Origin of the sequence: Pseudomonas sp. UM16 (genome assembly GCF_050312595.1) — a bacterium.
In the GTDB taxonomy this organism is placed as follows: Bacteria; Pseudomonadota; Gammaproteobacteria; order Pseudomonadales; family Pseudomonadaceae; genus Aquipseudomonas.
This window is the reverse complement of sequence record NZ_JBNPJT010000012.1, coordinates 106046-163716: the sequence shown is the minus strand read 5'-3', so window position 1 is coordinate 163716 and position 57671 is coordinate 106046. Positions and strand designations below refer to the sequence as shown.

The window sequence follows — 57671 nt, the reverse complement described above, 5'->3', positions numbered from 1 at the left end:
GTAAAGGCCCGCGAAGCGACCCGCGCCAAGGCCCTGCAGGCGTCGTTCTACATGGTCAACAACTGGCTGACCCTCGACCCGCAAAAAGCCCGGGCGCTGATCGATGAACTGATCGCGAGCCATTACCCCGATGCCCAACTGCTGCTAGCCGAGTACTACAGCAAAGGCGTCGAAGACGAGCCGGATCAGGACAAAGCCCTGCAGATCTTCCAGGCCCAGGCTCAGGCCGGCTCTACCGCCGCCTGGTACCGCATGGCCACCCTGCACGCCTACGGTCGCGCCATCTGCCATGACCCGGTCAAGGCCTACACCTACGCTCAGGTCGCGGTGGAATTGGGTGAAAACGGCGCACGCAGCCTGCTCAAGCGTCTGCAAAAGACCCTCAAAAAGGATGACATCGAGCGTGCCCTGGCGGCCCGCGCCGATCTGTTGAAGGAGACAACCCTGTGAAAGCGCATCACTCCCTGTTCGGTGCCCTGCTGGCCCTGACGCCGCTGTACCCGGCCATGGCCGCAGAAGAAATCACCGGCCCCGAAGCCGACAGCACTGAACCGGTACGGGTGATGCCCAGCGACGGCAGTGAACCGATCATCACCTCGGAGTTCTTCAACAAACTCACGATGCAAACCGGCTACGGCCCGGAGAACTCCGAGGTCGGCCGCAGCCGCGAAATGTTCTACAGCCTGCGCTACGAGCCGTCGTTTGCCTGGTATTCGCCAGAAAAGCGCTGGGCCAAATGGATGGTCTATGGCCGCTTGTGGCTGAACTATGACTCCAGCCAGTCGATCAGCACCCAGAACGAGAACAGCAACAGCTTCGACCGCGAACAACCGGAAGGCTGGTACGCCGAACTGCGCGAGCTGTACGTCAAACGCAACCTGCTCGGCGATGACCCGCGCTTCTCGCTGTCGGTCGGCCGCCAACGCTATTTCGATGACTACGGCATCTGGTGGGACGACAGCCTGGAGTCGCTGCGCTTCAACTACAACGACACCTTCTCCCGCGGCTTTTTGGCGGTGGGGCAAAAGTTCTACAACTACAACAGCGACGTCAACAGCCTGGCCGACAGCGAAGAGCGCACTACCTACTTGATGGGTGAATACGCCTACCGCTGGAGCGAACGCAACTGGGCCGGCGTGCGCCTGATGCACGAAAACGACCACAGCGGCCACGACGCCGAAGATCGCTACGACTTCAAGGGCATGCGCTACGGGCTGTTCTTCAAGGCCGATGACCTGGACGTGACGCCGCTGTTCAGTGACTACCATGTAGAACTGGCCGGGCTCGATGGCAAGGTCGACAACACCGAAAACAACGGTGTCACCAGCACCGGCCACAACGCCAGTGGCTGGGCAGCGCTGGGCGAAATCGGCAAACGCTTCCACGACCTGCCCTGGACCCCGCGCGTGGCCTTGCGCGGTGGCCTGACCGACAAGCCGAGCAACGAGAACGATGGTTTCCGTCTGAACGCTATCCAGTCTGACCGTATCACCCGTCAGGGCAGCTACAGCACACGCCTGACCAGCTCGTTCGTCAGCCTCGATCTGCGCAACCTGAGCTACTACGGCATCAGCCTGGAAACCAACCCGACCCCACGCAGCGCCCTCGACCTGCGCGTCACTGACCTGAAGCTGCGCGATGCCGACGGCACCTTGCCGGTGCGCATCGACGGCGATCAGCGCAGCGAACGCAACCGCGCAATTGCCCAAGGCAACAATGGCAGTGGCAAGGACGTCGGGCAGATGTACGACCTCAACTACTACTGGAAGATGTTTCCGGTGGCCATCGACGGCAAACACCTGGACGTCAACGCCCTGGTCAGCGCCAGCTACCTCAATGCTGGCAACGCCCTGGACAGTGGCGATGACTACCAGCTGAGTGTCGGCGTCGTGATCAGTTACTAAGGACGGACCCTTCGATGATCTTCGCCTCCAACGTCTTTCTGTTTCTGTATTTGCCGCTGTTCCTCGCCGTTTACTTTCTGGCGCGGCCACAGTGGCGCTCGACCGTAATCGTGGCCGCCAGCTACATTTTCTACGCCTGGTGGCGGCCGGACTTTTTGCTGCTGTTTGTCGCCATTACCTATTGGAACTACTGGTTCGGCCTGCGCATCAAGGCGCGCCTGGACGCCGGTGACAAGCGCTGGGCGCTGCGCCTGCTATGGATCGGCATTGTCGGCAACCTGTCGACCCTGGGGTACTTCAAATACGCCAATTTTGGCGCCGAAGTGCTGGCCGCTTTGCTGGCGCCGCTGGGCATCAACACCTGGAGCCTGGAGACCATCTTCCTGCCGCTGGGCATCTCCTTCTATGTGTTCCATGCCCTGAGCTACATCGTTGACATCTACCGCAAGGACGCGACGCCGACAAACAACTTTATCGACTTTGCCGCCTTCGTCGCGCTGTTCCCGCACCTGGTCGCCGGGCCGATCCTGCGTTACAGCCAATTGGCCCCACAGCTGCGCCAGCGCACCCATTCCCTGGAGCTGTTTTCCCTGGGGGTGTGCCGTTTCATGCTCGGTTTCATCATGAAAGTGCTGATTGCCGACCAATTGGCGCCGATCAACGCGCTGTTCATCAGCGAAGGCACCCTGCAGCTCAGCGATGCCTGGTTTGGCCTGGTGGTGTCGACCCTGCAGTTGTACTTCGACTTCGCCGGTTACAGCCACATGGCCCTGGGCCTGGCGTTGATGATGGGCTTCCGTTTCCCGGAGAACTTCAACCAGCCCTATGTCTCGCAGAGCATCACCGAGTTCTGGGCACGTTGGCACATGACCCTGGCGCATTTTCTGCGTGACTACGTGTACATGCCGCTGGTGCGCAAGCGGGTGGCCGGGGCGCTGCCGGCACTGGTCTATACCATGCTGCTGTCGGGCCTGTGGCACGGCGCCAGCTTCGCCTTCATTTTCTGGGGCTTGTTCTTTGGTGTGGGGATGGTCATCGAGCGCAAGTTCAACCTGGCGACCAAGGTCACCACGCCCTACCACCTGGGCCGCAACCTGCGCACCTTCTTCCTGATCATCCTGAGCATGCCGCTGTTCTTCACCAACGACCTGCGCCACAGCCTGGACATCTACCAGGCGCTGTTCGGCCTCAATGGTTTCGGCTCGCTGGACCTGTATGTGCTCGGTGCTTCGAAGATGGCCATGTCGTTTGCCGCCGTCGCCCTGTGCTGGCTGGTGCTGGCCGGCAGCAACAACGTGCGCTACTACGCCGGCAACAAAGAGCAGTACTTCATGCGTCATGTCGGTGGCCTCAAGGCCCTGCTGCTGTGGGCCGGTTTCGCCCTGGCCCTGAGCAGCCTGGCGGCGAACTCCTTTTCACCCTTTCTGTACTTTCAGTTCTAGGAGACGGCCATGTACCCGGTCATGAATTCGGCGAGCAAGGTCAACGGCATTCTCTTCGCGGGGGTATTGGCGGGGATGTTCGTCTACTCGCTGCCGCCGGTGTTCAGCTTCGCCAAAAGCCAGAGCGACGCCTGGAACCTGTTCGTCGACGGCAAATTGCTGCGCAAGTTCGAGCAGGTCTACGACAAGCGTTTCTTCCTGCGTGAGCCGTCGGTTGAGCTGTGGGCCAACGCCCAGTACCGGTTGTTCGATGAAGGCACCAAAGGTGTGGTGCTGGGCAAGGACGGCTGGCTGTTCACCAACCAGGAATACCGCGTACCGAACAACCTGCAAGCCAACCTTGAGGGCCAGTTGGCGCAGATTGCCGAGGTCGAGCAGAAGCTCAAGGCGCACAACAAGCGCCTGATCCTGCTGCCGTTGCCGATGAAGGTGGATGTTTATGGTGCCCATGCCGAACGTGCGGTCGATCCACGGGCGATCAGCCTCTATGACCGTTTCGTCGCGGGCTTGCAGGCCAACAAGATCGAGGTCACGCCACTGCGCTCAGCATTCTTGAGCCACCTTGCCGGCCCCGAGCTGTTTCTCAAGTCTGACACCCACTGGAGCCCCGAAGGCGCGCGCCTGAGCGCCAATGAGCTGGCGCGCCAGCGCCCGGACTTGATCGGTGATGAGCGCTATGTGTCGACCAAGGTCGCGGAGAAAAGCGTCAAGGGTGACTTGATGAACTACATCCAGTTCAACCACGCCCAGTTGGCCCCGCAGTTTGGCCCGAGCCATATCGCTGTGTACGAAACCCTCAAGGCCGAACAGAGCACTGACGCGCTGTTCGCCGATGAGCAACAGAGCCTGCTGCTGGTCGGCACCAGCTACAGCAAGATCGATGACTGGAACTTCACCGGCTTTCTCAAAGAGGCCCTCAACCGTGACCTGCTCAGTGTTGCCGTGGAGGCCCGTGGTCCGTTCGAGGCGATGAACCAGTTCCTCGCCAGCGACGACCTGAACAACCCGCAGATCGACACCGTGGTCTGGGAGTTCCCCCTGCGCACCCTGCTCGCCCACCGCCTTGGTTCGCTGAGCCGACCTGGCCAGACCCAACATTTCTGAGACTTTCAAGGAGATCACCATGAACCGTTCGCTCAAGTGCCTGCTCACCGCCAGCGCCCTGCTGCTGATCAGCAACCCGGGCATCGCCGCCGAAGGCAATGCTGACCTGTACGACGCCGTGGCCCCGGCCGATTCTGCGTTCGTGCGGGTGCTGAACCTGTCCGACAGCAACATCGACGTGACCTTGAGCGGCAAGGTCAACCCGCAGCGGGTCGCCGCCGGGCAACTCAGCGGCTACCGCTTCACCCCGGCCGGCAGCCACAAGATCGCCGTCGGTAACAAGGCGATCGAACCGCAACTCAAGGCCAATGCCGCCAGCACCGTGGTGTATGACGGCAGCAGGCTGACCTTGATTGCCGACAAGTACGTCAACGAGCCGAAAAAAGCCCAGATTGCGTTCTACAACCTGACCCCGGCCAAGGTCGCGCTGAAAACCGTCGATGGTAAAAGTGTGGTGGTCGACACCCTCGGCCAGGACCAGACCGGCAGCCGCATGGTCAATGAAATCAAGATTGGTTTTGCCGCCTATGACGACCAACAGAAAGTTGCCCAATTCGACGAACTGTTCCTCAAGAAAGGCCGCTCTTACAGCTACGTGTTGCTGCCGCAGGGCGCCGGCTATCGCAGCATGAGCCTGGCCAACAGCATCGACCCGAGCGAGTGAGTGGCACCATGAAGAGCCTATTCGCCCTTGGCCTCGCCGCCGCAGGTGCGCTGTTCAGCGTGCAAGGCGTGGCCGCCCAGACGCCTGACCAGGCCACCTGCAAGGGCCTGGAATGCCTGACCTGCCCCGGCTTGAGCAACCCTCAGCACTACGCCGAAGGGCGGATGAAACTGATGCGCGAGATTGTTCCGGGCAAGGATCGCTGGCTGTTCCGCTCGGCGGTCGACCTGACCAACGACTTCGGCATCCCCGCGCCCATGCGCCCGGAGTTTGCCCGGCTGATGGACACCTTCCATCGGCAGGGCATCCAGGTGGCCATGGCCATCCAGCCAACCCGTGGCCTGATGCACCGTGACAAGCTGTACGCCGACAAACTGCACGGCTTCGACTACGCACGGGCCAGCGGCAACCTGAGCAGCTACCTGCAACAGTTGCGCAACGGCGGTGCGATTGTCGCGCCGATGATGCAGCTGGTGCAGACGCCGCCCAAGGGCGAGTTCTTCTTTCGCCGCGATCACCACTGGACGCCAGCCGGTGCTGAAGCCACCGCGCGCCTGCTGGCCGAGGAAGTACGCAAACAGCCGTTCTATGCTGCGCTGGAGAAAAAGCAGTACCGCACCGAACCTGGGGTGATGGTGCCCAAGGACGGTACCTTGAACCTGGCGTTGAGCTACATCTGTGGCAACAACTACGGGTTCCAGTACGTGCGCGGCTTTCAGACCATCCCTGAGGATCAAGGCGCCGAAGCCTTATTCGATGACGCGCCGGACCCGCAGGTGATCCTGGTCGGCGACAGTAACGCCGCCGCTCGTGAAGACGAGAGCAAGCAATTCAACTTCGACGGCTACCTCAAGCAGTACCTGGACGTCGACATCCTCAACTATGCGCTACCCGGCGTCGGTCAGGATGGCTCGTTGCTGGAGTACCTGCTGTCGGAGAACTACAAAGCCAAGGCGCCGCCAAAGCTGATCATCTGGGAGCTACCGGCCAACTATCAGCTGGAGTCCGAGCTGATGTACCGCCAGCTGATTCCGGCGATCAAGGGTGGTTGCCCGGTGTCCACCGAGGTCATGGCCAACCGCTTGCAACGGCCGGCGCTGAAGGTCAACGAGCGTATTGAGTTGCTCAGCAATGCCGGGGAAGCGCGCAAAGCGGTCAACGGCGGCTTCCTCGATATCCGTATCAGCGACAAGAACGTCAAGGATTTCTACGTGATCGTCTATTACGACAACGGCGCCCGCGACAAGGTCTGGTTCCGCCGCGAGGCGGTAGTCACCGGGGGGCAGTACTACCTGGAGCTGAGCCGCGCCAAGGAGTTCGCCGGGGCTAACCTGCTCTCGGTGTTCATGGAGCCGACCAAGCCCGGCAGCGCGGCGACCCAGGTGGAAACCCGACTATGCCTGTAAAGACCTGGAGCGCCCTGGCCCTGGGCCTGTGCGCCAGCCTGCAGTTGAGCCAGAGCCTGGCGGCCAGTTCGATCTGGCCGCCACGGGCTACCGCGCAGTCGGCGATGATCGCCGACTACCGCACTCTGCACTGCACTAAAGAGCCGCCACCGCCGTATACCGGCAGCCTGCAGATGCAGAGCAAGTACGACCAGCGCGATGCGAGCAAATCGACCCTGCGCAGCAGCCCCGATGCCGACAGCGAAAAGATCGGCAAACAGGTCAAGCAGTTCATCGGCGGCCTGATCTATGCCAGCAAGCGCTTTCAGCGAGCAAAAACGCCGCAGGAAGCGAACATGGCCCTGGCCTGCCAGGACCAGTGGCTGCAGCGCTGGGCGCAGGCTCAGGCCCTGCTCAACCCGGACGCCAGCAGCACCGGCATGGCGGCGCGCAAGTGGGCGGTGGCAGCGATGGCCTCGACCGTGCTGATGACCCAGGCCGCCAGCGACGGCAAGCTACAACTGACGCCACAACAGCGCCAATGGTTCAGCCAGCTGGGCGAACGCATCATTGCCGAATACCAGCCGCGCCGTAACCCCGGGTTTGCCTGGTTCAACAACCATGACTATTGGGCGGCCTGGGCCGTGGCCGCGACCGGCATGCTGATCCAGCGCGACGACTTTATCCAGTGGGCCGACGGTAACCTACGCCGTGGCCTGCAGCAGGCAGTCAAGGCCAGCGATGGCAGCTACGCCTACCTGCCGCTGGAAGTTGCCCGCGGCAAACTGGCCGCCACCTACAGCCAGTACGCCCTGGTGCCGCTGGTGCTGCTGGCCGAGTCGGCGCGGGTCAATGGCCTGGCGTGGAGCGCCGACGACCAGCAAACCCTCGACCTGCTGGCCAACTTTGCCGCGCGCAGCATCCTCGATCCCGACGACCTGCCGGAACTCAAGGGCAAGTCGCAGACCTCGGTTGCCCCGTACAAGCTGGCCTGGCTGATCCCCTTCCTGCAGCGCGCGCCAGACAACCGCCTGGCGCGCCAGTTGTATGACAGTGAAGACGGCGACGTCGACAACTACAGCCAGATTGGCGGCCCGCTCAAGCCGCTGTACCCCAAATTGCCGTAACCCAAGGACGAATCGCCATGGCCATGCGCCCTCTTCCCCTTTGCCTTGCTGCCTTGCTGTATGCAGGCACCCTCCAGGCCGCCAGCCAAAGCCTGCCGCTGCAGCAGTCGCTGAGCGTGATCAGCACCAGCGAGCACCACGCGCAATTGCAGCAGCTGCAGCAACACGCCCTTGAGGCCGTGCAACTACAGGTCAAGGAACGCCCGCGCCCGGCCGGGCGCGCCAGGGTCAGCCTGCAACCGATGTTCTCGGCGCAGACCGGCAGCTGGCCGTTCGAGCCGTTCGTCAACAATGGCCTGTTCCGCGCCATTGCCGGTTATCAGGCCCACCACCCACAGGTGGTAGAAATTCGTGGCGGCAGCATCACCCTGGCGCAACTGCACACAGCCCTGAACAACCCACGGATCCTCAAGCCCTACAAAGACGGCTACCTGCTCAGCTATCCGCTGATAATCGGCAGCGATGGCGGCCTGGTGCTCGAAGGCACCAGCCTGTACCTGTACACCTTCTCCGGCACCGCGCTGATCAACCAGGGCTGGCTGGGCCTGAACCAGTCACGCCTGGAAAGCGTCGCTGGCGACAAGCCGAGCAGCACTGACCGCGCCTGGCGCCCCTTCGTGGTGGCCTGGGCGGGAAGTCATACCCAGGTAATCGGCTCGACATTCGAACGCCTGGGCTACAACGCCAACCTGTCCCGCGGCCTGACCACCGCACTGAGCAGCCAACAGGCGCCGAGCACGGCCAAGGCTACGTTGATCGTGCGTAACAGCCAGTTCAACGAGCTGTCCAGCGCCGTGGAGCTGCAGCACAGTCAGGCGCAGATCAACGACAGCCGCTTCGAGCAGTCCCAGCAGTACGCCATTGATGTGCGCGACAGCCAGGTCAACTTGGTCAACAACCAACTGCGCGGCATCGACAACAACAGCGGCATCCGCCTGCGCGGACAAAGCGTGGCGCGGGTCGAGCGCAACTTGATCCTCGGCGCGCACAAAGCCGCTATCGAAATCAGCGACCAGCGTGGCGCTGTGCTGCTCAGCGCCAACCTGATCGGTGACAGCCGTGGCAACGGCCTGCAATTGCGCAACCTGGCGCCCACAGCGCAGGCACCGCTGTTGATCGAGGACAACCTGATCGGCAACAGCCAGGGCAGCGCCGTGGATGCCAGCGAAGTCAGCGGCGCGACGCTGGTCAACAACCGCATCGGCAATACCCCGGAATATGCCATCAGCCTGCGTAATGCCGCGCCGCTGGCAGGGCCCTTGACCCTCAGTGGCAACACCCTGGGCAAGGCTGGCAAAGCGGTGGTGCGGGTCGAAGGCTTGCAGCAGGTGGTACTTGGGCCCAATCGTTTCGAAGGCAAGCCGCTGCTGCAGAACCTGCTGATTGGTGACTTGCTCAGCGTGCAGGGGCCGCTGCTTGATGCGACTCAGCGTCAGGGCTGTGTGGTACGTGTCAATCAGGTCGCTCAAGCGCTTGCCCCGAGTAACCCGCTGTGCGTGCAAAGCGCTAGCCAATAGCCCGTTGCATGCGCACGAAGCATTCATCCTCACCCATTGCTTCGAATCCCCGGCGTCGGTACAAGGCCTGCGCCGGGTTGCTTTTGAACACCGTCAGGCGCAGCAGCGGTAGACGCCGTTCGTCAGCCCAAGCGGCCAGCAGCTCCAGTACCTGCCCCCCCACACCCCGCCCCCGTTCGCTCTCGAGCAAATGCAGCTCGCGGATGTACAGGGCTTGACGGTCCTGGCTGAGGCTGCAAAAGCCCAGGACCTTGTCGTCCTCGACCACCAACCATTGCTCGCGCCAGCGCCAGGCCTGGTCGAAGGCCTCTTCGATCCACAACAGGTCGAACTCGTGGTAGTAGCGCATCATTGCCCGGCGGGTGAGGTCACGGGCGAAGGCGCAGTATTGGTCGGTGGCGGGGGTGAGCTGTAGGGGCATGGGGGTCCAGGTTGGGCCGTGTAGGAGCCGGTCTTGCCGGCGATGGGCTGCGACAGCAGCCCTTGCTTTCAGGTTTTCAATTCTGTGGCATAACACACCGGCGAACTCATCGGCCCGTGGCGCTCCAGTTCATCCTCCAGCCACTGGGCCAGTACCAAGGCATTGTTGTGCGCGGTGTCCTTGCCAGCATATAGCAAGGTCAGGTCACCCTTGCCGGCCATCTCCAGCAGCTTCCACCAATGCCCGGGCTGCGCTGTCAGCTCTTGCCGATAGCGCCGGGCAAAACCGGCAAAGTCCAATTCAGCGTTATGAAAGGCCTGACGCAAGGCGGCCGAAGGCGCCACCTCTGGCAACCACAACGCCTGCAGCTGATCCTTGCGCGTGTTGCGCGGCCACAAACGGTCGACCAGTACACGCTGACCGTCTTCAGCCTCAAGGGGATCATAGACACGCTTGCAGCGAATCATCCGCACATCTCCGGCTTTTCTACTAGCCTAGTTCTTTCATTGACTAGGATCAGGTCGAAATCCGCGTGTTTTTTTATCCTAACCGTCTGAGGTAACGTAACCCGGAGTCATCATGACTACCCCGACGCTGGCCAGCGATTCATCGCCGGCCGCATCTGATCCACGGCCGCGCCTGCACCACAAGCCCGGTCGCAGTACCCTGATCCTGTTCTTCGGCCTGCTCCTGGCCGGGCTGTTGTTTACGGCCTGGAGCCTGGTGCACGACATCGATGCCAGTGGCACGGTAGTCACCACCTGGACCCCGTTCCTGTTACTCGGGCTGGCCTTGGTGATTGCCCTGGGCTTCGAGTTCGTCAACGGCTTTCATGACACCGCCAACGCCGTCGCGACGGTGATCTATACCCATTCGCTACCGGCCTCGGTAGCAGTGGTCTGGTCTGGATTTTTCAATTTTCTCGGCGTACTGCTGTCCAGCGGCGCGGTAGCCTTCGGCATCATTGCCCTGTTACCGGTGGAGCTGATGCTCAAGGTCGGCTCCGCAGCCGGGTTCTCCATGGTGTTCGCCCTGCTGCTGTCGGCGATCATCTGGAACCTGGGGACTTGGTGGCTGGGCCTGCCGGCCTCCTCTTCACACACCCTGATCGGCTCGATCATCGGCGTTGGTGTGGCCAACGCCTTAATGCATGGCCGCGATGGCAGCAGCGGTGTCGACTGGGCCCAAGCCAGCAAAGTGGGCTATTCGCTGTTGTTGTCACCGCTGGTCGGGTTCGCCTGCGCTGCGCTGCTGCTGCTGGCTCTGCGCCATCTGGTCAAACGCCGCGAGCTGTACCAAGCGCCGGTCGGCAATACACCACCGCCGTGGTGGATTCGCGGTGTGCTGATCCTGACCTGCACCGGGGTGTCCTTCGCCCACGGCTCCAATGATGGCCAGAAAGGCATGGGCTTGATCATGCTGATCCTGGTGGGCACCCTGCCCATGGCCTACGCCCTGAACCGCACCATGCCCGCCGAGCAATCGCTGCAGTTTGCCGCGGTGGCTGAAGCCACCCAACACGCCTTGCAGCGCGGCACCCCGCAACTGTTGAGCAAAGACCCTAGAGCAACCCTGACCGAATTTATTCGCCAGCCCCAGGCCACGCCAGAACTGGTGCCAGCGCTGGCCGCCCTGGCCGGTGCCATCGGTGCTGAAGTCGCCGGCTACGGCTCGTTGAACCGAGTGCCCGCCGAGGCCATGGCCAACGTGCGCAACGACATGTACCTGACCAGCGAAACCATTCGCCTGATCGACAAGCACCAATTGGTCGAATTCAATGCCGATGCCCGCGCCCATGTGCAGCTGTTCAAGCGCCAGCTAGACGACGCCACCCGCTACATTCCGCTATGGGTCAAGATATCCGTGGCCATCGCCCTTGGCCTGGGCACCATGGTGGGTTGGCGACGCATCGTCGTCACCGTCGGCGAAAAGATCGGCAAGACCCACCTGACCTACGCTCAAGGGGCTTCAGCCGAGTTGGTGGCAATGTGCACCATCGGCGTCGCGGATATGTATGGGCTGCCGGTCTCGACCACCCATGTGCTTTCCTCGGGGGTAGCCGGAACAATGGTGGCCAATGGCTCTGGCCTGCAGATGAAGACCATCGTCAACCTGCTGATGGCCTGGGTGTTGACCTTGCCAGCGGCGATTATGCTGTCAGGTGGGTTGTACTGGGTGTTGCGTCACGTTTTCTAATGGTTTGAATGGGCCCATCACCAGGATGGGCCCGCTGTGCCATCAGCTGCGGTCGCTGACCGCATTACTGCCGTGAGAAATGATCACTTCCACTCGGCGATTGAGTTGACGCGACTGCGCATCGGCATTCGACGCCACCGGATACTCTTTGCCGTAACCGGCCACCCTCACCCGCTCCGGTGCGACGCCAGCACGGCGCAAGGCATTGGCCACAGCAGCAGCCCGACGCTCTGACAACTGCCGGTTGAACTCATCGCCACCGGTAGAATCGGTGAAGCCTTCGACCCGTACCTTACGCTCTGGGTTTGCCCGCAAGTACTCGGCCAGCTGATCCAGGTTACGCAGGCTGCCAGCCTTGAGCTCGGCCCGAGCGGTATCGAACAACACATCACCGAAGGTAATTACCGCACCACGATCAGTCTGCTTGGCATTGAGTTGCTGCAACGCCTTGAGCTGGGCGGTACGCACATCCAGACGCGCCTGGGTGCGTTGTGCCTCGATACTCTGCAGGCCGGTTTCGGCCAGGCGCAGGTCGATGGTCTGTTCGGCAATGGCAATTTTCTGATTGGCCAGGTAGGCCAACTGTTCGACCTCAGGTGCCTTGCGATCCTTGATCGAGGCAAGCTCTGCCTGCCCCAGGGCGGTAAAGGCCGCTTTGGTTTCCAACGCCGCCAGGCGGCTGGATTCAGGCTTGCTTTGCAGCGCACTGAAGTGCTCGCGCGCCTCCAGCAAACCGGCATTTTCCGGCGTGGTACCACAGGCACTGAGCATCAGGCCTGCCGCTGAGGCGATAAGCAGGTGTTTGAATTGCATAAAAGCGCTCCTTATTGGCTAAGCGGAACAATGGCGTCGGGGGCTTGCAGCATTTCCTGCTTGAGCACCTCGATGCCCTGCCGGGCTTCTGTGAGCTGTTGCTTGGCCCGCTGGGCACGCGCTTTGCGTTCGGCCAGGTTGGCATCGGCTTCAGCTTGCTCGGCAAGCAAGCGTGCCTGGGCGAAGTCCTGTTGACCCAATGCGCGCTCGAGCAGATTGAGCTTGTCTTGGGCGGATTGCATTTCCACCGGGGCAAACTGCGTCGCGTCGGCGGTGACTGCGCGACTGACTGCATTGCGGGTCAACTCGACCTGTTCGCCAGGGGCTACAACACTGGCACAGCCGCTAAGCGTGGCGAGCAGCGCCACCATCAGGCCGGACGCGGCCAGGTGTTTTGAGGTGCGTTTTACAACCATAAATTGACTCCATTACAGCGTTTAATCAGCTCGCACACCTTTCAAGCACGCAGACACCTGCGTTGCCCTGCAGCACAGGGCAATAGCTAGGTCGATAGGTCTGGGAACCGGAGGGATAATCAGCGCAACCTATGCGTGATACACAACAGAAGGTGGGAAAAGCTGAACATCGGCGACAGCCGTTTAGTTAACACGCCGCCAGCGTATTCCTACAGAAAAGGCTTACCAATCGGAAAGCCCTTTGAACTGAGTAGGAGTTTTCAACAAAGCAGTGAAAGGCTCGCTGCGCTGGCCTGGAGCCGTCCGGCTATCGCCCCGCTAGCGGCGACGAAACAGCGGGCGCGGTTCGATCACCGAACGCCCATACAACACGCTCATCCCCGCCAGCCCCTTCAGTGCGTCCTCGGCGCACTTATCTTCGCGCACCGCGAAGCTGTCGAAACCGCATTGGCGCATATGGCTGAGTTGATCGCGCAGCACATCACCAATGGCGCGCAACTCACCCTGCCAGCCGAGCCGGGTCCGTAACAGGTAGGCCTGGCTGTAGCCGCGGCCATCGCGAAAGCTGGGGAAATCAATGGCGATCAGCGGCACATGAGGTAGCCACGGCTGCAACGTTTCAATCTCGTCATCCGGCCCCAACCAAAGGCCATTACGACCATTGGGCTGTGCCAGCCAGGTGTTGAGCGGCACAATCAGCAAGCCCTCGGGCAAGGCCGTTACCGGCTCGCGCACCAACTGCCAGGCATCCTCACTCAGCCGCTGCGCCTCGCCGTTGCGCAAGGCGATCACATTACGCATATCAGCTCCTCTGGGCGCTTGGCATACACCCGTTCCTTGAACGGCTCCAGGCCAACGCGGCGCACGGTGTCGACAAAGGGCTCGTCCAGCTCGCGATAGGCGCAGTAGGTGGCGATGATCTGCTCGATGACACTCGGAATTTCGGCGGCGCTGAAGGACGGGCCGATGACTTTACCCAAGGTACTGTGCTTGCCCTGCGCGCCCCCCAGGGTCACCTGGTACCACTCACTACCGTTCTTATCGACGCCAAGGATGCCGATGTTGCCGATGTGGTGATGGCCACAGGCATTGATGCAACCGGAGATGTTCAGGCTCAGTTCGCCGAGGTCATGCAGGTAGTCCAGGTCCTCGAAGCAGCGCTGGATCGACTGGGCAATCGGGATCGACTTGGCGTTGGCCAGGGCGCAGAAGTCGCCGCCGGGGCAGGCGATGATGTCAGTCAGCAAACTAATGTTGGCGGTACCCAGGTCGCGCTCGCAGGCCAGGCGCCACAACGCGTGCAGGTCCTGCTTGCGCACGTCTGGAAGGATCAGGTTCTGTTCATGGGCAATACGGATTTCGCCGAAGCCAAACTGCTCGGACCAATCCGCTACCGCCTCCATCTGCGCGGCGGTCAGGTCGCCCGGTGGCGAGGCGGCGCCAGGCTTGGTAGACAGCACCACGCTGGCATAGCCAGGAACCTTGTGCGCTTTGACACAGCACGACACCCAGCGCGCGAAGGCGTGGTCCTGGGCCAGGTGGGTTTCGTACTTCAGCTCACTGTCGATCACACTGGCGTAAGGCGGCGGTTCAAAGGCAGCAGCCACACGCTGGAACTCATCTTCAGTGAGCTGCGCCGGGCCATCCTTGATGTGTTGCCACTCCTGCTCAACTTCCTGCGCGAAGGCCTCGATGCCCAAGGCTTTGACCAGAATCTTGATTCGCGCCTTGTACTTGTTGTCGCGTCGACCGTGGCGATTGTAGACGCGCAGAATCGCCTCGACATACGACAGCAGATGCTGCCAGGGCAGGCCTTCGCGGATCTGCAGGCCGAGAATCGGCGTGCGTCCCAAGCCGCCGCCAACCATGACCCGCAGGCACATCTGCCCCTGCTCGTCGCGGTAAAGGTACAGGCCGATGTCGTGCATCATGATCGCCGCGCGGTCTTCTACGGCCGAGCAGATAGCGATTTTGAACTTGCGTGGCAGGAACAAGAATTCCGGGTTGATCGTCGACCACTGACGCAGGATTTCGGCCAGCGGCCGTGGGTCGAGCAGCTCATCGGCGGCGACCCCGGCGAAGGCTTCGGTGGTGATGTTGCGCACACAGTTGCCGGAGGTCTGGATGGCGTGCATCTCGACCTCGGCCAGGCGTTGGAGAATGTCGGGCACCTGGGCCAGCTCGATCCAGTTGAATTGAATGTTCTGGCGGGTAGTGAAATGGCCATAGCCGCGATCGTAGTCGCGGGCGATCTGCGCCAGGGTGCGCATCTGGCGGGCGCCGAGGGTGCCATAGGGAATCGCCACGCGCAGCATATAGGCGTGCTTTTGCAGGTACAGGCCGTTTTGCAGACGCAGGGGCAGGAACTCTTCTTCACTCAGCTCGCCGCCCATGAAACGCTGCACCTGATCGCGAAACTGCGCCACGCGCTCGAACACCAGCGCACGGTCATACTCGTCATACTGATACATGGTTCGGACCTCATCACGGAGGCCGTTACTATGGCGCTGGGGTGTATTGAGTTACAGATTCAGGTTTGGGGGATTTATACGGATCAGATGGATAAGGGCCGACGCGTTACAAGGCCGCAACCCACTGTGCAACCGCCGTCATCCAGACACCTTGAGCGCCTGGATGACGGCCACTGAGTCAAGTGCTACGCATCGACGACATCGTTGCGGTGGCCGTTGAACCCAGGGGCGATGCAGGTGCATGCACGCCTTCAGCCATGCCATGGCACGCGACAAAATCCTCCTTACGCAACGCCACCAAAGCGATCAGCGACACAATCCCGGTACCGATGTAGAAGTACCACGGCGAGGAAATATCCCCGGTCTGCTGAATCAGCCAGGTCGAAATCAGCGGCGCACTGCCGCCAAACACCGCCACAGGAATGTTGTAAGCCACCGCAATCCCTGTGGAGCGAATTCGCGTAGGCAACAGTTCACTCATGGTTGCGTAGGTAGACGAGGCATACAGCCCGAAAAAAATCGCCACCGCCATCAACGGCCAGAAGAATGACGCCGGCGTGGCCGTGGGCGCAGCCTTGAAGAACCAGAACATCGCCAGCGTCGCCAACACACCTACCACCATCAAGAACGGTTTACGCCCGTACTTGTCGGTGAACATGCCGCCAAACGGCATGACGAACGCCGCTGACAGGCTGGCAATGAACACGTAGAGCAAGGTGGTGCCACTGTCGAACTTGAGGATCCGCGACATGTAGGTGGAAGCGAAGGTCAGCACCAGATAGAAGATCGAGCTGTGCAGGGTGATGATGAAGAACACCAGGGTGATCGCCCGCTTCCACTGCCAGACTTCCCGCAGCGGCGCCTTGGAGGTTTCGCCGGCTTTCTGCAGGGCGAGAAACTCCGGGCTGTCTTCGAGCTTGAGACGGATGTACATCGAGATCAGCCCCATAGGCCCGGCCACCAGGAAGGGAATGCGCCAGCCCCAGGCCTGCATCAGGTCGGCGCCCAGCATCCAGGTCATGCCATTGGCGACCACGCCGCCGAGCACCAGCCCCAGTACGGCGGTAACCATCAGCCAGCAGGTGGAAAAACCCCGCCGTCCAGGCCCGGCATATTCGGAAATAAAGCTGGTGATGGTGCCGATCTCACCGCCGGCAGAGAAACCCTGCACACAACGAATCAGCACCAACAAGATCGGCGCGGCAATGCCGATGGAGGCATAGGTGGGCAGCAAACCCAACAGGCAGGTAGAGCCCGCCATCATCACCAGCACGGTGATCAAGGTTTTGCGCCGGCCGATCTTGTCGGCCAACGGCCCAAAGAACAACCCGCCCAAGGGCCGGATGAAAAAGCTCAGGGCGAAGGCGGCAAAGCTGCTGAGCAAACTGGTGGTCGGGTCGTCGGAGACGAAGAACGCTTGGCCGATGTACACCGCCAGAAAGCCATAGACGCCATAGTCATACCATTCGATCAGATGCCCTGAAGTGGCGCCAATAAAGGCGCGCCGCCGTTGCCGGGCCGGGTTGTGCTGATGCGTTGCCATAGAGGTATTCCTGTCTTGTTCTTATTGATGGAAAACAGTCCCGGGGGCGCCCCTCACGGGGCAACAACAGTGTCGGCAGCCTCCTGCAGCCCTTGACGCAGTGTGGTTTTGAGCACCTTGCCGTAGCTGTTCTTCGGCAGCTCGTCGAGGAACAGGTACTTCTTCGGTTTTTTGAACGAGGCCATGCGCTCGGTGAACCAGGCGGTGAGCGAACGCTCATCCAATGGCTGGTTATCACGGGTAACCACAAAAGCCACCACTGACTCGCCCCACTGCGCGTCCGCTTCGCCGACCACGCACACCTCGAACACCTGTGGGTGCAGCGCCAGCACCTCTTCTACCTCGCGCGGGTACACGTTGCTACCGCCGGAGATGATCACGTCCTTGCAGCGATCGGTGAGGGTCAGGTAGCCCTGATCGTCGAGGTAACCGATATCACCCGTCAGTAACCAGCCATCGACCAACGCCTCACCGGTTGCGGCTTCATTGCGCCAGTAGCCATGCATCACCGTCGGCCCGCGCACGGCGATCTGGCCCGGTTGCCCTGCGGCTAGCGGGCACAGTTGCGCGTCGAGCACGCGAAGCTGCACGCAGGAATGCGCCAGCCCCACCGACGAAACGATACGTGCCCAGTCTGGGCGCTGACGATCGGCGATCAACTCGCGGGGCAACGCGCTGATGGTCATTGGGCTCTCACCCTGGCCGTAGATCTGCACCAGGCGCGGGCCGAAGGTACTGACGGCGGCCTGCAGGTCGGCCAGGTACATCGGCGCACCACCGTAGACGATGGTTTTGAGGCCTTCACCGGCATAGCCCGACAGCCGTGCCTGCTCGACCATGCGCTTGACCATGGTTGGCGCTGCAAACAACGTCACATCGCCCAACTGGGTGGCCAGTTCGAACAGCTCATCAGCATTGAAACCACGCGATTGCGGCAGCACATGCCGGGCACCACAGCGCACATGAATAAAGTTGTACAGCCCGGCGCCATGGGACATCGGCGCGGCATACACCACGGCGTCCTTGGCGCTGACCGCATCGACATCCAGCGGATAACACAGCGACATGGCCACCAGGTTGCCGTGGGACAGCATCACCCCCTTGGAGCGCCCGGTGGTGCCGGAGGTGTAAAATAGCCAGGCCAGATGATCAGTCTTGCACAGGTAAGGTGTGGTTTGATGATCGCCTGCGCCCTCCACCTCCCGTCCACGTCCGGCCAACTCGCGGCAGTTCAGGGCCAGCTCGCCTGGCGCAAACACCTGGCCGTCATCGGTAAAGATCACCCGCGCCTGAGCGTTGTCGACAATCCAGCCGGCCTCACTGCGGTGCAGCTTACAGTTGATCGGCACCACTACGGCACCGATCCACCACACCGCATACATCAACTCCAGATACTCGCAGCAGTTCTTCATGAACAGTGCCACGCGATCCCCCGGCTCGACCCCGTGTTCGTGCACCAGTTCATGGGCCAAGCCACGCACGTTAGCGGCGAAACCTTGGTAGTCGGCAACCTGCCGAGCCCCCTCGAACAACGCCGGGCGCTGGGGCCAGCGCTGGGCGGCAGCGTGCAACCAATTGGCAATATTCACGGTCACGCCCTCCGCGCTTGCAGCACCGAGGCGTAGTTGGCCACCGCCATCCCGCCCATGTTGAACAGCAAGCCGAACTCGGCATTCGGCGCCGCCAGGCCAATCGGATCTCCCGTCAACTGACCAAACGCCAGAGCGTGCATCGACACCCCTGTCGCCCCCACTGGATGCCCTTTGGCTTTGAGACCGCCAGAGAGGTTCACCGGCAACGTGCCGCCGTGCTGAACAATACCCTCCTCCAACGCCCGATGGCCCTGACCGTGCGGTGCCAGGCCCATGGCTTCATAGATGAGTAATTCGGCGATGGTGAAACAGTCGTGTACCTCAGCAAAATCCAGATCGGCGAGGGTCACCTGCGCCTTGTCCAAGGCTGTCTGTATCGCCCGTTGCGGCCCCTCGAAAGCCAGCAAGTTACGCTGCGACAGCGGCAGAAAGTCGTTGACCTGGACCATACTGCGCATCGCCACCTCACGGCGGAACTGCTTGGCGCGCTTGGCTGAGGCCAAGACAATCGCCGCCGCGCCATCGGTGACCAGCGAACAGTCGGTCAAACGCAGCGGCTGGGCGATGCAGGGATTGCTGTCAGACACTGTATTGCAGTGTTCGAAACTCATTGCCTTGTGCATCTGCGCCAAGGGGTTGGCCATGGCATTAGCGTGATTCTTCGCGGCAATGGCGGCCATGGCCGCCAGCGGGCTCTGAAAAAGCTGCTCGTACTGTGCGGCAGCCAGCCCGAACAACTGTGGGAAGCTCAGCCCTGCTTCTTCCACATCATGCTGATAACCCGCTCCGGCCAGGGCTTGAGTCACTTGCGCAGTGGAGTTGGAGGTCATCTTCTCCACCCCCACCACCAGTACCAGGTCTGCGCTGCCAGACAGAATCGCATTGATCCCCGCCTGAATCGCTGCCGCGCCAGAGGCACAAGCATTCTCGCAGCGGGTAGCCGGTTTGAAGCGTAATTCCGGATCGGCCTGCAACATCAACGAAGCCGCAAACCCGTCAGGCACCAGCCCTGAATTGAAATGGCCGAGAAACAGCGCATCGACCTCCGACGCCGCCACCTCAGCATCCGCCAGGGCGGCACGGGTGACGCCGACAATCAGGTCTTCCAGGGTAGCGTCGCCGAGGCGGCCAAACCGCGAATGCGCGGCGGCGACGATGCTGACAGAATCGGTAGCCATGGTTTTTATCCTTCTGGTTGAACAGGCGTTCCTTACAATGGCCCCAACCCCAAAGCCCTCGCTATTCGTGCAACTACGTATAGGGATGAGTAGCCCGACTGATGGATACTGCGAGGCAACACATCATCAGCATGCGGGAGGCCTGCGCCATGACCGACCCAGCCCGACAACTGCAAGACCTTGAACGCCTGGCCTTCCAGGTATCGCCTGCACCGCAAGTGATCACCGGCAACCGGCGCATGCTCGACCTCAACGAAGCCTTCCAGAGCCTGTTCGGCTACCAGCGCGACGACCTGCTGGGCGAACTGATCCTCAAGCTCTATCCCTCAAAGGCGGACTACCACGCCATTGGCGAACGCAGCCTGAGCTGGCTGCGCCATGCCAAGAATGGTGCGTATTCGGATGAGCGCTTTATGCAGCACCGCAGCGGCGAAGTGTTCTGGACGCGGGCCAACGGCTACACCCTGACCCCGGAAGATCCCTTTCAGTTGATGGTGTGGCACTTCGAACGCATGGACCGGGTATTTCGGCCCACGGTCAACCTCACGCCCAGGGAGCGGGAAATCTCTGCGCATATCGTCAACGGCCTGACCTGCAAGGAGATCGGGCGCAAACTGGCTATTTCGCACCGCACGGTGGAGGTGCACCGTGCGCGGTTGATGAAGAAGTTGCAGGCAAAGAACAGTGCGGAGTTGGTGTCGAAGATCATCGTATTGAACTGACGACGCCTGGCGGAGTCGCTGCAGGTCGTTAACCGCTACGCATCACACTCGACGTAGCTCGACTCCCGGCCCCATACGAACGACAGCCCGCCACCGCGAAGCGGCGATTGTTCAAACGCTCGCTGATTTGAGCAAAGGGGATTTCCACCAACGTCGCGTCCTTTAGTTGTGAGGCTCGATTACCAGGTCCAGGGTTTCCACCAGTTCGGTGTCGCCCCACCGCCGGGTACTGCAGCGGCATCGCCAAGTTGCATGTTGATCTCGTGAATCTCGTGCGAAAGCCCCGTAATCATTGAGGCCGCCGCACGCCCACACTTCTTGTACAGCGCAATTGCCTCCTTCATCTGCGCGCGAGCGTTCTCCAATCGGGCAACTCTCTTGAGCACCATGCCGTACACGCTCAGGCAGTCGGCAAACGCCCGGATGTCTGCCTTTCTGACGCTTCTGAAGGTTGCGACACCACGCGCCAGATAGGCCTCAGCCTCCTCATAACGCTCTTGCTTGAAGTAGACCGAGCCGAGCAGGTAGCACGAATGAGCGATGCGCTGATCGTTGCTGGCAAATGCCGATTCACGCAAATACAACACTTGCACAAACAGCTGCTCGGCCTCCTCCAGGCGGTTCTGTTCTTCACGCAAAGCCGCCAGGCCATTGAACACGATGGCGCGGTCAGCCGTGTCTATCTCACTCAAGTCTTTGGCAATATCCAGGGCTGCCAGGAAGCACTGTTCCGCCATCAAGAACTGACCACCGTTTTTATATTCCACGGCCAGATTGTTCAAGTACATCACCAGACCGCAGCGTGTAGCCGAGTCTCTGGCCATGAGCCGACGGTGTGCCAGCTCAGCCTTAAGGTGCTGTTGGTCCAACCTGAACGTAAGGCACTGGTTGAACATCTCCTGGGCGCTACTGGCGTCCCCGGTCGCGCAAGGAAAGTGTCGACTGCGCTCGACGGCATTACCCAGCACTTCTTGCGCTTCAACCAGCATGCCTTGCTTGAGCAACAATTGCCCCAGGTTGCACTCCAGGGTGTAGAGCTGTTGATGGTCATCGGGCGCCGTATCAAGAAAGATTGCGTACGCTGTCTGGTAGGCCTCAATAGCATCCTTGACCTTGTCCAGGCCCGCGCACACGTTCCCATGAGTCACGAGTGCGTGGATGCGGGTCGGATGCCAGCTGGGTAGCGAGTTTCCAGCAGCCTCCAGCGCTTTGGCAGCGAATGCGCGAGCTCGGATGTAGTCCTGTTTATCACAATAGGTGTCCGCCAGAACGACTGTCAGGGTAATGAAGTCGATGTCGAACGCGTCGAAAACCTTAGCCGCCATTTTGAAACCATCGAGCAGCATTGCTTCTGCCGCGTCGAGTTTCCCCAGGTCCCTGTAGGTCAAGCCGAGGTTGCTGAGTATCTGTACCAGGTCTCGATTGCCGTGCGGATAAGCCGCCAACTGGATCTTGTAAGCTTTGCTCCCGAGGCTCGCCGCCTCTGCAAGATCACCTTGCTGATAGCGGGCAAGCGCGATGACCGCCAACACCTTGCCGACTTCTGGGTGGTCCTTGCCGAACGCGGCTTCAAACTGGGCCAACACCTGCCGTTCAAGGCGTTCCGCCTCTTGCGGACGTCGACTGGCAATGTACATCGCGGCCAGGTTGGCGTTGTTACGCGCCTGTAGCGTGAGGTTGTTGTTAAAGCGGCCGGCAATCAATTCGGCAACAAATGCGCACCAGGCTTCGCACAGCGCGTTGTATGAAAGGTCGATGAACTGGTGGGTAATCTGGTTGCAAACCGCCAGATCCTCGACCGCCAGCGGAAACCAGAGCGGCGAGCTGGTTTTCCAGGCGGCGGTGATATTCGCTATCGCCTGAGCAGGCTCTGGCTGTTGAGCACCGAGCGTGGCGAAAGCTTGCATCAAGGTTGCCGGGGCAGACTGGTAGCAGGCCACGACGCAAAGCGGCTTTTGCAGATCCCAACGCAGCGTGTCCAAGGCCACGGCGTCTTCAGAATCCAGGGCAAGTAGCTCACAGGCTTGGAAAATGCGCTCGGCGATGATCAGCGGGGTGAAGCTGCCCAGCGCATTACTCAGCGACGGATGCTGGCCATTGCTCGCCCATCCCACGATGTGAATGATTTCCTGGCGAATAAGGATTTCATCTGCACCCTGCATGACGGCAGACTGCAGCGACGAATGCATCAGTTGCTCACGCCCCTCATAGCGTACAAGGTAAGGACGCAAAACCGAGAGCACGCGACTCATGAGCAGCTGCGGGGCGCGCTTTTGCCCGCTATCGCCTTCGGGCTCATCGTTGTCGCTTGCCAGCAGCAAGGCAAGTTGGCGCTCGGAAAGCCCCGCCCGCGAAGCGCACAGGTATTGTGCCGCCCGGGTCACGACCTGCGGATGGTTTGCCGTGCTCAGGTCAAGGTCCCACGCAGTGAGCATCGAGCGGAACAGGCTTCCAACATCCGGATGACTCAGCAACCCCTGAATATCTTTCTCAAGCGTCTCATGGGCCGAACGAATGCGCATTTGTTCGAGGACAACCCGCATGTACACCGGCAAGGTCATTGCTGGCGCCTGGATCAGCTGGTTGACCAGCGCGTCCGGTAAACGCTTGCGGTAGTTGAGGGTGTAGGTATCGATCATTTTGCGCAGAAGCGCAGCATCCGCGCGCTCAAGCCCATAGCGCCAGACCGATTCCTCGCCTGCATCCAGGCTCGGTGTCGCCGACAGAATGACGATGACCTGTTCAGGCAAGGACAGCTTCTGGAACTGCCGCAGCACCTGGCTTGGGTTATCGAAGCGCTCGATACCATCCAGGAGCAGAATAAGCGGCTTGCCTTGCGCCGTGGCGACGCTTCGCGACAGCAGCTGGACCAGTGCCTGCCACTTTTCGTTTCCAGAAGGCACTTGCGTCAATGCTTGCTCTGGCGTTACGCGGCCTTCAAGCAACACCTGAATGTCGTCAAGCCACTGATCGATACCCCGCTTACCATCGGCACCGATGTGAAAGTCGAGGACTCTGGCGCCTGCAAGCACGGACTGGCGCGGCAGGTTGCGTGCCAGATAAGCCATCAAGGCGCTTTTACCTGCTCCCGGCTCACCGATAATCAACGCAGGTCGTTTTTCTTTGCCGCTCAGCCGGCTATGGCAATAGCCCAATACCGCCTCGCAAGACCCTGCTGGCGGCACATAGAATTTCAGGCGCGTGCTGGCGAAGTTCTCGTGCGGGAGGCGCAGCAAAGCCAGGGCACCCTGCTGTTCCGGGTAGCGGCGCTCCAGCTCCTGCAGCAACTGAGCCTTTACCGACTCACCAAAGACTTCAACCGACGCGTAATTATCGATTTCGATGACGCCTGAGGCGCGAAGCTTGTGCTTGAGCAGCTCAAGTTTGCCGTGGCCTGGGTCATAAAAATCGGTGGACTGCGCGCCGCCTGACTGACTGTACAATTCACTGGTCAGCGCTGTGCTACGCAAATAGAACAACGCTTCGGCACGGCCCTGCTGATGCCCCTCAAGCGCGTAGTCAAACTCAAGCTCAGTCACGCTGATGTTCTTGTCCAGCGCCGTCTGGATCTTGCCGACGTACTCGCTGAGCTCCTTACCCTGCAGGTAGTCATTGAGCATCGCCTGGTCTGGAACCCAGCCGTAGCGCTCGCCCAGAAAACCGATAAAGAACGGTGGGAATTCACGGCAGCGGTCGATCTCTTTCAGGCAGACGGCGACGGTTGTGCCTTTTTCAGCTTCCTGCTCGGTGATGCCCCAGCGCAGATCAATTTCAGTGAAGCCCACGCCCCGGCTTTCACACGCCTCACGCACTTCGGGAAATACCCGTGTCAGCAGGTAGTGTCGCTCGGCCTGCATATCCTTGAATGTTGAGGAAAGGAAGACCCTGATTTCCCTGACTGTGCTGCTGTCATTTTGCATGAAGACGTCCGTGAGCGAGCTCGAAGCCGATAATGGCCAATCAATATCAAGTAACATTTAAAGCTGAATTGGAGCTGCCACGCAATAATCGGAAAGTTTTTCATAATAATGTCCATCTACGCCTCCTAATCCTTATCTCACCTCGATATGCTGGCGCTCTTTGAGTAAAGGCACATTGATGTCATGTCGAGTTTAGGCAGTAGCCCCAGTGCGCCGGATGCTCTCCAGTTGATGAGTGAATCCACAGGTATGAGCCAACCCCTTTCCATTGTCATCGGTGTCAGCGGGCATCGCGACGTTCTCACCCAGGACGCTGCGCGGATTGAACGTGAGTTCCGTGAGCTGATTGCGTCATTGCGCCGGCAGTACCCCGACCTGGCCCTGCGGGTGATCACCGGGCTTGCCGAAGGGGCCGATCAACTGATCGCCAGAACCGCCCTGGCGCTGCGAAAGGAAGGCTTGCCGGTAGAGCCGGTAACGGTGTTTCCAATGCCGTTGGCGCACTACCGCGAAGACTTCCACGGCGCAGCGCTGGAGGCGTTCGATGCGCTCCACGCCGAGCTTAAGGCGCTCGGCCTGCCGGTACTGGAACTGCCGCAAGTGAGTGAGCGTCAGCAGGCCTACTGCAACCTGGGTGACTACCTGCTTAACAAGTCCGACATCCTGGTGGTGATCTGGGATGGCAACCTTTCAGCCAATCGCGGTGCGCAGCCCAAGCCTGGCGGCACTGAGCACCTCACCTTGCAGGCACTGCAACCGCTGGCACTGTTGGCGCGCACACGAGACACTGCCAGCCAGCTGCGCAACGACATCAGCCGCTACCTGCACGATGTCGACACCGTGCCGGTTTACCGCATCAGCGCCAATCGTCAGTCTGCCAGTGCCATCGATCAAAACTGCGGCTACATCCTCAGTGCCGGCGCTGAAGGTGTCAGCGTCAGCGCCAAACCGCCGGCCAACACCCTGGAACATCTGCGCGAATTGAACCGCTCAAGCCAAGCCCTTGCCCACACCAGCAAGAGCCAAGGCCACTGGCCGAGCGACGACCAGCCGTTCTACAGCCAGCGCTCTGCCGACCTGAAATCGATAAGCGAACTGTTCCAGCGTTTCGACGGCCTGGCCAACGCCATGCAACTCAAGACCGACCGCACCCACCGTACCGTGGCCGGGCTGACCCTGCTGTTGACCAGCGTGTTCCTGTTCTACGCAAAGATCCTCCCTGTCGCCCTGGTGCTGGCGGGCTATGTCTGCCTGTTTGTGCTGTCATTTCTCTGGTACCTGCGGGCCAAGCCCAACCGGACCAAATTCCGCTACGCCTTTTACCGCGCGGTTTCCGAGTCGTTACGTATCGAATTCTTCTGGCAAGCGCTGGGCCTGGTCGATCCGCAAGGCAACGCTTCGCTGGCGCAACGGCTACCGGCCCAAGGCCAGGACAAGCGCCGCACCATCGTCTCGCTGATCAGGCAGGCCTCGCTGGGTGGCAACAACACCAGCGTGCTTCCGGTAGATCGCAGCAAAGTGCTTAACGACTGGATTGGGGCACAGCGCGCGTACTACCACAATGCCCGCCATCGCCTGCACCTCAAGCACGAGAAAATCGAACGCGTAGTCAAGGCGACCATCTGCATTCCAGTGATCCTCTGTGTATTGCTGCTGTCCTTCTATTCCTTCTTCAAGCACACCACCTTGCCTGGGCTGGAGCTGGCCTGGAAAGACTTGATTGTGTTTGCAATCGGCTGGATTCCGGTGATCGGCGCGGTGCTGGAACTGCACGCCAACAACACCTCCATCAAGGAACTGCACGCGCAGTACCAATCGACCGAGCGCTACCTTGAGCGCGTCGAAGCGCTGGTGGCGAGCCCGCAAGCCGAGGGCATGGGCCCAGCCGTGTTCGAAGTGGTCGGTGTTGAACTGTCTCGTGAGCACATGAACTGGTTGGCCACCACCGAACGCAAGGCCATTGTTCCCGCCCACGGCGGTTGAGCGCCAATCAACTACACAAAAGGAAGCCTGTAGTGAATTCAGTCCTTCAGGGCATTGTCCGAAGCGAGGGCCAAAAGCGCCTGCTGACCATCGACGGCGGTGGCATACGCGGCGTGATCGCGGTAGAGATACTGGCCGAGATCGAACGCTTGCTGCGCGTGAGTACCGGCAACCCGCAGTTGCGTCTGTCCGACTGGTTCCACTTCGTTTCCGGCTGCAGCACCGGCGCCATTCTGGCAGCCGGATTGTCGCTGGGCATGGAGGTCGATGAACTACGTGACCTGTACAACACCTCCGGCCAGCGCATGTTCAAACGTGCAGGCTGGTGGCAACGTATGGGTTTTCATCGCTATGTTCACGGCGAGCTCGAGCGCCTGATGAAGGAACGCTTCGGCGAACACACCACCCTGGGCTCCGAGCAACTGAAAACCCTGCTGATGGTGGTGCTGAAAAACGCCACCACAGACTCACCCTGGCTGCTCACCAACAACCCCTATGCCCAGTACAACCAGCCGGGGCCAGGTTGCAACCTGGACCTGCCACTGTGGCGCATTGTGCGCGCCAGCACCGCGGCACCCACTTTTTTTGCTCCGGAAACCATCCATTTTCCGGGGTTGAAAAAACCGTTCGTGTTTATCGACGGCGGCCTTACCCCCTACAACAACCCGGCGTTCATCTCCTACCTCAGTGCCACGCTGCCGGCCTATCGCATGGGCTGGAAAACCGGTGAAGACGACATGCTGCTGGTGTCGGTGGGCACAGGCCTGCATCCGGCCTCGGCGCCGGAACTGACCCCCAGACAGATGAACCTGCTTTACACCGCAACCTCGACACCTGCCGGCCTGATGCTGGCGTCGGCAAACCAACAAGACATGCTTTGCCGTGCCTTTGGTAAATGCGTCGCGGGTGACCCGCTGGACAGTGAACTGGGCGACATGATCGGCCTGCAGCACAGTGCGCCGCTGTTTACCTATGCGCGTTACAACGTCGACCTGACCAGCCAAGGTCTGGCCTCGATAGGCTGCGAAGAACTGATTGGCCGCAACCTGCACCGCCTCGACGCCACCGACCTGATCCACGACATGCAGACCGTGGGCCGAGCAGTGGCGAAAAGCAGAGTCCGCCTGGAACATTTCGAGCGCTTCATCGAGCAGATACCTGCGCATCAGCGGCAAGTAGTTGCTTGACTGAGTAGACGCAAACAACCCAAAAGCGCCCTGCAATTGCGCCCTGTCAGCCGCATCGCAGGGCAAGCTCGTGCCTACAAAATTTCCCCACCGCCAACGTTGTACCCCACCATGAACAAGGCCCGTTCAAGGTCCAGCAACCTGACAGATTGCCCCTGCGCACGAAGTGTCGAAGCCACCTGACGCAAGATCCGATTGCTGATGCGCACCAGATTCGCCCAGTCCAATACCTGCTTGAGTGTGTATCCCAACTTGGAAAAACGCAGGCTGCCTAACGAAGGGTTACGCGTGTCGGCCGGATCATCGCGCTTACCGCCCCAGCAAAAGGCCAGATCATCTGGCACCGACTGCTTACCGTCTGCCAGCAACCAGCGTCGGGCCAGCAACCCCAACGCTGCCCCTACGCGACCGTCATAAATGATGATGTTGAGTGGATCAGCCGCCGCATACACCTTGGTCATCGTCGAGTTCATCAGCAGACGCTCGCCATCGAACGCCTCCAGCGATTTGCGGCAAACCGGATGGAGCAATTCGACCGCCAGCAGAATCGACTCACACAGCGTCGAACTGGCCAGCTGTGCGTTAATCCAGGCGCGCGCGCCACCGTCCTTGCCCAACGCCACATTGCCCCAAGCGAACAATGCTTCACAGGCCTGTTGCGCAGCGCGACAATCATTGGCCGCCAGCGCGACGCGCAGACGCGCTGCGATGCTGGCGAAATCATCAGGTGCCGACTCTTCATACCAGGAGTAATGCGCGGCTGCCTGAGGCAAGGTATTGCACCACCACTCACCACGATGCCCGCGTTTTTTCCAGGTGTTCCAAGCACGGTGATCGGTAATCGCATAGCGGTGAACAAACGAATCCACCCCACCCGCCCACAGCACCGCCAGGTGATCGGCGAAGGCGTGTTGGATAGGTGTCAAAAGGGATGCACCGGCATCGACCTTCACCGCCTCTTCAAGACCAGGACCGGCCACAGGCACAGCTGTCTGGTTCACCAACCAAACGCGGGAAGGCTTATTCGCATTGATCTCCACCACCCCGAGCTGTTGCAGAATCGGCAGCACATAGGTGATGTTGCGAACCCCATATTTCCCCGACGGCAGCAGACGCGAGGCCAAGCACAGCGGGCCGGCCTTCTCGGGCGCATCGGCGGCGGCAATTTCACAGGGATTGCCAGCGTGATGGCCATGTGTGAGCAGATAGCCCAGAGCTGCTTCAAAGGCCATTCGGGGAAGCACCACCTTGGTTTTCGCCGACTTGCCGGTGCGAACTACAACACGATCGACCGTCACCTCGCCGACCTCAAACGGTGAATTACGCGCTGGCGTGCCCAGCGGCCCCACCCCCTGCATGTGCGGCCATAGTGAGGCGACTGTTTGCGCGGCCATCTGATTCATCGTGTGCTCAAACCTTGGGTATCAAATCGTGGCATGGATAATGGCAAATAGATGGCAATCTTCAAAGCCAACAGTGTGAAATACCGCCACTCGTCGCATTTGAAATTCCGCCGCAAAAACCTAACAACCTCTGGCTTGGCTATTGCACAATGCGGTTCCAGCGGCCCGGAAAAGACATAATTCTGACGCGGCAGCGGCCAACACTAACGCTTGAGCACGCCCAACGAATGGCCTGCTCAGTTATCGGAGATGTACCGTGTCAACGCTCAATGAAATCGCAATGAACCACGCGAGAATGGTCAAACGGCTGGCGGAGGAATCGATCGTACTGGAACAGCGGCAGCCCCTGGTCGTGGGCGGTTTCGAGGTTACCTCCATTGACACGACACACCCCCTGCCGCTGCCCTTCATCATTGATGCTCAAGACAGAAGCATGGACTTGGTTGCTGTAGCGGTCTGATCGCCAGACTGCACACCTGCTTCAACACGGGACCGGTTTTCACTGCCAGAAACCGGTCCAGCCTTATGCTGATGCTGGCAGGCCATGCACCAGATCTTCGACTGCTGTTCGGCATTACTCGCGTTATGTCGTAAAATGGCCGGTTGCCGAAAGAACCGTCATGGCCATAGCCATGAAGGGCTTTCATTCTTTCCAAATAACTGTGGTGAAGATGAACAAGCCTTTCATTTCGCTGTGCCCGGAAATTACTCGGGCACACGCACTGACACTGATGGATTGGTTGGAAGATGAGCGCGTTACCTGCTATCTGAGCGATTCGCGTCATGTTTCCCGCTCCATCGAGCAAGTCATTGATCGAACTCAATTACCGATCCTGACCCATTTATTCAACCGGGGTGGCCGATTCTTCATGGCCTATGACCGGCATGATGCCCCGGTGGGTTTTGTCCGTCTGATCAAGACCGGCTCCAATTGCGAGATAGTTCTGGTTATCGGAGACAGCGACAAATGGGGCCGAAACCTTGGCGCCCGCACGATCCGCGAAGGCATGAAACTGGCCTTCCTCGACATGCGGGCCGAGAAGCTCATCGCCAAGATCCACCCGGACAACACGCGCTCGCTGAAAGTTTTTCTGCGCAGCGGTTTTCTGCTTGAGAGCGAAACGCCGACATTGAAGTCATTTTCCATGACGGCGGGGCGCTATCTCCAGTGCTTGCGTGAAGGTGCCATTGGCGACTCCACTGAGATCTACATCACTGAAATCGACAAGGCCAGGCTCGAGAGCCTGATCGCGCTCGAGGAAGGCCCGACCGTTGTTGAACTCGAACATGAGCTTGAGCGAGCCATTGTCGTCACGCCGCAGCAGGTGGCGCGCAATGTTGTCACGATGAACTCCAGGGCCTTGCTGCAGTTGGACGACGAAGAGATCGAAGTGGCCCTGGTGTACCCTGAAGACGCGGACAGCAGCGCCGGGAAGTACTCCGTGTGTTCCGACATCGGCGCCGCCATCCTCGGCTATCAGGAGGGGGACGCCATCGACTGGCGCGTTTCTGACCGGACCCGCCGGATCGGGATCAGGAAAGTGCTTTACCAGCCGGAGGCCGCGGGCGACTTCCACCTGTAATTGGGCCTTTAGCTCAGTGTTCGTCCATCAGGCGCGAAGCTCCTCCAACGCTTTCCGTGCCTGATGCGGACCCTCTGCCACAGGCCGCGCCGTTCACCGCCTATGATCGGGCTGAAGCGGACGGCTGGCCCCCGACTCAACGTCAATGGCATGGGCCACATCCTCAACCAGCGCCTTGGCCATCCCCACCAGATAATGCGCTGCCCACGCCGACGTACCGTCCTGCTCAAGGCCGGCTTGCAACGTCAGGTGGTGCGCACAGCCCATCATGATCGAAACCTGCTCCAGCACGAACGCCGCACCGTGCCCTGGTTCGACCCGAAACAACCGCTCAGCGCCTGCCCCGCCCTCGCCTTCAGCGAATGTGCCGACGCCTAGCGTTTTGAGACTCGACCGCGAATCCTCATCCATCCCAACCTCCCTAGCCCTCAATGCAACTACAGGGCGACGCCAATACCTGTAGGAGCGGGTGTTGCCCGCGATCGAGCGCAAAGCGCTCGCCTATGCCAGACCAGCCACCCTCGCTCGACCACGGGAAACCCCGCTGTTACAGCCGCCAGATCAATGCCGCAACTGAACCTTACTCAACGCCACTTCAACCAAAGCGCGGGCGTTGTCGATTTCATGCAGGGTGGACAAGGTCAGGATCTGGCCCGGAGAGCTGGAATGAAGCAGGACAGTCTGCTGTGCCACGGTCATGGCGCAGACCAGGTATTCGGAGATTTGGACGAGGATGTCTTCGAGGGATTGGTTAAGGCTGAGGGGTGGGTCTGGGACGATTTTTAACATAGCGAACTCCTTTGCTTTAGGGAGCCGCCACACGCCTGCTGTCAAACAAATGGTGGCAGCTATACGCGGGTTGACAGACCGGCAAAGCAAAGGGAAACCCGGCGCACACGAAGGTGCCCCACGTACAGCCGCCATAACGCGAGCACATGCGGATTCACTTTGAATTCGGTCTGTCAAAACCGGTCGTTGAATTGGCAACGACTAGGGGAGACTAGAGCGCTAGTGGAAACACCGCAATGGCTTGATGCAGGCGGGAGTATGATTCGGAAATGGACTACAGGGAATCGGGAAATTCTGAAGATTTTTACGTCCAACGACCAAAACCGCTAAGGTTACGAGACAATTTCACGAAAACTCGCGCGATAATCCATCGGCTTCAAATGAAGCTTCTGTGTTAGGTCGCCTCGCAGCATGTACAACTGAGGATTCGTTGAAAAGTTAAAAACTCGATAAAGGTAAAACTGATCGCCTTCTTCCCTTGAGCGCTCCAGCTCGTTTCTACTCAACACGAACGAAGTCATCAATCCAGCATTGGTAGTTTTCACTTCGATGAAGCGGTGCTGGCTATGGTCCTCAAATGAAAGGATGTCGAATCCGGCTCCATCACCTTTTGACTCTGACACCCAATCTACGCCTGGGACAAGCGTCTCCATCCCAGCCGTCACTAACCGATACTCTTCGTACCCCAAAGCCCATTCCTCCCCTGCCCGCCCAAGCCTACGATTGGCCTCATCTCGAGCAGCGAAATCGAGCTTACGTGGTAGCCGTACACGATCAATGCTTTGCAGGTTAGTCGGGTCGGAATCAATCTTGTGTAATTGCATGGACTTGACCACCAATTTGCATTCGTCTTGACCAGGCATTTGCATCCGACTTGACCAGTGCGCATCGTATCCACGACTGGCTCAAGTCGACCAACAGCTGCCTGGTGTGGAGGGCAGAGCTCCGCCCAATGCAGCCCTTCGCCACCGGCAAAAATTGCCGTTGTTGACTGACCGCAATGGGTCGATTCTGCTGAAGCTTTAGGCACGTGTTTACAGCAGAAAAGTAGGCGTCTGATATTCAGATCCAACTCTGGCGCAGAAGTGTTCAGAGTTACCCCCCGCTCCCCGTCCCTTCAGGGATCGGGTCTGGTAAAGGGGCTAAGACATTCAGTAGAGAAATTCAATCGTTTTGACGTCGTTGAATAACCGCTTGCTGTCTTAAACATCATTGTAGTATCAGATGGCAGCGCGAAATCGTCGATCCTCCGGGCACTCCGCCTCGCCTCCTTACTCACGCGCCATGCTGATCGCATCCGGTCAGGTTCGACGGCAAAGGTACCTGTGGATGATCTTCTGTCTGACGAGTATTAGCGACCTGACCTTGGCGCGGATTGGAGTAAAATGCAGCATGAGCTATGACTTCAGAAATCTCTCATCGGCGGACTTTGAGGATCTCGTCCGGGACCTCGTCGGAAAAGAAGAAGGACTTCGCTTTGAGGCATTCTGCGCAGGCCCAGATGGTGGTATTGACGGTCGGCACGCGCACGCCAGCGGGAACGTTGTTCTACAGGCGAAGCATTATGAAGGTTCGCCGTTCAGCAAATTAACGGCGGCCATGAAGCGCGAGCGTTCCTCAATCGATAGGCTGGCTCCCACCCGTTACATACTCGCGACCTCCTGTAGATTTACTCCGCTTGGCAAAAGTAGGCTCTCTCCACTCATAGGGTCAAGTCTGAAATCTGAGGCGGATATTTTTGGTCCGGAGGACCTCAATGGTCTTCTCCGGAAGTACCCAGACATCCTCAAGTCGCACATCAAACTCTGGCTCTCGGGCGTGGGTGTTTTGGAGCGGGTCGTACATGCGGCGGCCCATACCTTTGCAGCGCTAACACGTGAAGACATCGAACAAAAGGTTCGTGTCTACGCATCAAACCCCAGCTTCGACGAATCACTGGCTACGCTTGAAAAGCATCGGCTTCTCATCATATCCGGGCCGCCGGGCGTTGGCAAAACCACACTGGCCGAGATGCTTTGCTATACATTTCTAAGCGAGGAGTGGGAGCTTATTCCCATCCGTAGTTTGGAAGACGGCTTCGCCGCCATTAACGACAGCAAAAAGCAAATATTTCTTTTCGATGATTTTCTTGGAAAGGTCGCCCTCGATCGACAAGCTTTGGCGCATAAAGATTCTGACCTTGCGCGCTTCATGAGCCGCATACGTCGCTCACCGAATGCCCGTTTCATTCTGACAACGAGGGGTTATATATTTGAGGAAGCCCGTAGAGTCTCTGAACACCTTGGTGATCAGCGCCTCGATGTGACGAAGTACGTACTCGATGTTGGTATTTACACTCGTCGAATCAAAGCGCGGATTCTCTACAATCATCTTTTCGTGTCAGAGACGCCACAGTCGCATATCCGGGCGTTATTGGAGAGTAAGAGGCTCCCGGAAATCGTTGATCACAAGAACTATAACCCACGTGTCATCGAGGCAATGACCGATGCATTTCGCGTTGGTGACATTGAACCCGCCAATTATCCCGCTGCCTTTATCGGCGCCCTGAACAATCCAAGCCAGATTTGGGACACCGCTTTCCGAACGCACATTGATCACCGGTGCAGGCATCTCCTGATGGCGATGTTTTTCCTATCAGAATACGGGGTTTCAATCACGACTCTTCGCTCATCTTTCGATATCCTGCATACCTCGATGAGCACGGCCTACGGTCTGGCACACGGTCCTAAAGATTTCGAAGAAGCCCTTCGTATTCTGGAAGGTAGCTTCGTCAATGTCGTCAACATCGACAGGCCAACGGTTTCTTTTCTCAATCCTTCGCTCAAAGACTATCTCTCAACCTACCTGTTGGACACAGATCTCCTTATTCGCCTTGCTCCCACGGCGGTCTCAATCGACTGGCTGTCGAGCCTTTGGGACTTCGTGCATCCGTCTGGGCTTAGCGAGTCCGACCAAGCGAAGATCGCCAGAGCCTGCGCTGATATGGTTGAGATGATCGAAGAGCGCCCGCACTGGCGTCCGCGAGCCGGTGACGCCCGCTCACTCGAATACAATGATGCCGCAAACTCCAGACGGCTCCGGATGCTGATGGATTGGTGGGAGATCACTGACGACCGGCGGTTTGCCGACAGCATCATCAAGATCGCGCGAAATCCACAGCAGGGCTTCAGTGCATGGTCAGACGGGGAGGTTCTGATCGAGTTCTTTTCCCTGCGGGACGGTAGGGGTTATGGCCGGCCGTTCATTTATGAAGCCGAATTCCTAGAGCTCATCGAAAAGGCCCTTACCGACACCATACGGTGGAGTTCAAGTGACATGCTCTCCACCCTTGTGGATGCAGTGGATGCTGCGAATGGGCTGCCCGACAGCATTACCTGTGCTTTGCAGACGGCTGTGCTCGAAGAGTTCGAGGATAACACTAGTCGCATTCGCGAGGATGATAGCGAGTCCTCCCTATCGGACCGGATCAATGCCTTGAAAAAGTTCGCGCCGCGTTTTGGTGTGCCGGAAGCTAAGTTGAATAGCGCCGTCTCAGCCATCGAGGATCGCATAGGCGAGATTGAAGACCGAAGCAGTCGCGCCTCCTCTCCGAGTATCCCGTCATCGGGCAAACGGGACGGGGAAAAATTTGACGACCGCGCTCTTCGAGACCTTTTTACCCCTCTCCTTGATCGCTAGGCCAGCTCCGCGGAACAGGCGCGTCGCCCTTCGTTCACAAATTGCGAGCCGTCTCTTGGCGTGGTCGCAGCTTACCGACCGTCTGGTATGGGTCCAAGCTGTGTGAAAACGTTTAGGGTCGGAGAATTTCCAGAAATAATGCCGAAACCAGGTCCCTACTTAAAACCCGACTCAGCTACCGTGTGTTGTCCTCGTTTTATATAGGCACGATTCGATCACATCTATCGGCCGCTTTCTGCCTTTCGCCAACTGCGTTGCCAAGACTCGCAGCCAGTCATCACACAATCGGTGTGCTGGTTAAATTCGATGTAATGACCGGTCATGCCGGATTCAAGCGACTGGTGGTCAAACGTAAATTGGGCGGAGCAAGTTAGTGCATTCAACCAGTGAGCACCACAGTAACAAATTACATGCCGTAGCTATAGTTGGCTTTTACGACAGCGCTTTGATCTTTTCGTACAGATCATAAAGATGAAGCGCTGACATATCCAATATAGGCTCATACATGAAAGAGTTGAGATGGATATTTTCAGGAGTCATCAGATTCACCTGCGAGAGCACCATGATTTCATCATTACCGAATGATAGACTTGATGAGAACTTGTTGAACAACTCGAATGTTTGATTTCTGCTGATAGCCTCTACGAAGGCGACATCATTTATTTTGTTAATCATATATTCTTCGGCCTTCAGCCTGATGGCAATGGATAAAATCACCTTCGATTCTAGTTCGACATCGTCCGCAGCATTGGCGGCGAGCGCTTCCGCTTGATCGTATATTAGTTGAAGGGCGCTATATGTGGGATTTGGAAGAGATAATGCTGCCTGGTCCGATAGCGTGGCCTTAACCGTTGACTCAAGATCCGCTATTGTAAGAGCCTTACTATCTGCTTTTATGTGTAGAAGGGATGTCAGCCTCAGGTAGTGCTGGCTAGTAGTCCCGTGGCAGTACTCAGCTAGATTTCGCACAAAAGGAATGCTCGCTACTAGAAAAGCTGCGTTCTGGGCTAATCCATTCTTCCAAATAATAAATGGATTATTCTGATATTTTTCTGGTACAAATGTTAGCGCGCGCTGATCCTTTCTCGCAAAAAACCTTCGCTCTCTAGCAATTTGGAGACGGCTGCTGATTGTTCGGTGAAAGTCAAAATTATGAGTTAGAAATAGCAGTCTAAAAAATGTAACCTTGGAAATTTCATTAAAGTATTCAATGATGGCGTATTTGTTTTTGTAGTCGAATGAGTCCGCGATATCATCAACTACAAACAGGGTAGTCTGGTTCGATTCTCGGCGTGCCTGTACTTCGAAAAGGACATTCAATATGTAAAGTGCCCGCCTCTCTCCTTGGCTGAGAACCTGAAGCAGCTTTTCCTCTTCGACCCCACAGGTTTCTTGGCCATCATGAAATTCAAAGGTAACTTTCGGGCTTTCGCCTTTTAGAATGACGTCTTGTTGATTCTGAACAACCAGCTTGAAGGGAACATAAAACCGTTCGTTGAACTGAGTGACAACGGCAGCCCATTTGGTTTTTTCTTCCTGAGCCTGCTTTGCCGTGTGCGCAATTACGTCCTTTGCTGAAGCATATGCCATGGCGAAAATTTTCATAGCTGATTGAGCTACATTGAAGTAGCTGAACCACAGCTTCTTTCGGAATCCTTCAAAATCACCAAGTTCAGGGAGGATTTCCGGATGGAGTGTCAAATATTCCCTGAATTTTTTTAGCTCAGCATTTTTTTGCAGCTGTTTATCAACCGCATCGAACCTCGCAGACAACTCTTTGTTGCCCAAGATGCGTTGCTTTTCTGCCTGGACTAACCCCTCCAGCTCCTTGGCAGAAGAAACTTCAGTCCTTACCCCTCCATTAGAAATATTTAGGGTGTGATTAGCTTCAAAGAAGCCATTTGTTTGAAGATTTTTAGAGACATCACTGGCCCCAGCATGATTGAACTTCTTGCTGAGGAGAGGAGAGCCTTCCACCAGCTCTTGATATTTAGACATGTACTCTTGAAGCTGTTGATGGAGCGTACCAGCCTTAAACGCAGCTATCGTTTTGTCGTTGAAAATTTCTATATAGGACAAGTCATTGAACCTAGTATCGCCGTCAAGTTTATCTGCTAGTTCTACAAAAAATTCATACGGACTCGTAAATTTGAAGACTTCTTTTATTTCGGAGACGGGAGACGCTTTACCTGGCCACCCTGAAGCCTCCTTCAACGTCTTCAGCAGATCTTCTTGAGTCGACTCGATATTTCTCACCGCCTCTTCGTATTCTCCTCTCAGTTTGGGGTTTACTAGTAATGTCGAGGTTCCAGAGCCGGAATAACGCTCCACATAGGGTTTGATGACAAACACGGAGTCGGGGGTGATCGAAGCAGCAGGTTCGGCTGTGATTGCGCGGATGGTTGTACGTGTCGGGAAAATTAGGTCTTGGCTGTCACGTCCTTCTTGGAAGTCCAGAAATGTCCGCGCAAGCGACGTCTTCATGAAGCCGTTCGGCGCATAGATCGAGAAGGCTGAGCCATCTGGTGTTTTCTGGGTCCCTTTGAATGCAAGCTTGGCATCAAGCTTTTGAATTCCATAGCAATTTTCTAATTTAATATCTAAGACATCCATATCTATTGCTCCAAATTAAATGATTTTTCTCCATCGACGGTATCGTTTCGCTATCATCATGTCCAGATACCGATGCAGCCTCTCATTGGCCTGGCATGCGCACAGATGAAGAACTTATCCAATATGCGGCGCTCGTTTTAGCGGCATCCATACATTTTGCTGCTGTTCTAGGCCCCAAAACCGACAGCAGGCAAGCGTCCGCTTCTAGCCGATTTCTGGCGGTCATTATTGGATGAAGAGAGTGAGTGGACAGACATCGCTTGCGCCACCTCAACCAGCGTAACCCGAACCGCTCAGATGTGGTCAGGCGGGCTCAAGGCTATCTTTCATCAATGGTCTCAGTATGAGGATGCCAGATGAGCATCGACAAGACGACTAAATTGACCAGTACCCGTAGTGAAGAAAACGCGAACCTACTGCTGCGGGTTGGATGGACACTTTTACTCATAGCTGATCGTCAAGAAGGTACTTACCAGTGGCTGCTTTATCAGTTCGGATGGCAGCGAGAGGGCGAACCACCTGAAATCACTTTTACCGGTGTTGAGGGTGGCCCTGATCCGTTTTGAAAACGCCGCAACAACGGACTATGACACCAGAACTACCATGACAAGGTGATTCTGCCTGCATTGAAAATATCATTAGAAACAGTCGATTGCATTGCACATGACCAGCTGTTTGCATTCGACTTGACCAATTGCATTCATGTTGACCAGTCGAGGCTCGCACTTGAATTTTTTACGTGCGTCTACGACTTTTGACCCTCCGCATCGATTCGCCTTTTAGCTCGACGACGTGAGACTTGTGAACGATACGGTCAAGAATCGCGTCGGCAATCGTGGGATCGGAGAACAGGTCATACCATTTTTCTTTCGGGTACTGGCTTGTGATCAGCAATGACCCGTTCTGTGACTGCTGGTCGATAACGTCCAGGAGGAACGGGCCAAGTTGGGCGTCAATCCCACCGATGCCCAAATCGTCGATAATCAATAGTTCTGCGCGTATCAATTGCCGACGTAGTTTGGGCATGGTGTGGTCAGCGTAAGAAAGTGAGATCTCTTCAAAAAGCTTGCTGGCGGTGCGATACAGCGTCGCTCGCCCAAGGCGGCAGGCCTGGTTTCCGAGTGCGCAAGCGAGCCAAGTTTTGCCAGTGCCCGTGGCGCCTGTGATGATCACATTCTGACGTCGCGCCAACCATTCACACTCTCCGAGGGTCATGACAGTATTCCGGTCTATGCCTCGGGATGCTTTGAATTCAATGCTGTCCATTGTGGCTTCATTCTCACGAAGCCTCGCGGCTTTTAGCAAACGTCCAACCTTTCTGCTCTCCCGCTCGCTATTTTCGGCGTCCACCATTAAGCCAAGCCTTATATCGAATGGTTCTTTCAGCAGCGCCGGTGTTTCAAGCTGTCGCTCGTAGGCCACGGCCATCCCGTGCAGGCCAAGAGTCATGAGGTTTTGGGCAGTATTGAGGATTGATTTCATAGCGGCTCATCTCCTTGTGAGGCGTAGTATTCAGCACCGCGAATGTTGGCGTGTTCGACCAAGGGGGCGGATCTTTGGTAGCTGGGACGCAGGTCAGATTCGTTCCGAAGGATCGACCGTAGCCGCTCAGAACTCAGGATTTTCAAGCTGTTGGCATAGCCGCACGCGGATTCAAGGCGAGACGGCGTGATCGCCCCCGTGCGAACGTCGCGTTTCAGGCCAATAACGGCCTTCAAACCTGTCGCGAAATCTTTCCTTAGATTGAGGTTGTCCTTCACGAAACGGAGTGTTTCCGGCCCGACAGTCTCAGCCCATACCATCAGCGCTTCCGGCTGGGAGTCTTGAAAATGGCTGTGATTCGGGGCCAAGTGCTCTCTGAGGGTGCTAGTGCCGCGCTGGCGATTGAGCTTGTGCGAGCCGATGACACGGCGCTGATGAAGGATTTCGAGCCAATCGTGTCGCACGCGTAAATCGACAAGAAGATTCGCAAAGTGATAAGGGACGGAGTAGCTGTGCTCTTCAAATTCTACGTGGTAGTCGCTGCCTACCCGAACCTGATACACCCACTGACTGTAGCTGTATCGCTGTTCTGGAAGGGGCTTGAGGGCTGGATAATCAAGCTCAAGGAAGCGGCTGGTTCTGCTCTTCGGGTACGTCCGTGTGATACGACTGTTTAGCTCATCGACCCAGTAGCTGATTTTCTCGTTGAGCTCTTCTAGGGAAAAAAACGTGCTCGCTCTCAGCCTTGCGAGAACGAACCTCTGTACCAGTTGAACGGCAATCTCACCTAGCGACTTGTCTTTCGGTTTACGCGGTCTGGCGGGGTAAATCTGAAATCCGTAGTGCTCAGAAAACTCGGCGTAGGCGCGATTTAAGGTCACCACATCTCTCGTGTTTTTAGTCACTGCTGACTTCAAATTATCAGGCACAACGAACCGGGGAACCCCGTCGAAGAACTCCAGGGCCAGAACGTTGCATCTGAGCCAGTCTGGGATCGTTTGACTGTTCACAGCGGTGGCAAAAATGTATCCCGAGGCGCCTAGCGTTGCCACGAACACCTGGGCTTGGCTGATCGCTCCCGTGTCCGGGTTGGTCACGGGCATTGTCCTGCCACAAAAGTCCACGAAGCACTTGTCTCCGGGGAGGTGAATCTGTCGCATGCTCAGCTTTTGCCTATTGACCCACTCACGATAGAGTCGCGTGAACTGAGCATAAGACACGCCTTCTGGCTCGCTCGTACGAAACTCTTGCCATAGGAGCTCTAAGGTGATGTCAGGAAGTTTTAGCTCTTCATGGACGACGGGCCATGACGGGTAGACCTTCCTTTGAGATGAGGTTCTCTGCTGGGTATGCAGACGCTCCGCGAGCGCTTTGTCGTCAAGGTGCTTTAGCTCTTCCCAGCTTTGCCCGCACTGAGCCAACTGATCGCGAATGGTGCGAACAGTGTTGTGGGACACTTTGGCTAATAGACCAATCTTCCTATTCGAAAGCTTGGGGTCGCTCGCGAGACGTAGCACCTCGCGCTGCGTACCTATTGGCAGCCTCATATGTTCTCCTCGCGACAGGCATGTAAATGCCTCACAAGTCGCGCCGTGTGAAAATTGCAGACAAACGGAAGGTGGTCGACTTGACGCCGAACGCGAGGGAACACAGAATGATGGCGCATAGGGCTGAAAAACCTAATACCATCAAAAAAGCCTAGGGCTCCACCCCTGGGCTTTTTTGTGCTCCAAATCCACCGGCTAACTCCTAGCCTGGTCTCATTGCCATACTCCTCATATGCCTAGTTCATACGGTCTGCTGCCGTGCGCAGCGCTGCGTGGCAATCCAACATGCGACCTCTTTGGACAGGGCAAAGAAGCCCCGACGATTGGGCACCTCAAACAGGGGAACGTCGATAGTCCCGCGCTGTTTGGCTTTTCGAAACGCGTCATAGGACGCGTATCCCAACTCTCTCCACAGCGCACTGCCACCCACCATCAGGCCATATCGATCTTTGAGATCAAGCTCTAATTCGGATGCCAGATTTTGGATTTCAAGGGGCTCGCGCATCGCACTTAATGTCCGGTTTGGTCACAGTTAATAGTAATAAACTGCCCCCTTGCGCTCCAGCCGTAAGGCGTCTACATTTTTTACGGTACAAAGATCGATTGAGGATCTTTAAGTGTCTGATTTTAATAGAATTGCAAAAATTTATTCGGAGTTCGCAGACAGCTTGCGCAAATCAATTCCGGAAAATAGCTCTCCCCGGAGCAACACGGTGAAAATGCTTGCTGTGGGCTATTGGTTTGAGGGCCTGAGGCAGCGGACAGGCCTCAAAACGGCCTATGCCCTTGAGCTGTACTTCGAAAAAGAGTCGTTTCGAAGAAATACGAATGGCACGATCCGGCATTACCGAAGCAAGTGGTCTAGGTACGAACAGAAAATTATCTCGCCCAAGGCCGAGACCTTGAGCAGAGTGGAGCTGCTAGCACCTGGATCCTCCCGCGACCTGAACCACCCCATATGGACGTTGATGAAAGAGATCTCCCGGCAACAGGAGATCAACTTCGACAGTTACTTCCGAACGCTAAACACCGAAGTCCAACTGGTGCTTTACCGCAACACCAGCAACATGATTTGGGACAGTGTTCAGCGCGAGCCAATCACTCAAGTTCTACTCGAAAAACTCGAACGCAGGGCAAGCCTGGATGCCCTCGCTGCGCTGATCGCGATAGTGGTCGAAGCGGATCATCTGGGTCGAAAATCTGTTGCTATCAAGGCAGCAAACTCCCTACACAAAGTACTTCTGATGCTGGCGATGGAGCTTCAGGCGCGCGGGGTTGCCATTGGCCTAATCGATTGGCTGGCGTTCAACGTCTTACCTCTTGGCGTGCCTGCGCACTTGCAGATCTGGATGAGCAGCGCTGACTACATCCACGCATCAGCCCATTTGAACACCATGGTTTACCAGCATCCGGAAAGGCGCGGAAAAACCTTGCCTTGGAAGCTTCGTATCAGGCTGATGTGCAAGCTTCTTGCCGGGGATATGGGAATTGACGTTCTGCACGCAATGCGTCCGCAGTTCGAGTTGCGGGAAGACATCGGGGAAATCGCGGGCGAGTTGGTCGAGGAGTTTAAGAAGACGTCGGCACTCAGAACTTGGGGGTGGATGTGCATCGCTGATGGCACACCCCAGGTAGTGCCCCCTGTAGCGCTGCTGTAGCCTTCCCATCATTCGCTAGGCGAGTGGTCAAATCCAATGCAAATGCCTGGTCACGTCCGATGCAAACGACTGGTCAAGACGAATGCAAACGGGTGGTCAAGTGGAGTGCAATTTCCCAAATCTTGCTGGGAGCGTCAACCAATACTGATAAGTACGATATCTGTGCAGGCGTCTTCACCTCCTCCAGAGAATCAACAATTTTACTGATCCAGGGTGCATGGCTGAGCACGTACATTTGAACCTGCTGACGCAACAAGAGCTGGGCGTTGCTTCTCGGCTTGTAGCCATTGATGTACGGGAGCTCCAAACTCGCCAGGACGGCGCTGATGTTCTGGTGCTTTAGCTCGACCGAGCCCTTACTACGATTATTGAGCTTTTGTCGAAGATTGGCATTGTGCTCCGACTTGTTGAACCCTATGCCTTCAGACTCCATGCGGAGCATTTGAAAATAGTCCTCAATCGCTTCTTGCACCTCTTGCTCTGTCCAGTGCCCAGCAACGCGCTGCACCTCGAAGCCCAAGGACTGCATCAGAAGCTCAACGGTCGATTCAGCACCGACAAAATCCGTACCAGTCAACGGCCCCAATTCCGGGAACTGCTTACCGAAAGCTACTCCAGCAATGGCCTTTGAGTCACAAAGCTCTCCGGTCCTAGGATTGATAACCATGTACTTTAGAGACTTTTCAAATGCATAGCGTTTCAGAAAAGCACGTCGTCCAAGCTCTGCGAATTCATCCATCGCCATCTGAACGGCGACCGGGCTTGCGAGGAGAGAAACTTGAGGCATTAGGTAGTTGCGTCACTGAAAGACTGATAGCACAACACCATCAGATTTTTCCCACGCCAAATCAAGCGGAATCGTTGCAGTACACACGGAGTCACTAGAAATTCGCTGCGAGCGGAGATGCAGACTAGATCTCAATGTGAGGTGCATCTCATCGTCGGGAATACCTGTCTATCCATACACCATGCTACTATCACCCTTTTTTTGAGCAGCTCCAGATTTGCGGCTGACATAGGAGACAGAATGAGCCTTTTCACGTCATTGGAAATGTGTGCCGGAGCGGGTGGTCAGGCTCTCGGGCTCGAAATGGCGGGGTTTGGGCATGAAGTACTGGTTGAAATTGAGCCTCCTGCTTGCGCCACATTGCGCCTTAACCGCCCCGAGTGGAATGTACGGGAAGAAGACCTTCGTCAATTCAATGGCTTGCCATACTTTGGCGTAGATCTGGTTGCAGGAGGGGTGCCTTGTCCCCCATTTTCGAAGGCCGGTAAACAGCTAGGTGCCGATGACGAACGTGATCTTTTTCCCGAGGCAGTTCGTCTTGTAGACGAATGTCGTCCTAAAGCGGTGATGCTGGAAAACGTTCGTGGGCTTCTTGATCCTATGTTCGAAGACTACCGCACTAACGTAGAGAACCAACTCAAAAAGCTTGGATACGTCCCAGCTTGGCGCTTGCTGAATGCTTCTGACTTTGGGGTAACGCAGCTACGCCCACGAGTTGTTTTCGTTGCCATAAGGAAAGACTACTCCGAAGGTTTCTCCTGGCCCGAGCCAAGCCTTTGCACCCCTCCTACCGTTGGTGAGCTTTTACATGACCTTATGAAAGCAGATGGCTGGCGCGGGGCCGATGCATGGAAAGAGCAAGCAAACACCATTGCTCCAACATTAGTTGGAGGCTCAAAAAAACATGGTGGACCTGACCTTGGCCCCACTCGAGCAAAAAAAGCATGGGCATCCATTGGTGTTTGTGGAATGGGGATTGCCGACGCTCCACCTGCAGAGTTTTTTGATGGAATGCCAAGATTAACGACTCGAATGGCTGCGCGTATCCAAGGGTTCCCTGACAGCTGGCAGTTCCATGGAAAGAAGACCGCAGCATATCGACAAATCGGTAATGCATTCCCCCCACCCGTCGCTGCGGCGGTCGCAACACAAATATTCAAAGCTTTGTCGAGTAAGCGCTTGGTACAGGTTGCCTAGCAAACACTCTTGCAAGTGGGCAATACGAATTGATTGAGTGCCGAGTTCGTCTTGCCCTTAGCCCAAGAATATCCTGATCCGCCGCTCCAGGTCACTCAGGTCACTTGTCTCGCAGCCCCATATTGTCATCACACGCCACCCCATTTGCATAAGCGCCTCTGCATTTTGAGCATCACGCTCGCGGTTACGCACTAGTTTGGATTGCCAATAGTCAATATTAGACTTGGGAACTCGAATACCTTGACATCCGTGCATATGCCAAAAGCACCCATGGACGAAAATGACCGCCTTTCGGCCAGAAAAAACCAAATCAGGCTTTCCCGGCAAGTCTCTCCGATGAAGCCGAAAACGGTAACCGCAGCGATGTACCAGCCGCCGCACCAGAAGCTCTGGCTTCGTATTCAAACTCCTGATAGCTCGCATGTTTGCACTCCGGCGGAGCTGCGAAATTTTATCCACCATACGCTCACCTCATTTTATCCCCCTACTGGCTGCTTTTTTATCATCTGTGCTACTGCCCGCTTGCTCGGGGCGTATTTGTGGGACAAAAGGCAATGGGGCAAGGCGCTCCGGCAACTGAGCACCGAACCGCTTGACCGTTCGTTAGCTGCTGCCTGCGCATATAGTTCTCCATAGTATCGGCTTTCCCAAGTATCACACCTCCATTTGGCTGCGTTAGCGTCCATACGACTAATGGTGACAATTCATGTACGTCTCCTTTAGACTTTAAGCTCCGACAACGGCAAGGAACGAAAATGAACAGCCCTCCGCTTTGGCAGGACCCTACCTTGGGCGCAGCCAAACGTGTAGCGCATTACTTGGCCACAGTAATTGGCGAAGGCCAGAAATTCGAAAAGGCATTACTTCGAACTATCGTGCCCAACACTGAACAAGTAGATCGCCGTATGCGTGATCTACGGAGAGTCGGGTGGAAAATCCGCAATTATAAAGACAGCGGAAGCCTAAAGCCGAATGAGCTTTTTCTCGAGCATATCGGCGACGCTGTCTGGGCAGAAGGCTATAAGTGGCCGGAAGATGGCCTGACCGCTGGAAAACGGCGCAAAGTATTTGACCGTGATGGACGCCGCTGCATGGTTTGTGGCATCGATTTTGGTGATGAGTATTTCGACAGGCCTGGAGTCATCGCCCGTCCAACTATCGGACACATTACACCTAAAGAACGGGGAGGCACTAACGACGTCGAGAACCTTAGGCCCGAATGCCATCTCTGCAACGAAACCGCTCGTAATTTAACCGAACAAGCAGTGGATGTAGAGTTGCTGAAAAGACGCATTCTTGAGCTCCGCCGCGAAGATAAGCGCCAACTTGCACAATGGATGCAAGCGGACAAGCGTACCTACACTGATGCCGAACGACTTTGGGCTCAATATAACCAGCTTCCCAAACCTGCACGGGATGCGCTGCGGATTGCTGTAAACGAAGCTATTAAATTTTGAACCGGAAGGTTCTACGTTACAAGGTAGCAAGCTCCTTAAGTGAGGCGGGGCGTTGATAGGGCGAATGAGCCCGTTTCATGAAGCATGCCCATGTATGATTCCCTACGAGGGACAATTCCTAATTTGAAGCGCAAATGCTACCGCCGTCGTGCTTTGGCGACCGCCTCTCGCTGCTGCTAGGTGCGGTCGTCTAAAGCGAGTGTCCGATCAATTTATATAGGGCCAGGGTTGCAAAGAATCACACGATCGAGATCGTAAAGATCTGCCTCCCTAGAAACCTTGTTTTTTATAATCAATGTCTGTTTCATCCAAGGTTCCAGTTTTTTGATTTTTCTTGCCAGCGCCGCTCTGCCACCCTCACCCGGCGGGTTGTCATATACAAAGAGCGCGCATCCGGTTTCACCATCTATGGCTGTGCTCAACAGATCGTTGTCCTGCCGCTGCTTGTAGAGTACATAACTGGTGTAGACCGTGGTCGCGAGTGCGGCGGCGCAAAGAAAAGCACAGCCAATCATCGCCGCCCTCGAAAACCGCAGCTCGGGATAAGCTTTTGCTATAGCTCTCTTGCTCATGAATTCGGTGACCAGTTTTCCGTCGACAAGAACCTGGTCCACAGAAAAACCCTGATAGACGTTGAACAGTTCTATCTCGATTTTTTCATTCGGAGGAGTGTTGTGAAACACAAACTCTTGGTTCTCGCTGTCGTGATCCCACTTCACTGGGGCGCTACGACGACCATAGCTGACCTTGGGCCTGAACTTGAAGTCTCCGCTATATAGAACTCGTATTTCAGCTTTGGAAACCCCTGAATAGTTGTACACGACGAGAGCGGAGCCAGTGTAGGTACTCACGATATTTAGATTCTCATCGGTGATGGCTTCCAGAACCTCCTCGGGAAGAGAAAGCTGGTAAGGACCGATAAACTTCCAGCCTACAGCCTCCGGTAGCTTCTCTCCCAGATTGACCATGGCAAGTAACTGATCAAACACAACAAGCCCTCTAGCAGCCAAAAATAGTTAAATATCCTGATTGTGCTGAGATTCACGTTTCAGTCTTAGGCCATCGTGATCGTTTGCATCAGGAGACAAAGCTTACCGATATCAAATGACGGTCGTCATTCAATAGCTGGTCCAGGCAGAGCTTCTTGCCTGGGCGTTAGTAGGTACGCGGTGTCCCCGGGCAAACTTATCAGCATGACCTGGCGGCTAAGAAGCTACGCGGGTTCGCTATTGGCTGACTGTAACTATCGTGGTAGTCGCCACCCGCAGCTAGGGCATGAGGATGGCCTGGTCGTATCGCCACTGACTGCGTGCCGCTTGCGTGACGGTAGGAAATTGGAACTCACTACTCAGGCACAGGAACGGTAGCATTACCAGTAACTACTCGGGTGCCAGGTTTCGCAGTTGATCGAGGGGACGAACATGGCACCAGCCACTGATTCGAGAGGATCAGGAAATCAGGATGAAGAAAAAACCGAAGTTAATCGTAAAGTCACTGGGGCCAGAAACAACAAAGCCACCCGAAGGTGGCTTAGTCGTTCTAAATAATGGTCGGGACGGAGTGATTCGAACACTCGACCCCTTGCACCCCATGCAGCGGACCAAACAGCGCTAACCACATGATTTAATTGAAAATATAGCCTGCACAAAGTCGCCAAATAATGTGGTTTTCTGCTGTTTTGCAAACGGAAACACGCGGCATTTAGCTTGGGTTTTGCGCAACCTCAACGGTTTTCAAGGCCGTGATACAAGCGCCCAAGCCCTGCTGTGCGAGTGGCGCAATCAACTAAATAAAGATGAAACGGCACGGCTACAAGACCCAATTTACAAGGCCTGCTGCTTCGGTTTTGGAATCGATTTCTGCTACGATGGTAACCCTCTTTTGAGCTGAGGAAGCCCCCTTCATGAGCACTTCCGAGACAGTCACTTTCGATGCGGGCGCTTGCCCATGCAATGCGGGTCGGTTGGTCAAAAGGGTTACCTCGCAGGGCAACCCCTGGAGCGGTGTAGACGTCGCCTTCAGCATTGATTGTCCTGCCTGCACGACCGAGTGGAGAATTGACCGCACTATGATGGTTCTCCGCTCCAGTGAATCTGCATATTACTCCGCCTTGGCGGCAGACCGAGTCGCCAGAGACGCCGTTCACGCGCTGGTGCTACCTTTGATAGAGCACTTTCTGAAGGAGTTAGAGGCTCCGAACAAAAAGGCTTTGCATACAGAACTCACCCGACTGAACCTCACAACCATGTCCTACCGGCAATTTCTTGAGCATATGCGAAGAGGCAATAATGCTTCCGCAGCTGTTACGTCCACTCGAAATCCAGGTTGGCTCAGTTCGATTGCTGATGCGCACGGGGTCAGAGACCAGCTTGACAGGCTATCTCAAACGCTGAAGTCGACCGGACAAGCTTGTACGCATGCTGCGCAGCAGGTGGTCCGAAGAAAAATTCAATGAGCTTACGCCTGGCCCCTATGACCTACCAGTATTGCAACAGTATTGGTAAAGATCAGCTCCAGGCCTTGCCAGCCGTGGCTTATGCATTGCAACTGTCTAATATGCACTTGCCACTTTAGGCGCTTTTCGACCAGCAAACACATAGGTTTAAAGCCTAGTTTTAGACAGCAAATCCCGCCCTTCGGCGTCCTGCCGACCGAACACAATCCCCCTTTAATGAAGGTTATGCCCTGGCCCGCCAAGCACCCGAAACTGGTACTCCTGAACCGCATCAAACAGAGACTCAGCCTCAAGCCGCAAGCGCTCCACTTCCTCTGATGGTGCAAGTAAATCCCGAGCCTCATGGTAACGGCGCAGCGCATCGACTGCCTGGCGCGTAAGAAGCTCGCTGGCCGCGACCTTCTCTTTTAGATCCTTCATGCCCTTGCTGTCCCTGTTATTTGGTCAGGGCAGTATAGGCAGCCTCACAGGTTAGTCCTCTACCCCGGCTTTGATCAGCATCTGCCGCCAAGTCTCCCGCTCTTTCATCAGCGCGCTTGAGCACGTCGGCAAGCACCAGGGCGACACGGGAAGCTGCTGCGCTTGCAGCGGCAGTGCAGGAATGGCTGCCGGCCGAACTTGCGGCGCGGCTGGCGGCTCGATCTGCTTCGTCCCGCAGGCTGAGATCAGCGCGAGCATCGGCAGCATCAGCCACCGCTCGGTCAATGATTTTCTGTCCATCCTGAACCGCCTTGTTGATTGATCGTTGTCGAGCTTGTTCCATTTCGCGTGCGGCCACTTCGGCCAAGGCCCAGGCCTGCTGATCACCGGCGTCACGATCAGACCAGCGCACCTGCCACTCCGCATTCATGGTCGAACGACCGTGTTGATAGGTTCCCCAGAACGCGGCGAGCACCAGAGCAAGCGACACGGCCGCACCGACAGTGCGCACGCTAATCACGCCAGCACCTTCAGCGCTCGGTCATACAGTGCCTTTCGCTCAGCGGCTCCGTGCGGCACCCGACCAGGCTTGCCGGTGTTGATCACGCTGCCGATGTCTTGGAAGCGGCCGGCATCGGCCAGTTCATTCAGGCCGTGCTTCGTCCACCACCAAGCGGCAGACGTGGCGGCGTGTTCTGGCTGCTCGAGCAGTTCGGGCTGCTCCTCAAGCGGCAGGCCAAGTCCGGTACTGGCACCGCCATAGTTCGCCCGGCCGGTGAGCTGAATCAAGCCGCGCCCACGGTACCGCCAGCCATCACCAGGGCGAGTGTTTCCCATGCGCCCGCTGTACACGGCGTTGGCGATCTTCTCCGGCTGCCGCGCGCATTCCTTGGCCTGGGTAGCGTCAAATCGAGTTGGCCAGGTCTTCATCAATGCTTCGGCGCTGTAGTTCAGGTTCTCGACCAGGTTGCGCAGCTGGCCAGACTCATGGCCGACTTGCGCCAGGAACGCGGCCACGCGAACAGTGCTGTCAATCTTGTAGCGAGCCATGGCCCGGTTCAGCGCAGGCAAAAAAATGCCCGCGACTGGGCGGGCGTTAGGAAGGATCTGCAGCAATTGCTGCTCAGTTAAAGGAAGCACAGCTTTCTCCAGGCAAAAATAAACCCGCTCGATGGCGGGTGCTTTGGGTGCGGTAGATGTCAGGTGGATGCTTCGAGGGCGGCAAGTCGCGCCTCCAAAGCTTCTTGGTTGGCTTGCAACCCGGCGGCGATAAACATATTCAGCTCGTCGGTGCGGAATGAGTAACGGTCACCGGCTTCAACGCCTTCGGTAATTACAGTCACTTGCTCATGAGTAAATTCCCAGAAAGTGCCTGCATCCGTTGATGCTGCTGACTCCTCAACGTCTTCCATGACCGTATATTCGGGAGCCTCGTCGGTTGCTTTCACATAAACCCTGCCGAGGCGGGTTGCTTGTACAACCTCATCGACAGCATCCCATTTGTCATAACAGATGAACCCGTAAGTCATCGGGTCTAAGCCGCATGAGGTCATGATCTCGATAGCGCGCTGTACTGTCAGCCCGACGTGGTGACGGGCAGCATCACCTTTTTCTTCGACCATCTTCAGCCAACGATAGGTGCCGATCTCTTTGCTGAGCAGCTTGGCCGCGCTGATTTCACCAGGTGACAGGGCAGCGACTTCGGTTTTCTCGCGGGCGTCAGAGGTGTTGATTGCACCCGAACCGGCATAGACCACGCTCCAGCGTCTGTTAGAAGCCCCATTTGTTAGACCATTATCAATGGCTGAATGAAGGTTGTAACCAAACACCGCGTTTTTGTCGTTTAGGTTGAAGTGCAGAGGGGTTGTACCGGCTGTCCCCCCAAAACTACTCAGCCTGTGTTGGAATTGGAAAGCTCCACCAGAAAGAACCATCCAAACACCACCGATACTACTGGTCGAATCTTCACACCAGAGGCCGGGGGTAGGCCCTCTATACCTAAGCTGAGAGCCGGTAAAGGTTTTGATGCCTGCGATTTCTTGGTTCATCACAGCGTTAATGTTTTCGTTGTACTGCTGTAGGTCCCAGCTCCCCCAAACACCATTGAACTTCGACCGGGCATACTTGATAGACCCGGTTCCTAGCTGAAAAAACTCCTGACACGCATAAGCCGGATTACTGTGCTGCCAATGCTGCAAATAGCTCTGTGCAGCACCAACCTGTGGTGGCCGTCCGGTTGTGGACCCATTGCCGGTGTAAAAGCCGGTTGTAGCGATTCCATCGAAGTCGTTGTCAGGCGGCAAAAGCATCCCCGCGCCGAGCCCGAAGGCGCCCATTTTCAGAGCAGCACCGGCAGATGAGTCATAACCAGAGGACTGCAGGGTTGCCGTTGCTGCCGTCCCTAACCCCAAATTGGTACGGGCTTGCGCTGCAGTTGTGGCATCTGTTCCACCCTTGGCCAGCGGAACTACATCCTCGGTCGAAACAGCACCAAGCCCGGCAAGAGTGGCCCCCCACTGGGCGTTTACCTCTCTGAAGCTGTCAGCCAGTGCCTTGGGGTAGTCCTGCATGGGCTCAATGACGTAGGCGCCAGCGGCCACCGTTGGGCCTTGATAAGCAGGGAGAATGCTGAGCACGGTAGCGCTCGCGATGTTCGCCACCTCATACCGGCGACCGTCAGGCCCCTGGAACGCATCGCCTACTCGGGAATTTACTGCGAAGTTGGTGCCGGTACCGGTCACCGTAGTTTGGCCAGCTGTAACCGCGACCGTGCCTGCTCTGTACCAGGGCATGGACTGCTCCAGATTTAATTGAATGGGAAAGGAAGGTTTTCTGTACGGATAACGAGGGCCGTTGGCCGGACGCTGGGGATGTTGAAGTACAGATCCGTGGTCGCGTTGCCGACCAACTGCGTCGACCTGGTCGCCACAGAGAACATGAATCTCACGCCGCCGGTCACGCCGCCCGCGCCTTCTGATGCTGCGACGGTATAGGGATAGTAGTTCGAGCCCCAGATGCCACAGCCACGGGTAAAAGTGATGGCCGCCGCAAACTCGCCCGCTGAAATTGGAACGGTGACCCTCGACACGATGTTGACTGGTGCGCCTGCGATCAGTGCCCCTCTGGTGGTAACGCCGCCGTTATAGGGCGAGGTCCAGTAGCCAGGGGTGTAGGGTGTACCTGGGGCTGGTGGCTGTACTGTAGCCACAATGTTGAGCGGATACTGAAGCGAGTTGAACGTGAGAACGCCGTCCTCTCTAAAACACTTCAGCCCTGCTCCATTCAACGTGTCCCGCATCGTGTCGAAGTAGTAGTACTTGGTCGCACTGGAGCACCCGACAAAGTAAAACGTGGTTGTGTCTCCGCTCTTTGATGACCCAGCTGGACAACCATCGCCGCTGATAAAAACTATTGGGGCGACCGCACCGGTCACAGAGAAGCCAAGAACCGGCTCCATCCGCGAGGTGTCCTCCACCCAGTTACTGCCATTGCCAGGGTCCAACTGGGCAGACCTCAAGAGCAGGCGTGGCCACGACGTCTGCGCGGACAGGTAGCCGCTCTTCAGTAACCCATAGGTGATTTTCTCGGTATCAAAGAGCGGGCTACCGTCCTCTTTGAAAACTCGCAGACCTGCTGACATCAGTAATACCCGTAGTGAATTCGGCAGCTCATCGAGTAGAACCCCCAGCCGGACGCGTAGGCATAAGCCCAGCTGAGGGAGGCACTCGATGCGCCAACGGTCAGCGTCACCCCTGGGCGCTTGCCCAGGGACTTGTTTTGAGCACTCAGGTCGGAAACCGCATAGAACAAAGTTTTGCCAGCCGGCGGCAGCGGGATCGTTGCCGAACCGTTGGCGGCGCCGGTATCGACGTAACCCATCATCTGGCTGATAGAGCTGGTCATGTCGAGCAGCACCAGGCCGCTCGGGCCATAGACTTTCAACCCTGAGCTCATACGCTCACCCCGAGATCGATCGCCAGGTTGCCGTTGGCGTGATAGATCCTCACCCGCTGATTGGTAATCGTCAGGCGCCCCTGCCCTGGAACGTTCCCGTTGATCTCAAAGGTGCCACTCTTGTTGAGGATCCAGCCCTGCTGCCCGGCCACATAGTTGGTTGAGCTGATGTAGCTGCCGATCTTGGCGTTGGTGATGGTGCCGTCTTCAATGAAGGTGGAGCCTAAGAAGTTCTGCCCATTCTTGATAATGAATGGATAGTCCAGCGCTCCCGCGGATGATGGGTTTGCAAAGGCAATCTGATTGGCGGTGAAGAGCAGAGTGGACTGCAAGCCTCCAGGTCCGTTTTCGATACCCGCTCCGATGCCTGCAAACACCAACTGGCCGTTCGCGTTTGCTTGAAACTTCATGCTCCACATCAGGCTCAGATCGCCAGAAAGGTCCGCGACCACCGAGGAGGTTTCCTGAATCGCAACCGAGTTCTGCCCAACGGTTACTCCCAGTTGAGAAAGCTTCGTAGCGCTAGCGCTCTCATTCGTAGCTACAACTCGCTCAAGCTCGGTGAGGTTCGCCTCGTTGGCAGCCACCTTCGCATCGAAGGTAGTCATCCTTTCAGCGGTCGCCCGGTTCTCCGATGCCTGCACTTTACGTTGCGTTGCAATGGCGGTAGTACTCTCCCAACCCTTAAGCGCGTCCGCCATAGCCCCTGCCCCGCCGTCGTCACGGTAGGAAGCCCGCAACACTTCAAGGGATGTGGCCTGAGCGGTAACAACGCCGTCCAGCTCGGTGATGTCTGCCGTGTTGGTCGCGACTTGCTGGGCCAGACCATTGGCAGACACCACGGACTGTCCGACATCAATCCAGTAGGTGGCATTGGGTGGCCCGTTTGCACCAGACGAGTTCGCCGGCACAGCCTGCTTAGCCTGGTAAATCCTGCCGTCAACAAAGACCATCTTGTCCTTGGTGTAAGCCTCGTTCGGGTTGTAATCCTTAAGGCCATCCAGGCTATCGATCTGTTCCTGCAAGCCCGGGATCTTCTGGATTAGCTCCAGCACGTCCTGGCCCAACTCGCTCTCAGTGATCCGGCCGCCGAGTAACTCAAGGACTGGCCCTGCGTCGGAACCGGACTGACCGAATGTCCAGGCTGTCCAAGGTCCCGTGTTGCCAGTGCGGTCTGCAAGGCGTGCCCGGAAAAACCTAGTGACGCCTGCGGCCATTCCGCTCTTCAGGTAGGTCCTCGCTGGGTAAGCTACCATCGAAAGCTGCACCGGATTTTCACCGTTACCCGCAAGGGACTCTTGTATCTCGGTGTAGAAGGTATCGGCAGCGCCCCCAGGGAATGCCCAGTTCAGGCGGATACCAAAGAGCTCCGTGGCAGCGCTGAAGCTTGCCAAGGCTGGTGGTTCGCCGGTCTTGCCGTAAAGCTGGGTAGGTTTGGAAAACGCCCAAATAGAACTACTTCCAGCAACACCCACTGCTGCCACCCGCGCGATGTAGACGCCGCTGTAAATCCCTTTCACTTCCATGGCTGCGGTATACGTGACTCCCGCATAGATCCAGTCGCCGTCGTCACGCTTCCACCACACGTTGTAATGCTGTGCACCACGGGGAGCGTCCCAGGTGATGCGCATAGTTGCTACGTTGACGCCCTGGCTGACCGTATCGAAAGTCGAAAGCTCGATGTTCGATGGCGGGGTCTGGACTGCGCCGGGCAAAACGCTGGTGGGCGGCGTTACGATTTGAGCGCCATTGTCGATCGCCTCAAACTTACTGGCATTGCGCTCGACAGCGACGATGTCGTACTGCAGCTTGTCGTCGCCAAAATTTTCGTTGACGGTCAGCACCCGATAGGTCTCGGCTACAAGCTCAGCAGTCTCAATGGTGTAGATCGATTCCTTGACTGGCACCTTAGAGAACGACTGCGTTACGGTCACCAGCCGCCCAACAATGGAGCGGATGATCCGCGTCTCTGCCACGCCTTTTGGCAGGATGACCACCAGGGTATCGCCAGCTGATGCCGCTACATCGTTGTCCAACGTAACAGTAGTAGTGGTTGCGGCCTTGAGGCGCCCCCCAATAGGCAATCCGGCGAAGTTCTCGTCAGCTACGCGGATGATGTCGCCTGGTCGGCAAATGGTGCCATCCAGGCCCACGCTGAAGTTGATAGTGCCGGTTTCCAGCCTGTTGGTCAGAAGGATGTACTTGCCGGCGCGTTGCGCTTGCCCTTGTGATACGCAGCCGAAAGCGGTGATCTCTGTTTCGCGAATACCGTAGCGACCAATTGCGGTCTGGTCCTGGACATACTCAACACGCTGGTTGCCGAAATTCTCTCGGTCACTCCACGCGACCTTGGCCACGCTGAAGCGAGTCGACCCGCTCGAACCTGGACGGTTGAACTTGCCATCAATGACGTTGGCGTTAGTGTAGGTATACACCGGGTCGCCCGGCATGTCGGCGGCGCAGGCTACTTCGCTGCCAGCGTAGTAGCTCATGCCGCGGAAGACACTGGCCAGGTCCTGCAGAACGTTCAGTGCGTCCGCCCGCGACTGCAAGTAGACGTTGCAGGTAAACCGAGGCTCTTGGCCACCCTTCCCGTTCGACACTTGGTGGTCGCAGTACTGCGCGATCTCGTACAGCCCCCACTTGTCCACTTGGCCAGCGTCGATGAAGCGGCCCAGGCCGTAGCGATCGTTCAGGACGATATCGCGCCAGATCCACGGCGGGCAGTCGGTCCACGCAAGCTTGAATGTGCCGTCCCAGTTCCCGGTGTATGTGCGGGTGGCAGCGTCATAGTTGCTTGGCACTTGGATAATCCGACCACGTATGCGGTAGGCGCGCTCAGGTACCGCCGAGAACTGGCTTGCATCCATCTTCAGGCCGCAGAGAGCGGTGTATGGGTACTGAAGCTTGGCGTCGATGACTTCGGTGTAGGTGCCGATCGAAGTCGTAGCCTGAATCCGCGAGTCAGTCGAGTCTGGAGTTGTTCGGCGAACGCGGATGCGCCAGCCGGAAGTAGCCTTGGGGAACTCGATCCGATGCGAGCGCTGGTAGCCCGTGGTTGTCTTGCCGCTGAAGGCTGCCTTCAGCACCGTCTTGTAGTCGCCGTCATCAGTGGAAAGGTCGATCTCGTAATTGACCGTGTAGCCGACCATATCGCCGTCGCTCTCGGTCCGCACCAGCGCACCTACCGCAAGCTGGATGCGAACCGCAGATAGCTCTAGGTTGCTAAATGACTGCACCCAGGACTGACTCGCCTCGAGCTCCACACCAACCGACGTTTGGGACTCAACCGCAGGAAAACCTGCGATGTGGTCCTGATCATGCTCGCCAGTGCGCTGCTCCCACGTCACACCGCTGAAGTTCAGGCTTCCGTCGCTGTTCGCCAGCGGTGTCTTGTCCAAGTAGATGGACTGAGCACCGTTGACCAAGCCGACAATTGGGCCCTCACTGATGCCGTCCAGAATGTTTGCGTAGCTGACGTTGATCAGGCTGTCTGGGCTTTCTACAGGCGCGTGCGGCTTGGACCCACCTTTGGAGCCCAAGATAGACATGTCAGTCATGGAGTGCCTCTATTGCTGATCTTCGGCGCGGATGCCGAGGGAGAGCTGCGCAGACCCGGTTGTCATCTCTCCATAGCAGAGAGGTACCGGGTTGCCCTGAGTGATGGTGTTTTTGATGCCGGAGAAGTTGTAGCTGGGGCGGTTATCGGCAGCTTCGCTCGAGCCAATCCCGGTTTGTTGACCGGTAGCCAGCTGGGCAACGCCTCCGATTGCAAGGGACAAGCCAACCATCCCAGCCGCACCGGCGAAGCCGCCGGCGGACAGCGCAGCTCCCCAAGCGGACGCAGATGCAAGTCCAGCCACACCGGCAGTTGCAATAGTGGCTGCAGCCATGAGTGCAATGCCCAGTACTACCTGCAGACCGCCACCGCTTTTTCTTCCCTGCACTATTGGCGCAATTCTAATAACGGCAGCGCCAGGCGGGTCAGCCAATTCGTCCTTACTGATGTTCCGCTTTCCATAGAAGACGGCAAATGCCAGGCCTCTCTCCTTCGAGAGTGCCAAGTACCGCTTGAGCTCAGGGAACAGCACTCCCAACGCTTTTACGGCCTCGGCCGATGAATTGACCGCAAGTAGGTGAGTACGCCCAAACAGGCGGCCAAGCTCGCCATGCAGGCGAATGGTGCGAACCCGATCGACCATATTTTCTCCAGGCATAAAAAAACCCGCCGAAGCGGGCCTTGTTGTTAGCAGTTAAAGACAACCTTCAATGCTTTTGATCCTCCTTTCGGTGACATAGCTCGGACGACCGACGTTGCTGAAGAAGTCGATTCTTGTCTCGCTACCTACTCGGTAGAAGTCGGCAAGTTCTCGATTGAAGTCGTTGAGGACTGTCTCGCCTCCACCTGGTCTTGGCTGCAAGAAGACTCGATAACGAGTCCCCGCAAGCGAGTCATTTTGCCAGGCGAACAGCGTGCACTTTGCAAGGTCAGATTGATCTTTGACTGACCTGTAGGTTTCGAGAGGACCTTTTTCCCGCGCCTCTTCGACAGACCAGGTGCAACCAGTAGCGAGCACAGCGGCTGCGATCAAACCTAGGGCGCCCTTCATGCGAACCTCCATGGAAAAAGCAGGACTGTACCAGCAGTCACTTTACAGCGCGATGCCTCATGTAGAAGCGGGCGGCCTCGCGCCAATATCCACCGAAAACGTCGCGCTTTGAGTCTCGCCCATAAAGGTGGTGCAGTATTCCGCCCGGCACCGGATGGTGATCGGGCTCGGTCTTGAGGCGACCATCGGCGAGATAGACACCCGCGTGGTTCGCCTTTTCGGCGCGCACCTGCATGACGATGAGGTCGCCCTGGTGTAAGTCGTCGGGGTCCACCGGGTAGAAGCCAGCCGCTTCGAAGTTGTCGGCATAGAGGTCCTGCCCCTTATCCCACCATCCGTCTTCGCGTTCGTAATCAGGAAGCACGATACCCAGTTCGCGCTGGTAGTAGTCGCGGACCAGGGTATAGCAGTCCAGCACACCGTGATGGAAGGGGCGGCCCACCAGCGGAGCCT

The 57671-nt window shown here is 57.3% G+C and carries 51 protein-coding genes (2 of these 51 running past the window's edge); 20 read left to right on the top strand and 31 right to left on the bottom strand.

Features of this window, described 5'->3' with window-relative positions; genetic code table 11:
• The 8 genes in view from ACQRAX_RS16320 to ACQRAX_RS16285 are tightly spaced (at most 19 nt apart) and all read left to right on the top strand, a layout consistent with a single transcriptional unit that may run on beyond the window.
• On the top strand, positions 1-450 hold the 3' portion of the coding sequence (locus ACQRAX_RS16320; RefSeq protein WP_412039407.1) for a tetratricopeptide repeat protein. The gene continues 1002 nt to the left of window position 1, outside the view; 450 of the gene's 1452 nt are visible here — the last part of the coding sequence; its start codon lies beyond the left edge, outside the window; it ends in the stop codon at positions 448-450.
• A complete protein-coding gene (locus tag ACQRAX_RS16315) occupies positions 447-1904 on the top strand; it encodes an alginate export family protein (protein WP_412039408.1) in 1458 nt (485 codons plus the stop codon). Before ACQRAX_RS16320 ends, ACQRAX_RS16315 begins: the two co-directional genes overlap by 4 nt.
• Before the next feature lie 14 nt (positions 1905-1918).
• Positions 1919-3346, top strand: a complete 1428-nt coding sequence (locus ACQRAX_RS16310; RefSeq protein ID WP_412039409.1) for an MBOAT family O-acyltransferase — start codon at positions 1919-1921, stop codon at positions 3344-3346.
• A gap of 9 nt (positions 3347-3355) precedes the next feature.
• Positions 3356-4450 (top strand): alginate O-acetyltransferase, encoded by a 1095-nt coding sequence (locus tag ACQRAX_RS16305; RefSeq protein WP_412039410.1) that lies wholly within the window; start codon positions 3356-3358, stop codon positions 4448-4450.
• A gap of 19 nt (positions 4451-4469) precedes the next feature.
• Positions 4470-5114 (top strand): alginate O-acetyltransferase AlgF, encoded by a 645-nt coding sequence (locus ACQRAX_RS16300; protein ID WP_045184118.1) that lies wholly within the window; start codon positions 4470-4472, stop codon positions 5112-5114.
• A gap of 8 nt (positions 5115-5122) precedes the next feature.
• Positions 5123-6520 carry an alginate O-acetyltransferase AlgX-related protein gene (locus ACQRAX_RS16295; RefSeq protein WP_412039411.1) on the top strand — a complete coding sequence of 466 codons (1398 nt, stop codon included), beginning with the start codon at positions 5123-5125 and terminating at the stop codon, positions 6518-6520.
• Positions 6511-7626 (top strand): polysaccharide lyase, encoded by a 1116-nt coding sequence (locus ACQRAX_RS16290; RefSeq protein WP_412039412.1) that lies wholly within the window; start codon positions 6511-6513, stop codon positions 7624-7626. The genes ACQRAX_RS16295 and ACQRAX_RS16290 overlap by 10 nt, the downstream gene beginning before the upstream one ends.
• Before the next feature lie 17 nt (positions 7627-7643).
• A complete protein-coding gene (locus ACQRAX_RS16285; RefSeq protein WP_412039413.1) occupies positions 7644-9143 on the top strand; it encodes a right-handed parallel beta-helix repeat-containing protein in 1500 nt (499 codons plus the stop codon).
• On the opposite strand, the gene ACQRAX_RS16280 is transcribed toward ACQRAX_RS16285, so the two are convergent.
• Complete coding sequence (locus tag ACQRAX_RS16280; RefSeq protein WP_412039414.1) at positions 9133-9564, bottom strand: GNAT family N-acetyltransferase; 432 nt, start codon at positions 9562-9564, stop codon at positions 9133-9135. The two genes, ACQRAX_RS16285 and ACQRAX_RS16280, sit on opposite strands and share 11 nt — an antisense overlap.
• A gap of 68 nt (positions 9565-9632) precedes the next feature.
• The gene (locus ACQRAX_RS16275) at positions 9633-10031 is read right to left on the bottom strand and encodes a DUF488 domain-containing protein (RefSeq protein ID WP_412039415.1); all 399 of its coding nucleotides are present in this window, start codon (positions 10029-10031) and stop codon (positions 9633-9635) included.
• A gap of 112 nt (positions 10032-10143) precedes the next feature.
• Here ACQRAX_RS16275 and ACQRAX_RS16270 point away from each other — a divergent pair, with 112 nt between their 5' ends.
• Positions 10144-11760, top strand: a complete 1617-nt coding sequence (locus ACQRAX_RS16270; RefSeq protein WP_412039416.1) for an inorganic phosphate transporter — start codon at positions 10144-10146, stop codon at positions 11758-11760.
• 42 nt (positions 11761-11802) lie between these two features.
• On the opposite strand, the gene ACQRAX_RS16265 is transcribed toward ACQRAX_RS16270, so the two are convergent.
• The 7 genes from ACQRAX_RS16265 to ACQRAX_RS16235 form a co-directional block, all read right to left on the bottom strand.
• Positions 11803-12573 (bottom strand): OmpA family protein, encoded by a 771-nt coding sequence (locus ACQRAX_RS16265; protein WP_412039417.1) that lies wholly within the window; start codon positions 12571-12573, stop codon positions 11803-11805.
• An 11-nt stretch (positions 12574-12584) separates the two neighbouring features.
• Positions 12585-12989, bottom strand: a complete 405-nt coding sequence (locus ACQRAX_RS16260; protein ID WP_412039418.1) for a DUF4398 domain-containing protein — start codon at positions 12987-12989, stop codon at positions 12585-12587.
• 318 nt (positions 12990-13307) lie between these two features.
• On the bottom strand, positions 13308-13790 hold the full coding sequence (locus ACQRAX_RS16255; protein ID WP_412039419.1) for a DUF934 domain-containing protein: 483 nt from the start codon (positions 13788-13790) through the stop codon (positions 13308-13310).
• Positions 13778-15460 (bottom strand): nitrite/sulfite reductase, encoded by a 1683-nt coding sequence (locus ACQRAX_RS16250; protein ID WP_412039420.1) that lies wholly within the window; start codon positions 15458-15460, stop codon positions 13778-13780. The genes ACQRAX_RS16255 and ACQRAX_RS16250 overlap by 13 nt, the downstream gene beginning before the upstream one ends.
• 178 nt (positions 15461-15638) lie before the next feature.
• Positions 15639-17003, bottom strand: coding sequence for an MFS transporter (locus ACQRAX_RS16245; protein WP_412039421.1), 1365 nt, complete (start codon positions 17001-17003; stop codon positions 15639-15641).
• Between the two features lie 53 nt (positions 17004-17056).
• Complete coding sequence (locus ACQRAX_RS16240; protein WP_412039422.1) at positions 17057-18592, bottom strand: class I adenylate-forming enzyme family protein; 1536 nt, start codon at positions 18590-18592, stop codon at positions 17057-17059.
• 2 nt (positions 18593-18594) lie between these two features.
• Positions 18595-19773, bottom strand: a complete 1179-nt coding sequence (locus ACQRAX_RS16235; protein WP_412039423.1) for a thiolase domain-containing protein — start codon at positions 19771-19773, stop codon at positions 18595-18597.
• Positions 19774-19922: 149 nt separating this feature from the next.
• Between ACQRAX_RS16235 and ACQRAX_RS16230 the strand changes: the two genes are divergently transcribed.
• Positions 19923-20495 (top strand): LuxR C-terminal-related transcriptional regulator, encoded by a 573-nt coding sequence (locus tag ACQRAX_RS16230; protein WP_101292881.1) that lies wholly within the window; start codon positions 19923-19925, stop codon positions 20493-20495.
• A gap of 179 nt (positions 20496-20674) precedes the next feature.
• Here the strand turns inward: ACQRAX_RS16230 and ACQRAX_RS16225 are convergent, their stop codons facing one another.
• On the bottom strand, positions 20675-24415 hold the full coding sequence (locus tag ACQRAX_RS16225) for a tetratricopeptide repeat protein (RefSeq protein WP_412039424.1): 3741 nt from the start codon (positions 24413-24415) through the stop codon (positions 20675-20677).
• Between the two features lie 249 nt (positions 24416-24664).
• Between ACQRAX_RS16225 and ACQRAX_RS16220 the strand changes: the two genes are divergently transcribed.
• Together ACQRAX_RS16220 and ACQRAX_RS16215 are read left to right on the top strand one after the other, a co-directional pair.
• A complete protein-coding gene (locus ACQRAX_RS16220; protein WP_412039425.1) occupies positions 24665-26398 on the top strand; it encodes a hypothetical protein in 1734 nt (577 codons plus the stop codon).
• Between the two features lie 32 nt (positions 26399-26430).
• Positions 26431-27585: a patatin-like phospholipase family protein gene (locus ACQRAX_RS16215; protein ID WP_412039426.1), complete on the top strand. Its 1155-nt coding sequence runs from the start codon at positions 26431-26433 to the stop codon at positions 27583-27585.
• A 74-nt stretch (positions 27586-27659) separates the two neighbouring features.
• Here the strand turns inward: ACQRAX_RS16215 and ACQRAX_RS16210 are convergent, their stop codons facing one another.
• A complete protein-coding gene (locus tag ACQRAX_RS16210; protein WP_427867746.1) occupies positions 27660-28979 on the bottom strand; it encodes a hypothetical protein in 1320 nt (439 codons plus the stop codon).
• A 265-nt stretch (positions 28980-29244) separates the two neighbouring features.
• Between ACQRAX_RS16210 and ACQRAX_RS16205 the strand changes: the two genes are divergently transcribed.
• Both ACQRAX_RS16205 and ACQRAX_RS16200 read left to right on the top strand, forming a co-directional pair.
• Positions 29245-29448, top strand: a complete 204-nt coding sequence (locus ACQRAX_RS16205; protein WP_412039428.1) for a hypothetical protein — start codon at positions 29245-29247, stop codon at positions 29446-29448.
• A gap of 160 nt (positions 29449-29608) precedes the next feature.
• Positions 29609-30571, top strand: a complete 963-nt coding sequence (locus ACQRAX_RS16200) for a bifunctional GNAT family N-acetyltransferase/nucleoside diphosphate kinase regulator (protein ID WP_045184170.1) — start codon at positions 29609-29611, stop codon at positions 30569-30571.
• A gap of 93 nt (positions 30572-30664) precedes the next feature.
• Here the strand turns inward: ACQRAX_RS16200 and ACQRAX_RS16195 are convergent, their stop codons facing one another.
• The 3 genes from ACQRAX_RS16195 to ACQRAX_RS16185 form a co-directional block, all read right to left on the bottom strand.
• On the bottom strand, positions 30665-30982 hold the full coding sequence (locus ACQRAX_RS16195) for a DUF3077 domain-containing protein (RefSeq protein ID WP_412039429.1): 318 nt from the start codon (positions 30980-30982) through the stop codon (positions 30665-30667).
• A gap of 150 nt (positions 30983-31132) precedes the next feature.
• Positions 31133-31360 (bottom strand): hypothetical protein, encoded by a 228-nt coding sequence (locus ACQRAX_RS16190; RefSeq protein ID WP_412039430.1) that lies wholly within the window; start codon positions 31358-31360, stop codon positions 31133-31135.
• Between the two features lie 332 nt (positions 31361-31692).
• On the bottom strand, positions 31693-32184 hold the full coding sequence (locus ACQRAX_RS16185) for a DUF3883 domain-containing protein (RefSeq protein ID WP_412039431.1): 492 nt from the start codon (positions 32182-32184) through the stop codon (positions 31693-31695).
• A 568-nt stretch (positions 32185-32752) separates the two neighbouring features.
• Between ACQRAX_RS16185 and ACQRAX_RS16180 the strand changes: the two genes are divergently transcribed.
• Positions 32753-35038: a restriction endonuclease gene (locus ACQRAX_RS16180; RefSeq protein WP_412039432.1), complete on the top strand. Its 2286-nt coding sequence runs from the start codon at positions 32753-32755 to the stop codon at positions 35036-35038.
• Positions 35039-35470: 432 nt separating this feature from the next.
• Here the strand turns inward: ACQRAX_RS16180 and ACQRAX_RS16175 are convergent, their stop codons facing one another.
• A complete protein-coding gene (locus tag ACQRAX_RS16175) occupies positions 35471-37651 on the bottom strand; it encodes a hypothetical protein (protein WP_412039433.1) in 2181 nt (726 codons plus the stop codon).
• 356 nt (positions 37652-38007) lie between these two features.
• Here ACQRAX_RS16175 and ACQRAX_RS16170 point away from each other — a divergent pair, with 356 nt between their 5' ends.
• A complete protein-coding gene (locus ACQRAX_RS16170; protein ID WP_090183864.1) occupies positions 38008-38217 on the top strand; it encodes a hypothetical protein in 210 nt (69 codons plus the stop codon).
• A gap of 169 nt (positions 38218-38386) precedes the next feature.
• Here ACQRAX_RS16170 and istB read toward each other — a convergent pair whose 3' ends face one another.
• The 3 genes from istB to ACQRAX_RS16155 all read right to left on the bottom strand — a co-directional run bounded on the left by istB (position 38387) and on the right by ACQRAX_RS16155 (position 41185).
• Complete coding sequence (gene istB / locus ACQRAX_RS16165) at positions 38387-39133, bottom strand: IS21-like element helper ATPase IstB (protein ID WP_412039434.1); 747 nt, start codon at positions 39131-39133, stop codon at positions 38387-38389.
• Positions 39130-40680, bottom strand: a complete 1551-nt coding sequence (gene istA, locus ACQRAX_RS16160) for an IS21 family transposase (protein ID WP_412039435.1) — start codon at positions 40678-40680, stop codon at positions 39130-39132. The genes istB and istA overlap by 4 nt, the downstream gene beginning before the upstream one ends.
• A gap of 241 nt (positions 40681-40921) precedes the next feature.
• A complete protein-coding gene (locus ACQRAX_RS16155) occupies positions 40922-41185 on the bottom strand; it encodes a hypothetical protein (RefSeq protein ID WP_177095782.1) in 264 nt (87 codons plus the stop codon).
• Between the two features lie 112 nt (positions 41186-41297).
• On the opposite strand from ACQRAX_RS16155, the gene ACQRAX_RS16150 reads away from it, so the two are divergent.
• On the top strand, positions 41298-42338 hold the full coding sequence (locus ACQRAX_RS16150) for a hypothetical protein (protein WP_412039436.1): 1041 nt from the start codon (positions 41298-41300) through the stop codon (positions 42336-42338).
• Positions 42339-42411: 73 nt separating this feature from the next.
• Here the strand turns inward: ACQRAX_RS16150 and ACQRAX_RS16145 are convergent, their stop codons facing one another.
• Positions 42412-43125, bottom strand: coding sequence for a hypothetical protein (locus ACQRAX_RS16145; protein WP_412039437.1), 714 nt, complete (start codon positions 43123-43125; stop codon positions 42412-42414).
• 240 nt (positions 43126-43365) lie between these two features.
• Here ACQRAX_RS16145 and ACQRAX_RS16140 point away from each other — a divergent pair, with 240 nt between their 5' ends.
• On the top strand, positions 43366-44322 hold the full coding sequence (locus tag ACQRAX_RS16140) for a DNA cytosine methyltransferase (protein WP_274071755.1): 957 nt from the start codon (positions 43366-43368) through the stop codon (positions 44320-44322).
• A 57-nt stretch (positions 44323-44379) separates the two neighbouring features.
• Here ACQRAX_RS16140 and ACQRAX_RS16135 read toward each other — a convergent pair whose 3' ends face one another.
• Positions 44380-44784, bottom strand: a complete 405-nt coding sequence (locus tag ACQRAX_RS16135; RefSeq protein ID WP_274071756.1) for a very short patch repair endonuclease — start codon at positions 44782-44784, stop codon at positions 44380-44382.
• 293 nt (positions 44785-45077) lie between these two features.
• Here ACQRAX_RS16135 and ACQRAX_RS16130 point away from each other — a divergent pair, with 293 nt between their 5' ends.
• A complete protein-coding gene (locus tag ACQRAX_RS16130) occupies positions 45078-45779 on the top strand; it encodes an HNH endonuclease (RefSeq protein WP_274071757.1) in 702 nt (233 codons plus the stop codon).
• 212 nt (positions 45780-45991) lie between these two features.
• Here the strand turns inward: ACQRAX_RS16130 and ACQRAX_RS16125 are convergent, their stop codons facing one another.
• Positions 45992-46768 carry a hypothetical protein gene (locus ACQRAX_RS16125; RefSeq protein WP_274071758.1) on the bottom strand — a complete coding sequence of 259 codons (777 nt, stop codon included), beginning with the start codon at positions 46766-46768 and terminating at the stop codon, positions 45992-45994.
• A 914-nt stretch (positions 46769-47682) separates the two neighbouring features.
• On the opposite strand from ACQRAX_RS16125, the gene ACQRAX_RS16120 reads away from it, so the two are divergent.
• On the top strand, positions 47683-48234 hold the full coding sequence (locus ACQRAX_RS16120; RefSeq protein WP_412039438.1) for a hypothetical protein: 552 nt from the start codon (positions 47683-47685) through the stop codon (positions 48232-48234).
• A gap of 213 nt (positions 48235-48447) precedes the next feature.
• Here the strand turns inward: ACQRAX_RS16120 and ACQRAX_RS16115 are convergent, their stop codons facing one another.
• The 10 genes in view from ACQRAX_RS16115 to ACQRAX_RS16070 are tightly spaced (at most 59 nt apart) and all read right to left on the bottom strand, a layout consistent with a single transcriptional unit that may run on beyond the window.
• Positions 48448-48654 carry a hypothetical protein gene (locus tag ACQRAX_RS16115; RefSeq protein WP_412039439.1) on the bottom strand — a complete coding sequence of 69 codons (207 nt, stop codon included), beginning with the start codon at positions 48652-48654 and terminating at the stop codon, positions 48448-48450.
• Positions 48655-48670: 16 nt separating this feature from the next.
• Entirely contained in the window at positions 48671-49174 is a 504-nt protein-coding gene (locus tag ACQRAX_RS16110; RefSeq protein ID WP_412039440.1) for a DUF2514 family protein, read from the bottom strand.
• Positions 49171-49794, bottom strand: a complete 624-nt coding sequence (locus tag ACQRAX_RS16105; RefSeq protein ID WP_412039441.1) for a glycoside hydrolase family 19 protein — start codon at positions 49792-49794, stop codon at positions 49171-49173. The genes ACQRAX_RS16110 and ACQRAX_RS16105 overlap by 4 nt, the downstream gene beginning before the upstream one ends.
• Positions 49795-49853: 59 nt before the next feature.
• Positions 49854-51446 (bottom strand): tail fiber domain-containing protein, encoded by a 1593-nt coding sequence (locus tag ACQRAX_RS16100; RefSeq protein ID WP_412039442.1) that lies wholly within the window; start codon positions 51444-51446, stop codon positions 49854-49856.
• A 14-nt stretch (positions 51447-51460) separates the two neighbouring features.
• On the bottom strand, positions 51461-52294 hold the full coding sequence (locus ACQRAX_RS16095) for a hypothetical protein (protein WP_412039443.1): 834 nt from the start codon (positions 52292-52294) through the stop codon (positions 51461-51463).
• Positions 52294-52608 (bottom strand): hypothetical protein, encoded by a 315-nt coding sequence (locus ACQRAX_RS16090; RefSeq protein WP_412039444.1) that lies wholly within the window; start codon positions 52606-52608, stop codon positions 52294-52296. The genes ACQRAX_RS16095 and ACQRAX_RS16090 overlap by 1 nt, the downstream gene beginning before the upstream one ends.
• Complete coding sequence (locus ACQRAX_RS16085; RefSeq protein ID WP_412039445.1) at positions 52605-56168, bottom strand: phage tail protein; 3564 nt, start codon at positions 56166-56168, stop codon at positions 52605-52607. Before ACQRAX_RS16085 ends, ACQRAX_RS16090 begins: the two co-directional genes overlap by 4 nt.
• A gap of 9 nt (positions 56169-56177) precedes the next feature.
• Entirely contained in the window at positions 56178-56810 is a 633-nt protein-coding gene (locus ACQRAX_RS16080) for a tail assembly protein (RefSeq protein ID WP_412039446.1), read from the bottom strand.
• A 51-nt stretch (positions 56811-56861) separates the two neighbouring features.
• Positions 56862-57218, bottom strand: a complete 357-nt coding sequence (locus ACQRAX_RS16075) for a hypothetical protein (protein WP_412039447.1) — start codon at positions 57216-57218, stop codon at positions 56862-56864.
• 37 nt (positions 57219-57255) lie between these two features.
• Positions 57256-57671, bottom strand: the 3' portion of a protein-coding gene (locus ACQRAX_RS16070) for a C40 family peptidase (protein ID WP_412039448.1). It continues 349 nt past the right edge of the window; 416 of the gene's 765 nt are visible here — the last part of the coding sequence; its start codon lies beyond the right edge, outside the window; it ends in the stop codon at positions 57256-57258.

Coding starts and splice junctions, on each gene's coding strand:
- ACQRAX_RS16295 (WP_412039411.1), top strand. CDS start 5,123: ATGAAGAGCCTATTCGCCCTTGGCCTCGCCGCCGCAGGTGCGCTGTTC.
- ACQRAX_RS16225 (WP_412039424.1), bottom strand. CDS start 24,415: ATGCAAAATGACAGCAGCACAGTCAGGGAAATCAGGGTCTTCCTTTCC.
- ACQRAX_RS16145 (WP_412039437.1), bottom strand. CDS start 43,125: ATGCCTCAAGTTTCTCTCCTCGCAAGCCCGGTCGCCGTTCAGATGGCG.
- ACQRAX_RS16260 (WP_412039418.1), bottom strand. CDS start 12,989: ATGGTTGTAAAACGCACCTCAAAACACCTGGCCGCGTCCGGCCTGATG.
- ACQRAX_RS16200 (WP_045184170.1), top strand. CDS start 29,609: ATGGCCATAGCCATGAAGGGCTTTCATTCTTTCCAAATAACTGTGGTG.
- ACQRAX_RS16245 (WP_412039421.1), bottom strand. CDS start 17,003: ATGGCAACGCATCAGCACAACCCGGCCCGGCAACGGCGGCGCGCCTTT.
- ACQRAX_RS16250 (WP_412039420.1), bottom strand. CDS start 15,460: ATGTATCAGTATGACGAGTATGACCGTGCGCTGGTGTTCGAGCGCGTG.
- ACQRAX_RS16235 (WP_412039423.1), bottom strand. CDS start 19,773: ATGGCTACCGATTCTGTCAGCATCGTCGCCGCCGCGCATTCGCGGTTT.
- ACQRAX_RS16255 (WP_412039419.1), bottom strand. CDS start 13,790: ATGCGTAATGTGATCGCCTTGCGCAACGGCGAGGCGCAGCGGCTGAGT.
- ACQRAX_RS16080 (WP_412039446.1), bottom strand. CDS start 56,810: ATGGTCGATCGGGTTCGCACCATTCGCCTGCATGGCGAGCTTGGCCGC.
- ACQRAX_RS16085 (WP_412039445.1), bottom strand. CDS start 56,168: ATGACTGACATGTCTATCTTGGGCTCCAAAGGTGGGTCCAAGCCGCAC.
- ACQRAX_RS16115 (WP_412039439.1), bottom strand. CDS start 48,654: ATGAAGGATCTAAAAGAGAAGGTCGCGGCCAGCGAGCTTCTTACGCGC.
- ACQRAX_RS16170 (WP_090183864.1), top strand. CDS start 38,008: ATGAGCATCGACAAGACGACTAAATTGACCAGTACCCGTAGTGAAGAA.
- ACQRAX_RS16175 (WP_412039433.1), bottom strand. CDS start 37,651: ATGGATGTCTTAGATATTAAATTAGAAAATTGCTATGGAATTCAAAAG.
- ACQRAX_RS16180 (WP_412039432.1), top strand. CDS start 32,753: ATGAGCTATGACTTCAGAAATCTCTCATCGGCGGACTTTGAGGATCTC.
- ACQRAX_RS16190 (WP_412039430.1), bottom strand. CDS start 31,360: ATGTTAAAAATCGTCCCAGACCCACCCCTCAGCCTTAACCAATCCCTC.
- ACQRAX_RS16130 (WP_274071757.1), top strand. CDS start 45,078: ATGAACAGCCCTCCGCTTTGGCAGGACCCTACCTTGGGCGCAGCCAAA.
- ACQRAX_RS16075 (WP_412039447.1), bottom strand. CDS start 57,218: ATGAAGGGCGCCCTAGGTTTGATCGCAGCCGCTGTGCTCGCTACTGGT.
- ACQRAX_RS16265 (WP_412039417.1), bottom strand. CDS start 12,573: ATGCAATTCAAACACCTGCTTATCGCCTCAGCGGCAGGCCTGATGCTC.
- ACQRAX_RS16195 (WP_412039429.1), bottom strand. CDS start 30,982: ATGGATGAGGATTCGCGGTCGAGTCTCAAAACGCTAGGCGTCGGCACA.
- ACQRAX_RS16280 (WP_412039414.1), bottom strand. CDS start 9,564: ATGCCCCTACAGCTCACCCCCGCCACCGACCAATACTGCGCCTTCGCC.
- ACQRAX_RS16155 (WP_177095782.1), bottom strand. CDS start 41,185: ATGCGCGAGCCCCTTGAAATCCAAAATCTGGCATCCGAATTAGAGCTT.
- ACQRAX_RS16275 (WP_412039415.1), bottom strand. CDS start 10,031: ATGATTCGCTGCAAGCGTGTCTATGATCCCCTTGAGGCTGAAGACGGT.
- ACQRAX_RS16090 (WP_412039444.1), bottom strand. CDS start 52,608: ATGAGCTCAGGGTTGAAAGTCTATGGCCCGAGCGGCCTGGTGCTGCTC.
- ACQRAX_RS16285 (WP_412039413.1), top strand. CDS start 7,644: ATGGCCATGCGCCCTCTTCCCCTTTGCCTTGCTGCCTTGCTGTATGCA.
- ACQRAX_RS16230 (WP_101292881.1), top strand. CDS start 19,923: ATGACCGACCCAGCCCGACAACTGCAAGACCTTGAACGCCTGGCCTTC.
- istA (WP_412039435.1), bottom strand. CDS start 40,680: ATGAGGCTGCCAATAGGTACGCAGCGCGAGGTGCTACGTCTCGCGAGC.
- istB (WP_412039434.1), bottom strand. CDS start 39,133: ATGAAATCAATCCTCAATACTGCCCAAAACCTCATGACTCTTGGCCTG.
- ACQRAX_RS16095 (WP_412039443.1), bottom strand. CDS start 52,294: ATGTCAGCAGGTCTGCGAGTTTTCAAAGAGGACGGTAGCCCGCTCTTT.
- ACQRAX_RS16120 (WP_412039438.1), top strand. CDS start 47,683: ATGAGCACTTCCGAGACAGTCACTTTCGATGCGGGCGCTTGCCCATGC.
- ACQRAX_RS16220 (WP_412039425.1), top strand. CDS start 24,665: ATGAGCCAACCCCTTTCCATTGTCATCGGTGTCAGCGGGCATCGCGAC.
- ACQRAX_RS16270 (WP_412039416.1), top strand. CDS start 10,144: ATGACTACCCCGACGCTGGCCAGCGATTCATCGCCGGCCGCATCTGAT.
- ACQRAX_RS16210 (WP_427867746.1), bottom strand. CDS start 28,979: ATGGCCGCGCAAACAGTCGCCTCACTATGGCCGCACATGCAGGGGGTG.
- ACQRAX_RS16140 (WP_274071755.1), top strand. CDS start 43,366: ATGAGCCTTTTCACGTCATTGGAAATGTGTGCCGGAGCGGGTGGTCAG.
- ACQRAX_RS16100 (WP_412039442.1), bottom strand. CDS start 51,446: ATGCCCTGGTACAGAGCAGGCACGGTCGCGGTTACAGCTGGCCAAACT.
- ACQRAX_RS16305 (WP_412039410.1), top strand. CDS start 3,356: ATGTACCCGGTCATGAATTCGGCGAGCAAGGTCAACGGCATTCTCTTC.
- ACQRAX_RS16300 (WP_045184118.1), top strand. CDS start 4,470: ATGAACCGTTCGCTCAAGTGCCTGCTCACCGCCAGCGCCCTGCTGCTG.
- ACQRAX_RS16310 (WP_412039409.1), top strand. CDS start 1,919: ATGATCTTCGCCTCCAACGTCTTTCTGTTTCTGTATTTGCCGCTGTTC.
- ACQRAX_RS16290 (WP_412039412.1), top strand. CDS start 6,511: ATGCCTGTAAAGACCTGGAGCGCCCTGGCCCTGGGCCTGTGCGCCAGC.
- ACQRAX_RS16135 (WP_274071756.1), bottom strand. CDS start 44,784: ATGGTGGATAAAATTTCGCAGCTCCGCCGGAGTGCAAACATGCGAGCT.
- ACQRAX_RS16185 (WP_412039431.1), bottom strand. CDS start 32,184: ATGCAATTACACAAGATTGATTCCGACCCGACTAACCTGCAAAGCATT.